At 42.7% G+C, this 54,383-nt stretch carries 50 protein-coding genes and 4 tRNA genes; 24 read left to right on the forward strand and 30 right to left on the reverse strand.

Annotated elements, in window-relative coordinates; translation table 11 throughout:
• The 7 genes from ftsY to N473_RS14075 form a co-directional block, all read left to right on the forward strand.
• On the forward strand, positions 1 to 1,012 hold a 1,012-nt coding region (ftsY, locus tag N473_RS14045), incomplete at its 5' end, for a signal recognition particle-docking protein FtsY (RefSeq protein ID WP_063368468.1).
• Between the two features lie 75 nt (positions 1,013 to 1,087).
• On the forward strand, positions 1,088 to 1,792 hold the full coding sequence (ftsE, locus tag N473_RS14050; RefSeq protein ID WP_039608338.1) for a cell division ATP-binding protein FtsE: 705 nt from the start codon (positions 1,088 to 1,090) through the stop codon (positions 1,790 to 1,792).
• A complete protein-coding gene (gene ftsX / locus N473_RS14055; RefSeq protein WP_063368469.1) occupies positions 1,789 to 2,775 on the forward strand; it encodes a permease-like cell division protein FtsX in 987 nt (328 codons plus the stop codon). Before ftsE ends, ftsX begins: the two co-directional genes overlap by 4 nt.
• A gap of 231 nt (positions 2,776 to 3,006) precedes the next feature.
• On the forward strand, positions 3,007 to 3,870 hold the full coding sequence (gene rpoH, locus N473_RS14060) for an RNA polymerase sigma factor RpoH (protein ID WP_063368470.1): 864 nt from the start codon (positions 3,007 to 3,009) through the stop codon (positions 3,868 to 3,870).
• Between the two features lie 134 nt (positions 3,871 to 4,004).
• Positions 4,005 to 4,715, forward strand: a complete 711-nt coding sequence (locus N473_RS14065) for a 1-acylglycerol-3-phosphate O-acyltransferase (protein WP_063368471.1) — start codon at positions 4,005 to 4,007, stop codon at positions 4,713 to 4,715.
• Complete coding sequence (gene rraB, locus N473_RS14070) at positions 4,715 to 5,050, forward strand: ribonuclease E inhibitor RraB (protein ID WP_039608342.1); 336 nt, start codon at positions 4,715 to 4,717, stop codon at positions 5,048 to 5,050. The genes N473_RS14065 and rraB overlap by 1 nt, the downstream gene beginning before the upstream one ends.
• Positions 5,051 to 5,201: 151 nt before the next feature.
• Positions 5,202 to 6,479: an HD-GYP domain-containing protein gene (locus tag N473_RS14075; protein WP_063368472.1), complete on the forward strand. Its 1,278-nt coding sequence runs from the start codon at positions 5,202 to 5,204 to the stop codon at positions 6,477 to 6,479.
• On the opposite strand, the gene N473_RS14080 is transcribed toward N473_RS14075, so the two are convergent.
• Complete coding sequence (locus N473_RS14080) at positions 6,439 to 6,762, reverse strand: hypothetical protein (protein WP_063363164.1); 324 nt, start codon at positions 6,760 to 6,762, stop codon at positions 6,439 to 6,441. The two genes, N473_RS14075 and N473_RS14080, sit on opposite strands and share 41 nt — an antisense overlap.
• Positions 6,763 to 7,018: 256 nt before the next feature.
• On the opposite strand from N473_RS14080, the gene N473_RS14085 reads away from it, so the two are divergent.
• On the forward strand, positions 7,019 to 8,284 hold the full coding sequence (locus N473_RS14085; RefSeq protein ID WP_063368473.1) for an outer membrane protein transport protein: 1,266 nt from the start codon (positions 7,019 to 7,021) through the stop codon (positions 8,282 to 8,284).
• Positions 8,285 to 8,332: 48 nt separating this feature from the next.
• Here the strand turns inward: N473_RS14085 and mutS are convergent, their stop codons facing one another.
• Complete coding sequence (gene mutS, locus N473_RS14090) at positions 8,333 to 10,915, reverse strand: DNA mismatch repair protein MutS (protein WP_063368474.1); 2,583 nt, start codon at positions 10,913 to 10,915, stop codon at positions 8,333 to 8,335.
• Between the two features lie 22 nt (positions 10,916 to 10,937).
• On the opposite strand from mutS, the gene N473_RS14095 reads away from it, so the two are divergent.
• Both N473_RS14095 and recA read left to right on the forward strand, forming a co-directional pair.
• Complete coding sequence (locus tag N473_RS14095; protein WP_063368475.1) at positions 10,938 to 11,429, forward strand: CinA family protein; 492 nt, start codon at positions 10,938 to 10,940, stop codon at positions 11,427 to 11,429.
• Between the two features lie 65 nt (positions 11,430 to 11,494).
• Entirely contained in the window at positions 11,495 to 12,544 is a 1,050-nt protein-coding gene (gene recA, locus N473_RS14100) for a recombinase RecA (RefSeq protein ID WP_039608348.1), read from the forward strand.
• Positions 12,545 to 12,641: 97 nt separating this feature from the next.
• Here the strand turns inward: recA and trmL are convergent, their stop codons facing one another.
• On the reverse strand, positions 12,642 to 13,106 hold the full coding sequence (trmL, locus tag N473_RS14105; protein WP_063368476.1) for a tRNA (uridine(34)/cytosine(34)/5-carboxymethylaminomethyluridine(34)-2'-O)-methyltransferase TrmL: 465 nt from the start codon (positions 13,104 to 13,106) through the stop codon (positions 12,642 to 12,644).
• 267 nt (positions 13,107 to 13,373) lie between these two features.
• On the opposite strand from trmL, the gene N473_RS14110 reads away from it, so the two are divergent.
• Positions 13,374 to 14,270: a cation diffusion facilitator family transporter gene (locus N473_RS14110; protein WP_269202347.1), complete on the forward strand. Its 897-nt coding sequence runs from the start codon at positions 13,374 to 13,376 to the stop codon at positions 14,268 to 14,270.
• On the opposite strand, the gene N473_RS14115 is transcribed toward N473_RS14110, so the two are convergent.
• Genes N473_RS14115 through N473_RS14125 form a run of 3 tightly spaced genes read right to left on the reverse strand, consistent with a single transcriptional unit; the run spans position 14,225 to position 17,239 of the window.
• Positions 14,225 to 15,181: an alpha/beta fold hydrolase gene (locus N473_RS14115; RefSeq protein WP_063368477.1), complete on the reverse strand. Its 957-nt coding sequence runs from the start codon at positions 15,179 to 15,181 to the stop codon at positions 14,225 to 14,227. The two genes, N473_RS14110 and N473_RS14115, sit on opposite strands and share 46 nt — an antisense overlap.
• A complete protein-coding gene (locus N473_RS14120; protein ID WP_063368478.1) occupies positions 15,181 to 16,551 on the reverse strand; it encodes an ATP-binding protein in 1,371 nt (456 codons plus the stop codon). Before N473_RS14120 ends, N473_RS14115 begins: the two co-directional genes overlap by 1 nt.
• A gap of 1 nt (position 16,552) precedes the next feature.
• Positions 16,553 to 17,239 carry a response regulator gene (locus tag N473_RS14125; protein WP_063368479.1) on the reverse strand — a complete coding sequence of 229 codons (687 nt, stop codon included), beginning with the start codon at positions 17,237 to 17,239 and terminating at the stop codon, positions 16,553 to 16,555.
• Positions 17,240 to 17,571: 332 nt separating this feature from the next.
• On the opposite strand from N473_RS14125, the gene N473_RS14130 reads away from it, so the two are divergent.
• Positions 17,572 to 18,060 carry a Spy/CpxP family protein refolding chaperone gene (locus tag N473_RS14130; RefSeq protein ID WP_063368480.1) on the forward strand — a complete coding sequence of 163 codons (489 nt, stop codon included), beginning with the start codon at positions 17,572 to 17,574 and terminating at the stop codon, positions 18,058 to 18,060.
• A gap of 46 nt (positions 18,061 to 18,106) precedes the next feature.
• Here the strand turns inward: N473_RS14130 and N473_RS14135 are convergent, their stop codons facing one another.
• The 6 genes from N473_RS14135 to xseB form a co-directional block, all read right to left on the reverse strand.
• Entirely contained in the window at positions 18,107 to 19,180 is a 1,074-nt protein-coding gene (locus N473_RS14135; RefSeq protein ID WP_063368481.1) for a PAS domain-containing protein, read from the reverse strand.
• Between the two features lie 151 nt (positions 19,181 to 19,331).
• The gene (locus N473_RS14140) at positions 19,332 to 20,591 is read right to left on the reverse strand and encodes a hypothetical protein (RefSeq protein WP_063368482.1); all 1,260 of its coding nucleotides are present in this window, start codon (positions 20,589 to 20,591) and stop codon (positions 19,332 to 19,334) included.
• Between the two features lie 300 nt (positions 20,592 to 20,891).
• Complete coding sequence (locus N473_RS14145) at positions 20,892 to 21,128, reverse strand: helix-turn-helix transcriptional regulator (RefSeq protein ID WP_039608355.1); 237 nt, start codon at positions 21,126 to 21,128, stop codon at positions 20,892 to 20,894.
• Positions 21,129 to 21,833: 705 nt separating this feature from the next.
• Complete coding sequence (gene dxs / locus N473_RS14150) at positions 21,834 to 23,699, reverse strand: 1-deoxy-D-xylulose-5-phosphate synthase (RefSeq protein WP_063368483.1); 1,866 nt, start codon at positions 23,697 to 23,699, stop codon at positions 21,834 to 21,836.
• 112 nt (positions 23,700 to 23,811) lie between these two features.
• Positions 23,812 to 24,699 carry a (2E,6E)-farnesyl diphosphate synthase gene (ispA, locus tag N473_RS14155; protein WP_063368484.1) on the reverse strand — a complete coding sequence of 296 codons (888 nt, stop codon included), beginning with the start codon at positions 24,697 to 24,699 and terminating at the stop codon, positions 23,812 to 23,814.
• A 4-nt stretch (positions 24,700 to 24,703) separates the two neighbouring features.
• Entirely contained in the window at positions 24,704 to 24,946 is a 243-nt protein-coding gene (gene xseB / locus N473_RS14160) for an exodeoxyribonuclease VII small subunit (protein WP_046356141.1), read from the reverse strand.
• A 245-nt stretch (positions 24,947 to 25,191) separates the two neighbouring features.
• On the opposite strand from xseB, the gene pomA reads away from it, so the two are divergent.
• From pomA to N473_RS14175, 3 genes are all read left to right on the forward strand, one after another.
• On the forward strand, positions 25,192 to 25,959 hold the full coding sequence (gene pomA, locus N473_RS14165; protein ID WP_039608359.1) for a flagellar motor protein PomA: 768 nt from the start codon (positions 25,192 to 25,194) through the stop codon (positions 25,957 to 25,959).
• A 3-nt stretch (positions 25,960 to 25,962) separates the two neighbouring features.
• Positions 25,963 to 26,898 carry a flagellar motor protein MotB gene (locus N473_RS14170; RefSeq protein ID WP_039608360.1) on the forward strand — a complete coding sequence of 312 codons (936 nt, stop codon included), beginning with the start codon at positions 25,963 to 25,965 and terminating at the stop codon, positions 26,896 to 26,898.
• A gap of 181 nt (positions 26,899 to 27,079) precedes the next feature.
• Positions 27,080 to 27,607: a hypothetical protein gene (locus N473_RS14175; protein ID WP_231099574.1), complete on the forward strand. Its 528-nt coding sequence runs from the start codon at positions 27,080 to 27,082 to the stop codon at positions 27,605 to 27,607.
• Positions 27,608 to 27,635: 28 nt separating this feature from the next.
• Here the strand turns inward: N473_RS14175 and N473_RS14180 are convergent, their stop codons facing one another.
• From N473_RS14180 to putA, 3 genes are all read right to left on the reverse strand, one after another.
• Positions 27,636 to 28,511, reverse strand: a complete 876-nt coding sequence (locus N473_RS14180; protein ID WP_063368485.1) for a hypothetical protein — start codon at positions 28,509 to 28,511, stop codon at positions 27,636 to 27,638.
• A gap of 141 nt (positions 28,512 to 28,652) precedes the next feature.
• On the reverse strand, positions 28,653 to 29,852 hold the full coding sequence (locus tag N473_RS14185; RefSeq protein ID WP_063368486.1) for an aromatic amino acid transport family protein: 1,200 nt from the start codon (positions 29,850 to 29,852) through the stop codon (positions 28,653 to 28,655).
• A gap of 248 nt (positions 29,853 to 30,100) precedes the next feature.
• Positions 30,101 to 33,904, reverse strand: a complete 3,804-nt coding sequence (gene putA, locus N473_RS14190) for a bifunctional proline dehydrogenase/L-glutamate gamma-semialdehyde dehydrogenase PutA (protein WP_063368487.1) — start codon at positions 33,902 to 33,904, stop codon at positions 30,101 to 30,103.
• Positions 33,905 to 34,177: 273 nt separating this feature from the next.
• Here putA and N473_RS14195 point away from each other — a divergent pair, with 273 nt between their 5' ends.
• The 6 genes from N473_RS14195 (at position 34,178) to N473_RS26255 (ending at position 41,683) form a co-directional block, all read left to right on the forward strand.
• Positions 34,178 to 34,666 carry a winged helix-turn-helix transcriptional regulator gene (locus N473_RS14195; RefSeq protein ID WP_063368488.1) on the forward strand — a complete coding sequence of 163 codons (489 nt, stop codon included), beginning with the start codon at positions 34,178 to 34,180 and terminating at the stop codon, positions 34,664 to 34,666.
• A 314-nt stretch (positions 34,667 to 34,980) separates the two neighbouring features.
• Entirely contained in the window at positions 34,981 to 35,307 is a 327-nt protein-coding gene (locus tag N473_RS14200; RefSeq protein WP_063368489.1) for a 2Fe-2S iron-sulfur cluster-binding protein, read from the forward strand.
• Positions 35,294 to 36,697, forward strand: coding sequence for an NAD(P)/FAD-dependent oxidoreductase (locus tag N473_RS14205; protein ID WP_063368490.1), 1,404 nt, complete (start codon positions 35,294 to 35,296; stop codon positions 36,695 to 36,697). The genes N473_RS14200 and N473_RS14205 overlap by 14 nt, the downstream gene beginning before the upstream one ends.
• Positions 36,684 to 37,901 carry an NAD(P)/FAD-dependent oxidoreductase gene (locus N473_RS14210; protein WP_063368491.1) on the forward strand — a complete coding sequence of 406 codons (1,218 nt, stop codon included), beginning with the start codon at positions 36,684 to 36,686 and terminating at the stop codon, positions 37,899 to 37,901. Before N473_RS14205 ends, N473_RS14210 begins: the two co-directional genes overlap by 14 nt.
• A 178-nt stretch (positions 37,902 to 38,079) precedes the next feature.
• A complete protein-coding gene (locus tag N473_RS14215) occupies positions 38,080 to 41,313 on the forward strand; it encodes a S41 family peptidase (RefSeq protein WP_063368492.1) in 3,234 nt (1,077 codons plus the stop codon).
• A 205-nt stretch (positions 41,314 to 41,518) separates the two neighbouring features.
• Positions 41,519 to 41,683, forward strand: coding sequence for a hypothetical protein (locus tag N473_RS26255; RefSeq protein WP_155735617.1), 165 nt, complete (start codon positions 41,519 to 41,521; stop codon positions 41,681 to 41,683).
• A 72-nt stretch (positions 41,684 to 41,755) separates the two neighbouring features.
• Here the strand turns inward: N473_RS26255 and N473_RS14220 are convergent, their stop codons facing one another.
• Positions 41,756 to 42,130 (reverse strand): hypothetical protein, encoded by a 375-nt coding sequence (locus tag N473_RS14220; protein WP_063368493.1) that lies wholly within the window; start codon positions 42,128 to 42,130, stop codon positions 41,756 to 41,758.
• A gap of 398 nt (positions 42,131 to 42,528) precedes the next feature.
• Between N473_RS14220 and N473_RS14225 the strand changes: the two genes are divergently transcribed.
• A complete protein-coding gene (locus N473_RS14225; protein ID WP_063368494.1) occupies positions 42,529 to 43,272 on the forward strand; it encodes an SDR family oxidoreductase in 744 nt (247 codons plus the stop codon).
• An 88-nt stretch (positions 43,273 to 43,360) separates the two neighbouring features.
• On the opposite strand, the gene N473_RS14230 is transcribed toward N473_RS14225, so the two are convergent.
• Both N473_RS14230 and N473_RS14235 read right to left on the reverse strand, forming a co-directional pair.
• Positions 43,361 to 43,813, reverse strand: coding sequence for a hypothetical protein (locus N473_RS14230; protein WP_063368495.1), 453 nt, complete (start codon positions 43,811 to 43,813; stop codon positions 43,361 to 43,363).
• Between the two features lie 11 nt (positions 43,814 to 43,824).
• The gene (locus N473_RS14235) at positions 43,825 to 44,190 is read right to left on the reverse strand and encodes a hypothetical protein (protein WP_063368496.1); all 366 of its coding nucleotides are present in this window, start codon (positions 44,188 to 44,190) and stop codon (positions 43,825 to 43,827) included.
• A 406-nt stretch (positions 44,191 to 44,596) separates the two neighbouring features.
• On the opposite strand from N473_RS14235, the gene N473_RS14240 reads away from it, so the two are divergent.
• Positions 44,597 to 44,995 carry a hypothetical protein gene (locus N473_RS14240; RefSeq protein ID WP_063368497.1) on the forward strand — a complete coding sequence of 133 codons (399 nt, stop codon included), beginning with the start codon at positions 44,597 to 44,599 and terminating at the stop codon, positions 44,993 to 44,995.
• 499 nt (positions 44,996 to 45,494) lie between these two features.
• Here N473_RS14240 and N473_RS14245 read toward each other — a convergent pair whose 3' ends face one another.
• The 8 genes from N473_RS14245 to miaB all read right to left on the reverse strand — a co-directional run bounded on the left by N473_RS14245 (position 45,495) and on the right by miaB (position 52,354).
• Positions 45,495 to 45,839 carry a hypothetical protein gene (locus tag N473_RS14245; RefSeq protein ID WP_063368498.1) on the reverse strand — a complete coding sequence of 115 codons (345 nt, stop codon included), beginning with the start codon at positions 45,837 to 45,839 and terminating at the stop codon, positions 45,495 to 45,497.
• Between the two features lie 106 nt (positions 45,840 to 45,945).
• Entirely contained in the window at positions 45,946 to 46,476 is a 531-nt protein-coding gene (locus N473_RS14250; protein WP_063368499.1) for a GNAT family N-acetyltransferase, read from the reverse strand.
• Position 46,477: 1 nt separating this feature from the next.
• On the reverse strand, positions 46,478 to 46,717 hold the full coding sequence (locus N473_RS14255) for a helix-turn-helix domain-containing protein (RefSeq protein ID WP_063368500.1): 240 nt from the start codon (positions 46,715 to 46,717) through the stop codon (positions 46,478 to 46,480).
• Positions 46,718 to 46,906: 189 nt separating this feature from the next.
• The gene (lnt, locus tag N473_RS14260) at positions 46,907 to 48,484 is read right to left on the reverse strand and encodes an apolipoprotein N-acyltransferase (RefSeq protein ID WP_063368501.1); all 1,578 of its coding nucleotides are present in this window, start codon (positions 48,482 to 48,484) and stop codon (positions 46,907 to 46,909) included.
• Positions 48,462 to 49,340: a CNNM family magnesium/cobalt transport protein CorC gene (corC, locus tag N473_RS14265; RefSeq protein ID WP_063368502.1), complete on the reverse strand. Its 879-nt coding sequence runs from the start codon at positions 49,338 to 49,340 to the stop codon at positions 48,462 to 48,464. Before corC ends, lnt begins: the two co-directional genes overlap by 23 nt.
• Positions 49,341 to 49,358: 18 nt before the next feature.
• Positions 49,359 to 49,820: an rRNA maturation RNase YbeY gene (gene ybeY, locus N473_RS14270; protein WP_063368503.1), complete on the reverse strand. Its 462-nt coding sequence runs from the start codon at positions 49,818 to 49,820 to the stop codon at positions 49,359 to 49,361.
• Entirely contained in the window at positions 49,817 to 50,866 is a 1,050-nt protein-coding gene (locus N473_RS14275; RefSeq protein WP_039608383.1) for a PhoH family protein, read from the reverse strand. Before N473_RS14275 ends, ybeY begins: the two co-directional genes overlap by 4 nt.
• Before the next feature lie 54 nt (positions 50,867 to 50,920).
• On the reverse strand, positions 50,921 to 52,354 hold the full coding sequence (gene miaB, locus N473_RS14280; RefSeq protein ID WP_039608384.1) for a tRNA (N6-isopentenyl adenosine(37)-C2)-methylthiotransferase MiaB: 1,434 nt from the start codon (positions 52,352 to 52,354) through the stop codon (positions 50,921 to 50,923).
• Between the two features lie 266 nt (positions 52,355 to 52,620).
• On the opposite strand from miaB, the gene N473_RS14285 reads away from it, so the two are divergent.
• Complete coding sequence (locus N473_RS14285; RefSeq protein ID WP_063368504.1) at positions 52,621 to 53,784, forward strand: FAD-dependent oxidoreductase; 1,164 nt, start codon at positions 52,621 to 52,623, stop codon at positions 53,782 to 53,784.
• Between the two features lie 165 nt (positions 53,785 to 53,949).
• Here N473_RS14285 and N473_RS14290 read toward each other — a convergent pair.
• From N473_RS14290 to N473_RS14305, 4 genes are all read right to left on the reverse strand, one after another.
• Positions 53,950 to 54,034 (reverse strand) — tRNA-Leu (locus N473_RS14290).
• Positions 54,035 to 54,063: 29 nt separating this feature from the next.
• A tRNA-Gln gene (locus tag N473_RS14295) sits at positions 54,064 to 54,138 on the reverse strand.
• 38 nt (positions 54,139 to 54,176) lie between these two features.
• Positions 54,177 to 54,261: transfer RNA gene (locus N473_RS14300), tRNA-Leu, on the reverse strand.
• A gap of 22 nt (positions 54,262 to 54,283) precedes the next feature.
• Positions 54,284 to 54,358, reverse strand: a tRNA-Gln gene (locus tag N473_RS14305).
• Positions 54,359 to 54,383 lie beyond the last annotated feature (25 nt).

Here is a 54,383-nt window from a genome sequence, read left to right on the forward strand (position 1 = left end):
CCTAGCTAAAGAGCAAGCAGAGCGTGAAGAAGCAGAACGTTTAGCCAAAGAGCAAGCTGAAGCCGAGAAACCAAAGAAAAAGGGCTTTTTTGCACGCTTAAAGCAAGGGCTTCTTAAAACGAAAGAAAACATCGGCTCAGGCTTTGCGTCTATTTTTCGTGGGAAGAAAATTGACGATGACTTATTTGAAGAGCTTGAGACTCAGTTATTGACCGCTGATCTAGGTGTTGAAACCACCATGAAGCTGATTGATAACCTGACGGATGCCGCTGACCGGAAGCAGCTGAAAGATGGTGATGCACTGTATGAATTGATGAAAAGCGAAATGGCTGAGATCTTAAAAGATGCCGAGCAGCCGCTTGAGATCAATACAGGTAAAAAGCCATATGTGATCCTAATGGTTGGTGTTAATGGCGTAGGTAAAACGACCACAATCGGTAAAATGGCCAAACAGTTCCAGTCACAAGGTAAATCTGTGATGCTTGCGGCGGGTGATACTTTCCGAGCTGCAGCAGTTGAGCAGTTGCAAGTTTGGGGCGAGCGAAATGAGATCCCTGTTGTTGCGCAGCATACCGGTGCGGACAGTGCGTCAGTTGTATTTGATGCATTTCAGGCTGCGCAAGCACGTAATGTGGACGTGTTGATCGCTGATACGGCGGGTCGCTTGCAAAACAAAGATAACTTAATGCAAGAGCTTGAAAAAATTGCTCGAGTAATGAAAAAGCTTGATCCAGACGCACCACACGAGGTGATGTTGACGATTGATGCGGGTACGGGGCAAAATGCCATTAGTCAGGTTAAACTATTTGACCAAGCAGTTGGTTTAACGGGTATCACGCTAACTAAATTAGATGGTACTGCAAAAGGTGGCGTCATTTTCGCCGTTGCTGATCAATTTAAAATTCCAATTCGCTATATAGGTGTGGGTGAAGGTATCGATGACTTGAGAACGTTTAAGAGCGATGACTTTATCGAGGCGCTATTTAGCCAAGATGAAGAACAGAAAAGTTAAAAGCAAAAAAGCGCCCGATTAATCGAGGCGCTTTTTCTCTATAAGGACAGAGCATACGCATTTTGTAGGTCGTATATGATTAAATTCGAACAAGTAAGCAAAACTTACCCTGGAGGTCACAGAGCGCTCGAGAAAGTGAGCTTTGAGCTTGGTAAAGGAGAACTGGCGTTTTTGACTGGCCACAGTGGTGCGGGGAAAAGCACGTTACTAAAGCTGATTAGTTTAATGGAGCGACCCTCAGCTGGGAGAGTGTCGATAAATGATGTTGACTTAAATAGCATCTCTAACCGCCAAGTGCCTTTTGTTCGCCGAGATATTGGGATTATATTTCAGAATCATCGCTTGCTCGAGCGTTATAACATCTTTGATAACGTTGCTTTGCCGCTCGTCATTGAGGGGACGCATCGTAAACATATTACTAAGCGGGTGCATGCTGCACTGGATAAAGTTGGCCTGTTAGATAAAGTAAAATGTCAACCGAGCACATTATCTGGTGGTGAGCAACAGCGAGTAGGCATTGCGAGAGCCATTGTTAATTCACCTCCTCTTTTGCTCGCCGATGAGCCGACTGGTAACCTAGACCCAGAATTATCTATGGAAATCTTAACCCTATTTGAAGACTTCAACCGTCATGGTACTTCGGTCTTAATTGCGACCCATGATTTGGGACTCATTGCTCGCATGAAGTATCGTAGTTTGACGTTGGACCACGGACGTATGTTACAAGACCCTTTGGCTGTTGATCCTTTAAAAGGCGATTTTATAGGAGATTCGTTATGAGTTTGCTATTTAAAGGGCGCGGCAATCAGGTTAATAGTCAGGATAAATCGCTGTTTTTAAAGTTGTACTTTTTTGTTTTGACGATTTTTCGTCACGGTGTTCATAGTTTAGGTGAAATGTGGCGCACTCCAATGGCCTCTATTATGACAATATTGGTACTCGGTTTGAGCTTGACGTTACCAACCACATTATATGTGGTCGTTAAGAACGTACAAAAAGTCAGTAGTGGCTTTCAAGAAGCGGCGGAGATTTCATTATTCGTTAAAGAAGAGATCACTGAGCAAGAGACACAAACACTGGTTAAAAGATTAGCACTCTATCCAGAAGTGGATTCTGTCAGCTTTATTTCTCGCTCTGAGGCGCTAACAGAATTCAAGCAAATCTCTGGCTTTGGGCAAGCACTGGATTATTTAGAAGAAAACCCGTTACCAAGTGTGGTTTTGGTCACACCAACCAAACGCCATCGAGGTGCGGAAAGTGCACAAATACTGCTTGAAAAGCTACAAGGGGAGCGAGAGGTCGAATTTGGAAAGTTGGATATTGAGTGGCTTGAGCGTTTGAATGCGCTATTAGGTCTGTTGAAAGAAAGTGTATTTACCGTTGGTTTGCTACTACTCAGTGCGGTTGTTTTGATCATTGGTAACACCATTCGCTTGTCTATCATGGATAAAAAAGAAGAGATACAAGTACTGAAGCTCGTCGGCGCGACCAATACTTTTATTCACACTCCTTTCCTATGGACTGGGATTTGGTATGGCATTGTCGGTGGTTTAGTTGCATTTATATGTGTTGTACTGATGCTTTGGTGGCTGGAATCTGCTGTATCGCTGGTTGTGGGCGTATATCAGAGTAACTTTGTATTAGAAGGTTTAAATCTGTCTGAGCTGTTTTCCTTACTCTTGTTAGCGATCTCTTTGGGCTTTATAGGCTCTTACCTTTCTGTACAAAAATACATTCGTGAAATTGAGCCTGAGAAGGTTTGATTTTCATTTTTAGCAGACTGTGTTGTCATCAGTCTGCTTGCTTTTTCTCATCTGCTTAAACCTGTTAAATTTTACAGTTGATAAATCCCTTTAAAATCAATATCTTATTTGTTCATTTATTGTTAATAATAAAAAGCTTGATTTTTAGGCTAGAAAAGTAGTAGATTGCAGTTAGCACTCTGAGGGTTAGAGTGCTAAAATAAACGAAAGAATTTATCACTGAGGTGAAAAATGAGTAAAGACACATATGCAATGGCATTAACAGTTGGACAGCAAAGCGCGAGTATCGAAGGGTATTTACAAGCTGTGAGCACTATTCCTATGCTGGACGCTGAAAAGGAACATAAGCTTGCAACTCGTCTTCATGAAAATGGCGATCTAGATGCCGCTAAGCAGCTCATTATGTCTCACCTCAGGTTTGTAGCACACATTGCTAAAAGTTACTCAGGCTATGGCTTGCCGCAAGCAGATCTTATCCAAGAAGGTAATATTGGCTTAATGAAAGCGGTCAAGCGCTTCAACCCAACTGTGGGCGTACGATTGGTTTCTTTTGCAGTACACTGGATTAAAGCTGAAATTCATGAATATGTGCTTAAAAACTGGCGCATTGTTAAAGTAGCGACTACCAAAGCACAGCGTAAACTATTTTTTAACCTGCGTAAGAATAAAAAGCGCCTAGGCTGGTTTAATCAAGAAGAGGTGAGCACGGTTGCTTCTGAGTTGGGTGTGAGCGAAAAAGAAGTTCGTGAAATGGAATCGCGCATGAGCGGTCAAGACATGGGCTTTGATTTGGGTGCTGATGAAGATGAAGGTAGTCAAAGCAGTAACTTCTCGCCTGTACAATATTTAGCTGACTCTAACAGTGATATTGCTGAAGTGATTGAAGAAGAGCAATATCAACAGCAGGCACAGAATCGTTTGTTGGCGGCAATGAAGACGCTAGATGAGCGTTCTCAAGATATTGTTGCAGCAAGGTGGTTAGCTGAAGACAAGGCAACTCTACAAGACTTAGCTGACAAATACAGCGTATCCGCAGAGCGAGTACGCCAGCTTGAGAAGTCGGCCATGAAGAAGCTGCAAGCAGCGATGAGCTAAGCGTTAACGCATTCAAGTTTTTTAAATACCGCTCCATTTATGGGGCGGTATTTTTTTGTGTCATAAAAAATTGAGCTTACAAGTGTACGCTTATTTGATTATAATGCATCGATCAAGTTTTAGGAGCGCTGAGTTTGTTAGCTTTATTACGAATTTTGGCCATGGCCATATTTATTATTTTAAGTTGTATTTTTGGATTGGCACTGTGTATTGTAAGACCTTTCCATCGCAACAATGTGCATGTTATCGCCTCTTGGTTTGGCTCTATGGCCAAGGTAATCGGGGTTGAGTTAGTGATAGAAAGAGCACCGGAAGTGGCTGAGGTTGGCCCTGCCCTGTACGTTGCTAACCACCAGAATAACTATGACTTATTTACCTTGCCAGCGGTAGTACCGCAAAACACAGTGAGTATGGGTAAAAAAAGTCTTAAATGGATCCCATTTTTTGGCCAGCTTTACTGGCTATCAGGTAATATCTTAATTGACAGAGCAAATCGCTCTAAAGCTGTGGGTACGTTGGATAAAGCCGTGGAGAAGATCAAGCAAAAAGGCTTGTCACTGTGGATGTTTCCTGAAGGGACGCGCAGCTATGGTCGAGGTTTATTACCATTTAAAACAGGTGCTTTTCACGCAGCTAAAAATGCTCAAGTGCCAATTATTCCAGTTTGCATGAGTTCAACGAAAGATAAAATTAAGCTAAATCGCTGGAATAATGGCAAAGTTTATATTTCGATGTTGGCACCGATAAAGTTATCAGAGGATTGCTCGGCAAGAGAGCATGCAGTGCGCATTCATGCTAAGATGGCCGATAAAATCGCACAATTAGATAAAGGTGAGAAAAGCTGATGGAAAATTGGCAAGAGATCAGTGAAGACATTGTTGAGTCGCTTCTTGAAGATGGCTCTAATCCAGAAAAGCTTTATGAAGTTGAACATCACTTTGTATGTGAAAACTTTGATAAGCTTGAAGAAGCCGCGTTAGCTGCGTTTAAACTGGGTTATGATGTAGAAGAACCAGCTGAATTAGAGCTGGAAGACGGTGGTAAAATATGGGGCTTTGATATTGTTGTTGAAGCTGAATTAAACGCCGAAGTTATTCTGGAAGACGTTACTAAGCTAGTTGCCATTGCAGAGCAAACAGGCGTTGAATATGATGGTTGGGGTACCTACTTTCAGGACTAATTGAGCCAGGTAGCAACCTTTGAGAAAGAAATGGACTTCTCTCTATCGATTTTTCTAATCCTTTATTCTTGTATTTTGATCTTATAGTAGACAATTTTGTCGTAACTATGCATATTATTGCGTTTGATTAAAAAAGCTTCTCCTAGGAACCATGCACGCAACAATTCCCATTAGTGAACTTGTACCAGGTATGTTTGTGGACAGTGTTCATAAATTAAAATCTGATGCAGATATTAAATTAAAGTCACGAGGGATGGTGCGTAATTCGGCGATTATTACTCAGCTGGAGGCCGATGGTGTACTTGAGCTCAATATAGACATTAGGCAAAGCCAGGTGCCTGTGCCTGAGCGTTATATCAAGACTGACGCTGCAAATACACCTTTAAAGCCATCACAGGCAAGGGATGAGATAAAAGCTGATACTGTATCGGATATTGAAGAAGATGCAGAAACCCAAGCGCTTCTCACCAGCTCCGGTGGTAATGCTCTGCCCACCGCAGAACTGTTTTCAGCAGCGTTAAATCAATTTGAAATGCAAAATAAGCGGTTGCAGCTGATCTATGGCAATATTTTGGGGGGAGAAGCGCTGCAAATGCATTTAGTGAATGACGTCAGTAAAGAGATTGTCTCCTCTGTAACGCAAAATAGTAACGTCATGGCTATTCTTACCCGTCTTAAAGACAAGCGCGGATTTAGTTGGCGGCATATGATCAACTGCACTATTTTGATGACCATCTTTGCCAAGTACCTTGGCTTGAAACCTCATGTGGTAGAGCAAATGGCCATGGCTGCCATGCTGCACGATATTGGCAGGAGCAAGGTCCCACAGAGTATTCAAGAAAAAGCCACGCCACTGAGTGATAATGAGACGCGTCACATGCAAAGACATGTTGCATACTCGGTTGCTATGGTTAAAGAAGAAAAAGGAATAACGCCTTTGATGATAGACATGATTGTTAATCATCATGAGCGCCTTGATGGCAGTGGTTTCCCTCGAGGTCTTACTGAAGATAAACTTAGCAAAGCTGCACGTGTTATGGCCATTGTTGATACCTACGCAACGCTAACATCGGATCAGCCTGGTATGAAAGCGATAGAGCCTGTGCATGCACTGCGCTTTTTATTATCTAACAAAGACCAATTTGATGCGGTATTGGTGCAAAAGTTTATCAAGTGTATTGGGATACATCCCGTTGGTACATTAGTAAAGCTGACCAATGATCGTTTGGGACTCGTGATGGCGGGTAATGAAGGCTCACCGACCTCTCCAATTGTGCGTGTTTTTTATAATGTGAAACACATGCATCAAATCACACTGAAAGATGTGGATCTGAGCGCCACAAGCGACATTAAAATTGTGTCGAATGTGAGACCAATCGATTACCAGATCAATTTATCCCGTCTGTTGCAAGAGAACTTGCTTGTTTAGCTTGCTTGCAACGCTTTAGTTTTTGTACTTTGGCTGAGAGTAGCGCGCCTGCAAGGCAGCTCGACATCAATACAATCCAAAGTAAGGTGCCTCTTTCGCTATGTAATGCAAAGCAGCAACAAGCGAGAGCAAACAAGGCTGCGATAATTGCACCTAGCCAATAGTGATTGACTGGATTGTCACATTGTCCTGCACGCTGGCAGGCACAGTAATTTGCTTTACAAAGGCAGTACACGCTGACGCCTGAAAACAGCAGCGCTGCCATAATCAACAACACCATCATGATTATTCTCCTCACTTGAATGGCAAAGAGTATATGTGAAACTCTCACTTGGTTCAATGATATTGAGAATTAGTCTCATTTATAATTATGGGTCAAGTTGTTTGATTTCTGGTCTGACTTGTCACTAAAAGTAATTAAAAGCTGTTATTTTACGCAATTGGTGAGCTAAAAGTGTCAAAGTTGAAGATTTTTAATTCAGATTTCTGTAGTGTGTCGAGCCATTAATTTTATTGCAGTTAGAAATTAAGAGGCAAGAATGAACAGAATTATGGTTGCACTGATAGGTGCAGGTGCAATGATCACATCAACGCATAGTTTAGCCGCTGCATTTCAGTTAGCTGAGCAAAATGTATCAGGCTTAGGTAGAGCATACGCGGGTGAGGTCAGTGTCGCAGACGACGCATCAGTGGTTTCTCGCAATCCAGCATTGATGAATAAATTAGATGGCACGCAAATAAGTATTTCCGCGATGTATGTTAAACCGGATGTGAGTTTACAGGGCACAAGTACGAATAATGGTGTGCCAGCATCTGCGTTGGATAACAGCAGCATTGCGCCAAGTGCGGTTGTCCCAAGCGCGTTTATCACGACTAATATCAATGACAAGTGGTCTGTTGGCGGTGGTATGTACTCTCAATTTGGCTTGGCAACAGAGTTTTCAGATGACTATGTTGCAGGCCAAATTGCGGGTGAAACGGAAATAGTGACTATCAATACCGGTATTGCAGCGTCTTATCAAGTCAATGCGCAGTGGAGCATTGCAATGGGACTGAACCATGTCTACGCTGACGCGAAAATCCTTAGAAACCTTGGTGTAAATACATTTGATGTACCCAATGAAACCGAGGTTGTGAATTTGGAAGGTGACGATACTGGCTTTGGCTGGAACGTTGGCGCTGTGTTTAATATTGACGAAGACAATCGTTTTGGTTTTCACTACCGCAGTGAAACAGATATTACATTTAAAGGCACTTTCAGTAACCAGCTACCAGCTGTTGCGCCTTTCAATGGTACTGGTGGGCAGGCTTTACCTGGTAGCGTTGCAATTACATTACCCGCAATTGCTGAAGTATCTGGCTCTCATAAGTTAGACAAACAAACTGCGTTACATTACAGCATTTTATGGACTGGTTGGAATAGCTTCCAAACACTAGCGGCCAATGTTGAAAATGTTGGCACTGTGTTCACAAAGGACGAAAACTTCAGTAACTCGTTACGTTACTCAATTGGCGCTGATCACCAGTGGAACGAAGCGATTAAGTTACGTGCCGGTTTTGCGTATGACGAGTCACCAGCAGATGAAAACCATATGTCTATCTCTATCCCTGATACAGACCGCATTTGGTACTCATTTGGTGCAGAATACCAGTTAACGGCAAATTCAAGTTTAGATGTTGGTGTGAGCATCATTCGAGGTAAAACGCAGCGCTTTATTGAAAAAGATAACTTCGGTAGCGAATGGGGCTTTAAGTCAAAAGGCCATGCCTCAGTATTTGGTTTGCAATATAACCATACACTTTAACGTTCTATCCAATGTAAGAAAAAGGGCTGCAATGATGCAGCCCTTTTTTTATAGCTTGTCTTTTAGCTGATAAAGCAAAGCATGCGCTTGCTTTGGTGTCAGCTCATCTGGGTCAATAGACTCTAGAAGCTGCTCTACATCAGAAGGTTCAGTATTGAGTACTAAACTTTGTTGTTGAGGTATTGCCGTCGGCTGAACACCATCCACGACACTTTGATGTTGCTCAAGGAGTGTGAGTTTTTGTTTGGCTAACTTGATAACGGCTTTTGGCACACCGGCAAGGCCTGCTACTTGTAAACCAAAGCTTTTACTGGCCGCGCCATCGAGTACGGTATGTTTGAATGCTATGGTGTCATTATGCTCAACCGCATCTAGATGCACATTAACAAGACCAGATTGCTGCTCAGCTAGCTCAGTAAGCTCAAAGTAATGGGTTGCAAATAATGTCTTGGCAGAGATTTTATTTGCAAGGTAGTCAGCTGTGGCATATGCCAGTGATAGGCCATCGTATGTACTGGTGCCTCGGCCAATCTCATCCATTAATACCAAAGATTGCTCGGTTGCGTTGTTGAGAATGGTAGCGGTTTCAGTCATTTCAACCATGAAGGTTGAACGCCCTGAGGCAAGATCATCACTTGCACCAATACGAGTAAAGATCCTATCAATTTGACCAATTTGCGCGTGGCTTGCAGGTACAAAACTACCAATATGAGCCATTAACACAATCAATGCGGTTTGGCGCATATAAGTTGATTTACCGCCCATATTTGGACCTGTGATCAGCAACATTTTTCTGTCATTACTTAGGCGAACAGGATTTGCGATAAAGGGTTCACTACTGACTTGTTCAACCACTGGGTGACGACCTGCTTGAATATTGATTTCGTCGCTTGAGGTCAATTCAGGTTTACAGTAATCCAGTGTCTGTGCACGCTCAGCTAATGTATTCAATACATCCAAGTCTGCCAGTGCCGCAGCCATTGTTTGTAACTGCTCAAGATAAGGGGCAATTAATTCAAATAATTGCTCATACAGCTGCTTTTCAAGCGCCAGTGCTTTGGACTGGCTTCCGAGTACTTTATCTTCGTGCTCTTTTAGCTCAGGGATAATGTAGCGCTCGTTATTTTTTAGAGTTTGACGTCTAATATACTCAGGTGGTGCAAGGTGGGCGTTGCCTTTGCTAATTTCAATATAGAAACCATGTACCTTATTGTATCCAATTTTTAAGGTACTGATCCCAGTACGCTCGCGTTCGCGCTCTTCTAGTTGTTCTAAGACGTCGGTTGCCCCCTCACTGAGTGCACGCCATTCATCTAATTCCGCATTGTAACCTGTGGCAATCACGCCACCATCTCTTATCAACACTGGCGGGTTATCAATGATTGCGCGCTCGAGTAAATCTTGTAAATGAGGTAGCTCAGGAGATTGCGCTTTGATCTGTTGAATGCGCGCATCATCACTCTCATTTAACAATTGGTGCAGTGGTGGCAGGGCTTGTAATGCACTGCGAAGACGCGTTAAATCACGTGGTCTTGCGTTGCACAGCGCAAGCCTAGCGACGACACGCTCAATATCACCAATTTGACGCAGGGCATCATACAGTTCAATGCCTAAATGCATATCGAGTATGCTTGAGATGGCGTTTAGACGGGCATTAAGTTCCGCTCGGTCACGGACTGGGGTATGGATCCGGCGCTTAAGTAAACGTGACCCCATAGGCGTCGCTGTTTTATCGAGTACCTGTGCTAGGGTGTTATCGATAGAGCCTGATAAATTGACTGTGAGTTCAAGGTTTTTTCGCGTTGCCGCATCTAAAATCACAGCGTGTTCATTTTTTTCTAAGGTAATGGCTCTGATATGCGGCAGTGCTGTACGTTGGGTATCCTTGACATATTGCATGACACATCCTGCTGCAACCAATCCGGTAGAGGCACTTTCAACACCAAACCCAATCAAGTCTTTGGTACCAAATTGTTGGCAAAGTAGGTGTTTTGCTGTGTCTAAGTCAAACTCCCAATCTGGACGACGGCGACAGCCTTTGACTTGCTCAAGTACGATTAAATTTTGAAATGACTCAGGGTAAAGTAATTCAGCTGGCTGTAAGCGCTGTAACGTTGACATCAGCGCTTCGTCTGTTACTAGCTCTACAATATTAAAGCGCCCAGAGTTGATATCTAAATAGGCGACGCCATACTTGCTTTTGTCTTGCCATACTGCAGCAAGCAAGTTATCTTGACGCTCTTGCAGTAGAGCTTCATCAGTGACGGTACCCGGTGTGACAATACGTACAACTTTACGCTCAACTGGGCCTTTACTGGTTGCAGGGTCACCCACTTGCTCACAAATCGCAACTGACTCACCCATTTGCACCAATCTTGCCAAGTAATTCTCTACTGCGTGATAGGGTACACCCGCCATTGGAATGGGGTTACCACCTGCTTTGCCGCGATGTGTTTGTGAAATATCGAGTAGCTGCGCGGCGCGAATGGCATCATCGAAAAATAATTCGTAAAAATCACCCATACGGTAGAATAGCAGGATCTCTTGATGTTGGGCTTTGATCCTAAGATACTGCTGCATCATAGGTGTTTGTTGCTTTATAGTATGTTCAGAATAAAGATCTAATGACATGCTTCTACCTAAGGTTTTTTGTATGGAAATACACACTAAAATCGCCGCACTAGCGGCACAATTGGGCGCTATTCTAACGAATAAAAGCTTCGTGATCACTACCGCTGAATCTTGTACTGGTGGTGGAATTAGTTATGCGCTCACAGATACGCCCGGAAGCTCTGCCTATATCGATCGCTGCTTTGTCACATACAGCAATGAGGCGAAGCATGAATTACTGGGCGTATCAGAGCAAACGCTTGCTCAATATGGCGCAGTCAGTGAGCAGACAGTCATTGAGATGGCCGCAGGCGCAAGAGCTGCGGGTAAAGCAGATATTGCGATATCGGTATCTGGCATTGCTGGGCCAAGTGGCGGCAGTAAAGAAAAACCTGTGGGTACTGTATGGTTTGCAATAGATATACAGGGGAATACACAGACATTTGTGCAAGTATTTCCTGAAGGGCGAGCGGAAGTTAGATTGCAAGCTATTGAATTTATTTTGGAAAAAATAATTTCTTTAATAAAACAGTAAAAGGCTCTTGATACTGTAATTCTATACAGTATACTTGTTCGCATTACGCTAGATTGGAGAAACAGATGAACGATAACAAACAAAAAGCATTAGATGCTGCATTGTCGCAAATTGAGCGTCAATTTGGTAAAGGATCAATCATGAAGCTGGGTGATAGCCAAGCTTTAGATATCGAGTCAGTATCAACTGGTTCATTGGGGCTGGATATTGCTTTGGGTATCGGTGGTCTGCCAACTGGTCGTATCGTAGAAATTTATGGACCTGAATCATCAGGTAAAACAACACTGACGTTACAAACTATCGCGCAAGCACAAAAAATGGGTAAAACCTGTGCATTCGTAGATGCAGAGCACGCACTTGACCCTGTCTATGCTGAAAAGCTCGGTGTAAATGTGGATGACTTATTGGTATCTCAACCTGACACGGGTGAGCAGGCGCTAGAGATCTGTGACATGCTAGTACGTTCAGGTGCTGTAGACGTTGTTGTTGTTGACTCGGTAGCTGCTTTGACACCTAAAGCAGAAATCGAAGGTGACATGGGTGATTCTCACGTTGGTCTTCAGGCTCGTTTGATGTCACAAGCACTACGTAAGTTAACTGGTAACATCAAGCGTTCAAACACGCTGTGTATCTTCATTAACCAAATTCGTATGAAGATTGGTGTGATGTTTGGTAACCCAGAAACAACTACGGGTGGTAACGCACTTAAGTTTTATTCTTCAGTACGTTTAGATATCCGTCGCATCGGCTCTGTGAAAGAGGGTGACGAGGTTGTGGGTAACGAAACACGCGTTAAAGTTGTTAAAAACAAGGTTGCGCCTCCATTTAAGCAAGCGGAATTCATCATCATGTATGGTGAAGGCTCGTCTAAGCAGGGTGAACTAATTGACTTAGGTGTTAAACACAAACTAGTGGACAAAGCGGGCGCTTGGTTCAGCTACAATGGCAATAAGATTGGCCAAGGTAAAGCTAACTCAATCAAGTTCTTGAAAGAAAACGTGGCAATTGCTGATGAGATTGAAGGCAAGTTACGTGAAATGTTATTACTTCAAGCAACTATTAAAGATGAGGAAGGCGAAGATAAAGGCCTTGCAGAGGTAGAAGACAAGCTATAACTCTTCATATCTAGCGAATAATCTAGAGTAAAAAGCCGCTTAATAGCGGCTTTTTTGATTTTGTAACTTATGATCAGCTTAATTTTAATTTGGGCTTTTATATCGCGCCATCAAAATCAAACTGACGCCAAGACTCATAAACGAATACTGATACCGCGTTAGATAAATTCATGCTGCGACTATCTGGTTTCATTGGAATTCTTAGTCTTTGCTCTTCTGGTAGAGAAAAAATAATTTCTTCTGGCAAGCCACGAGTTTCAGGTCCAAATAACAATGTATCACCGGCTTGGTATTTTGGTGCGTGGTGATAAGCTTTACCTTTGGTTGTGCACGCAAATACACGTTTAGGCTTGCGCTGTTCTAAATACGCTTCGTAAGATGGGTAGCGCTTTACTTCACTGAATTCATGGTAATCCAGCCCTGCGCGCCTTACACGTTTGTCATCCCAGTCAAATCCCAACGGCTCAATTAAGTGTAACGAATAGCCAGTATTGGCACATAAGCGAATGATGTTGCCCGTGTTTGGTGGGATCTCAGGTTGATATAAAACGATGTCTAACATGATTAACCTCTAACTCAATTTGAGCGCAGTATAGCTTATTGGGCGTTGTGCAACTAGACAATATAGAGAGGTTATAAGTACTGGTGGGATTTTTATTAATTCTCATCCAACAAAACAGTCTATGTTAAAAGGGTCTATGTCTGCTAGACAGACAAATGGGTTGATACTTTAATATGGTAGCTATTTGTTTTTGCCACAAAGTTTATATCTGTTAGCTGATCTATCGTATGATGAGAGGGTGGTCGCCGGCGTTATTGAGGGGGAAGTGTGGCGCGAAATTATGACGCATTAGTTCGTTTTTCAAGTATTTTTACCATTATTATGGCTGGTGTGATGATTGCCGCGAAGGCGTGGGCTTGGCTCTCATCAGGCAGTGCAGCGATGCTGGGATCATTAACCGATTCAATGTTAGATGTGACCGCCTCGCTCATGAGCTTTTTTGTTCTAAGTTATGCGCTTCGCCCTGCTGATGATGACCATAGGTTTGGTCATGGAAAAGCGGAGGCTCTGGCAGGTCTTGGCCAAGCTGCGTTTATTTCTGGTTCGGCGTGTTTATTGGCTTTTCATGGTATTGAACGCTTGTTTAACCCAGTTGAAATCAATCAAGGTTTGCTGGGTGTTTGGGTGAGTGTATTTGCCATTATTTGCACTTTACTTGTGGTTGCAGTTCAACATCAAGTGGTAAAGCGCACACAGTCTTTGGCAATTAAAGCAGATTCTATGCATTACAAAGGCGATATCTTGCTTAACCTTGCGGTACTTATCGCTATGATGTTGAGTCACTACAATATTAGTTGGGCTGATCCTGTATTTGCTATCGGGGTTGCATTTTACCTACTTTATAATTGTTGGGGAATTGCTCGAGAAAGTGCGGATCACTTAATGGATAAAGAGTTACCAGAAGAAGAAAAAGCCGAAATTGTTGCCATTGCTACCTCACATGCAGCCGTATATGGTGTGCATAACTTAAGAACGCGCCAAGGCGGTAAAATTAAGTTTGTGCAACTTCACCTAGAGCTTGATGACGATATGCCCTTGATGGAGGCACATCAAATTGCGGATGAAGTGGTTGCGCGGATCCAAGCGAATAGTGAAGGAGAAATCGATGTGCTTGTGCATCAAGATCCGGTTTCGTTGAGTGTCACCGAGTCTGCAAATTCGTAGCACTGCATAAGCACTGCTCGTCTAATGGCATCTACTTCACAGAGCAGTTCGTGTTTCCCAGGGTAGCTTTTTACAGTACACAGTGAATATTGCGAGGCGAAGGCAAAGTGTGCTGGGCTATTGACGATACTATCATGCCTAGCACTGGCGATACTGATTGGAACAGCACTTTGCAGTGGATGCTTGTTGGTGGTTTCACTGAGCGCCGCATTTAACCAGCCAAAGCTCACACCGCCGAGTTGTAGTTCTGTGTGCTGTGCGTACAATTCTCTAAATGCGTGATATCGAGTGCTACACCCTGTGAGTTCATTATCTGCAAATGGTTTTGGCTGATAGGGTTGTTGACCAATGGCAAAACGTGTGGCTTTACCCAGTGTACAAGCTGCTTTTGCAACCCACTTTGCGAACCAAGTTGGGTAAGGAGATGTGTTGATTTCAAACATTGGTGCACTGAGGAATGCCCCTCTGGCGCTTGTTTCTGGCGTATGCGCAAGGTAATTATGTACGATGGCACCGCCCATAGAGTGCGCTAGAAACAGCCAGTTTTTAGTGTGTGGAGTAACTTGCTCTGCAATAATGAGACTCAATATTTCACGATATTGCGCAAAGTGGTCAATGTGTCCTATTTGATGATTTGCCAAGAGGCGATCAGAATAGCCTTGTCCTGGGTGATCAAAGGTCACAACACCAATATTATTTTTAGCCAACTCCCAAAGTAGTTCTTTATATTTATAAGCGCTTTCTATCCGACCGTTCACCAGTACCAATGTATATTTGGCGTATGTTGGGATATGGCGAAAATAAAATACGTTACCGAGTTGTGTGCTGATATGGCCTTTCGTACCTGCTTGCCAATGTTGCTCTATTTCTGGCTGGTTATCACTAAGGGATGCACTGTGACTATAAAACATTAAGGTTGCTGTAGTGGGATCGTTAAGGTCACATGAAGACCTTGCTGATTTTTAAATTCGATGTGACCATGATGCACTTTTATCGCGTGTTGTGCAATCGCCAAGCCGAGGCCAAACCCGCCAGCACTGTTATTTTGCGGTGTCCTTGATTGCGAGGCGCGATAAAATGGAATACACAGCTTATCGAGCATGTCATCACTGACACCAGGACCATCATCGGATACTGTGAGTACAAGTGCGTGCTCTGCTATGAGACTCGTGACTCTGACTTGGCTTTTGGCGTACTTGAGTGCATTTCGAATAATGTTTTCGATAGCTCTGCTGAGTAGGATCTCATCTCCATCAATAATGGCATCTGGCAATTCATTGGTACTTAAGGTCTTTTTTAGCTGTTGGCTTTCAAATTCGGCATCATTGATTACAGGTGCAAGCAAGTCAATAATCGATATAGGGTGTGGCGCGAGGTGATTGATACCAGACTCTAGCTTGGAGAGTTGTAAAATATCACTGAGCATATGTTCAAGTAGCTGAGACTCTTTTTCGATCCTCTGTAAGTAACTATCTAAATCACCACTGGCTTTGCTAGATGCGATGCCTGTGGCCATCTGTAAACGGGTAAGGGGAGATCGCAACTCATGAGAGATATCGGCAATTAGGCGTTTTTGGCTAAGTACTTGGGACTCTAATTGTGAGGCCATAGAATCAAAATCTTTTCCTAATTGTCCCAACTCGTCTTGGCGGTGGATATCTACGTTAGCCCGTGTATTGAGTTCTCCATGGGCAAGCTTTGCTGCCGCAGTTTGTAGCTGTTTAATGGGCTTAAGAAGCCCTCTAGCAAACCAGTAACTTAGGCACATACTGGCAAATAAAATGATGGCAAGTTTTAACCACTGTGGCATCAGTCTGACTTTAAGGAAGAGGTCGCCTTCACGGTTGTCTAAAATCATAAACAATTGGAAGTCGTCGCCGCGCATATGTATTTTTAACGGGCCATATGCGCGAAATTTGTCAGTATTGATGGCTTTAGGTTCGCCGTCCAAGGCAAAATTTAAAAGCGCCAAATCATAGTCATAGAGATCTGGGTGACTGACTAAGCTTTTTTCAGATTCGATATGCTTGAGATAGACCTTGGCGCGTTTGCCATGTCTACGATTTGAAATAATGTGTTCAATGGATTTGTCAGGTAAGCGCTCTGCATGGCGTTCAATTGATCTTTGCAAATGAAATAAGTTTTTGAGCATCGGCGGAGAGATGTCTTTCGTTGCCAATGTATCAGGCTGCAATAAGCTCACGCTGATCAAAAGAGATAAAGTGCACAAGACGGTTAACCAGAACCAAAAAAAGACTTTGATTGCTAAAAACTTCTTCATATTAAGCTGTTAGGAAAATATATCCTGATCCTCGCAATGTCTTGATAAACGTGTGCTCACTGTGTTGCGCCAATTTTTTTCTGACATTACTGACATGCATATCAACGGAACGATCATAAGCGACTAGAGGGCGCCCTAACACACTTTGGCATAGGGTTTGTTTACTGACGATTTCGCCCGCTGACTTCATCAGTTGATACAACACTTCATACTCTGTGCCTGTTAACGGGATTGTATGATTATGTAGACTGGCACTTCTCGATGCTATATCCAATACTAGACCATGGAACTCAATGCTCAGAGGCGTATTGTGTTGGGTCAAATGGGCGACTCTGCGCGTGATAGCCTTGATCCGTGCGAGTAATTCTCGGTGATTGAACGGCTTGGGAATATAGTCATCAGCGCCGAGTTCTAGTCCAAATATTCTGTCAAAGTCATCCCCTTTCGCAGTCAACATTATCACTGGGGTCATCTTTTCAAGCCGCAATGACTTTAATACTTCAAAGCCATCTTTTTGAGGCATCATCACGTCTAGCAAGATAACGCCATATTCATTTGTGAGTGCGCTATGTAAGCCTTGTTCACCGTCATGTTTGCATTCGACATCAAATTGTTCTGCTTCTAGGTATTCTGTCAGTAATTCGCAAAGTGACCGATCATCGTCGATGATGAGAATTGACGTGCTCATAGTGGCTTCTTTTTCAACTATCTCGTGAGGTTATTGTACTTAACTATAAGAGGCTTCGAATTGAATTTACACTTCTTTACGCTAAAAGACGTTCAATTCATGGTTGGCGTGGATCTCAATGCGTTTTCATCATTTCAATAATATTTGCACATTTTTGCGGAAAATAGAGTTCTGAGATGCGTTGTAATCACTTTTGACAAAACTTTACGTTAGCTTGACGTTGCTTTTCTTTAGGCTTGCTAAAGTTCACTCTGACATGAATACAAGGCGCGCTCAGTTAAAAGGAGTAAGAGCGACTTTTCGCATTAATACAATCAACCGGAGATACCTTGATGAATAAATTAGCCAGTTTTTTACTAGTAAGTTGTATCAGTGTTGGAGTGATCCCACACACGACATTCGCCAGTGAAGCAACAGCACATGAGCAAAAAGCAAAGCGTCATCACATGAAACCATTTGCTCATATAGAAAAGCGGTTATTGTCAGACAAGGCGATTCGTCATCTTGAATTGACACAAACGCAGCAAACAGAACTCAAAGCCGTGTTTGCCACTTATAAAGCGCAGTTAGAGGATTTAAAAGAGGCGTATCCTGCTAAACCTCGAGAGGCATTTAAGGCAATCATTGAAGCGGATACATTCGATAAAACGCAAGCACAGCTTTTGTTAGAAGAACGATCACCTAAAAAACAAGCCTTTATGCTAACAATGTTGGAAGCACGACATGCCATCCATCATATTCTCACTGATGAACAGCGTAGCAAAATTGCCAAGAGAAAACGTAAGCTGATGGCGAGAAAACATCATCAAAATGACAATTGATGAGTTATTTTGCGTGGGCTGACATAGTCTATTCAGCCCTTTTGTTTTACTTTAAAAAAAACAGCAACTGATTGCCTGCGGCGATGGTATTGTTTTCGCCTTCAAATATGTTGCCTGCATTTTTAGTGATGACGGCACCGTCTAACCACTCGTATACTTCCTTATTAAACGTCACGAGCATATCAACTGGGAATTCGTAACTCTCTTCTAATTCCTTTAATACATTGGCGACTTCATCGATGATCAAGGCGCCGTCGTTGAACTCAACACAAAAATAGAGATTGTTGGCAACTTCCTTAAAGCCGTTGGCGATGTTTTCAAGACGCTCTCTACTTTGTCCTTGTGATTGTAATAGCCCAAGTTCAACATCCACTTCTTGAATCGATTCAACTAATGAGGATATGTCTTCATCATCAATCGGATTTTCTTGCCAAAAATCGTCGGCGCTGAGCTCACCTTTATCGACTTTATTTCCTAAAGCCCCCATTTCATCGGGTGAGAAATCAAAAAAAGCATCTTCAAATAAATCGGCATTTTCATCATTTCTCAAGCCACCCGCATAGATTTTCTGGTTGTCTTTAAGTGAATCAAGCACCGCTTTGTTTTCATGTGATTTATCTTTTTGAGTAGTTGATAGATAAAAATCCTTAAAGTTTTCATTGCTTTTTTTAACTTGTTTGGCAAGGCGGTGAAAATTACTGAGGTCTTTTTGCATCGACATATAGTGGGTGACTTCACCTTGCTCGTTTTTAATTTCAGAGATATTCCACTCAACTGGGTACATGCTGCCATCTTTACGGTAGTTAATTGATGCACCGTAAAAAAAGCCATGCTCTTTTAACGCGGGCGTTAATTTTTCAATAATGCGTTTGTTGCTTTTCGGCCCCTGTAATATGCGTGGTGACATGCCAACAAGCTCTGCTAACTCATAACCTGTATGGCGGCAAAATACAGGATTGGCGTAGATGATCCGGTAGCCTGCACTGGCATCTGCATCAGTGATGACGATGGCATGGTGGGAATGCATTAGAACTTGCTTTAGTAGTTCAAGGGGAGAGCATTCATTGAGCATTTGGCTAAAAAACAGCATTTCTTCCATGTCTTTTGCTTGGCTTGGCATAATTCGGCCTATTATGTGGCGTATGTTTAGGTTTTAAGTATCGTCTGGAACAGTAAAAATGCCAAAAATTAGCCCGTATAAATGTCATGAGTAAGCCCCCTTAAGTATAAGGGGCTGCAAAGAAATAATGGGGAATGTGTTACGTTATAAGTTAGTTATCTAGCTTGCTCTTAAATCGCACGGGCGCATAGCTTTCTAACAACTCGGTCAGTTCTGTTTTAGTGGCGGTCTTTTTAAGGTAGGCATCGATAAACTTCAAACTGATTGAGTTGACAATATCAGTGACAAGATATGGGTCTATACTGCCTAGGTAAGGCCTATTACGGTCAAATGGAAAAACATAAGGGTAGTCTGAAAAGTCCCAGTGAAGCGCACCGTCAATTTGAAGCATATATGTATCGGCAATTTGTTGGTTGAATACGACGCTGTAATCGCCATTGAGTGGTAACTCGGAATGCATCATTAAATAAGGCTTTAATGATGGCATGGTGGGGGACAAATTAAAATGTAACCCATCGAAGTTGATTGCCCCTTTACATTGATATACCTGATGGCAAAAAGCCGCGACGGTTGGGCCACCAAAAGAGAGTCCAATGGCTGCTAATTGAGATAGGTCCAACTGACCTTTAAATGTTTTTAGATGCTCACCGGCGTAGTGCATGCCCCAGTATTGTCCATATTGAAGGCGTGTAAGTTGATCCAATGCGAAATGCATGTCCGCGACCCACAAATCTAAACCTTTGCGGTCGCCTTCAGTCCAACTCATTAACTGATATACACGTTCTACTTGCTCATCATTGAGATCTACGCCAGCCAAAGAATCAAGTTCCGCAACCAGTTCCTCAAAATTAACATCAGCTAATTCACTGATATAAAAGTCATTGGCGCGCGCATCTTGATCATAAGTGGCACTTTGCCCATCGCTCAAGGTAACAAACTGTGCATGATGTGGATGGCCCACGCTGACTGCGATATAGCCTTTTTTTGCCAGTGCTATCATAAGGATTTCTTTATCCTCTACCGTTGATTGGTAACCATGTGAGTACATGACAACGGGGAAAGGCGATGAGCTTTGCGCCAAAGGCGCGTTTTTACTTAATTCGAAGGGCAATGTTTTTAAATACTGGTGAAGCTGAATGTCATTGTCTGTGGGCATTGCAGTGGAGTAGGGGAATTGCTCTGTGTGAAAGTGAAGGTAGCTTGCAGAGGGGGAGGGCATGGTTGTTGGGTACCAAATCTTGATTAATATCTCTCGATAATCAGCGTGGTTGGGGGTGAGGTGCTCGGTACGGCTGTAATCGGTCGCTGTAAAATACGTGACACCGACAGCATATTCATCGGCACTGCTACTCATACTTATGAGCATGAAACTGATCACAGTCAGTATGTAGGCGGTTGTGTGTTTGAACATAGTAATTATCCTTATCATGTTGTGTCGAATTTATATTGATAAGAAATAGAGAAATAATGCAAGATGTGGGAATAAACCTGTTTATTAAATAAACATAAAGTTATGTTTTAATGAGAGTTTATAAACATGAAACTTTATCAACATTAGCCACAAGTGTAAAAACAGCGGGCAGATGAAGCGAGTCAAGGCAAGTTTCTGTAATTTTCAAATTTCTAATGGGATCAGAGTACTGGGAAAAGCGTCTGACATAGGTTCACGAATTGAAGTAAACCTATTGTCAGAGTGTGATGATGCTTTTGATTAAGAGCTTTGGTGGCCTCTTATTTTGGTTATTAGCTCGCTCAAATCAATAGAACAGAAAGCGCAAATCGCAAAAAATTGATTTAACTTAGGTTGGCCTACATCCCGTTCCCAATTTTCATATGTTTTACGACAAACACCCAAGTGTTTTGCCATGATTGCGGTTGTTACCCCTTTTTTCTTACGCAATGCTCTCAGATCATCACCTGTGATATACCTTGCAAAAAAATCTACCATTTCCTGTTCCTTTTAACATCTATTCCGTTACATATTTACAACACTTTAAAAAGACGACCCTGTATAACATGTATGATTGGTTATCTATCGTATTTATTTAGTAACAATTTAATGTTGTGCCCTAATTGTTTGTTATTCAGCCAACATATGCTGCGCTGTTAGATAATCTACATGTATTGATTAAATCTTCATTGATACACTGCCGAGTGTGGACAATCACAATACTAAGCTCGTATATATAATGTAATTTTCACAAACTTTTATCACATAAAATTAATACTGTCTATTGTTTATTCAACAATATGAAATGTTTCATAGGGTAAAAAGTTACTCCTATTTTCACAGCACGCTGAGTATTAAATTCCTCATAATTTCTTGCAACTTTTACTTATCGAAGGTAAATCAAGAAATTCATTTAAGCATGAATAGAGAGGTTGCTTGTCTCTATCGTTATGATTATATTTGACTTTTTAATGATTATTTTAATTTTTCAGGTGTTTTTAGAAGGAGCGTTATAAAATAAGTGGCATTTATGAGTGAACGTATAAAGGGAGCGGATACTTATTGCTGCGCGCAAATAAGACTGTTGCTAATTAAGCATTAATTGGGGGTGCTAAATCTAAGGTAGAAGTATTGGGGGTTGTAATTCCTGAACCGTATTGTAGGGTTATAAGCGTGGTTGCTTTGACAACCACGCTGGTAGATTTAGCTTGTCATCCAGCTGCTTGCAGCTGCTAGAATTCCATCGCTGTCTAATCCCATTTCTGCGTGCATCTGATCTTGTGTTCCATGCTTGATAAATTCATCTGGAATACCTAAATGTTTCACAGGACGGGCAATATTTTGCTGGGCAAAATATTCACTGACGGCACTACCCGCACCACCAGCAATTGCGTTGTCTTCTAATGTCACAAAGTGAGTGTGCGTCTGTGCAAGCGTCGTCAATAAAGACTCGTCGAGTGGTTTCACAAAGCGCATATCGACCAGTGTGGCATCTAATTTCTCAGCGACACTGCGTGCGTTATCTAATAACGTGCCAAAGTTTAATATGGCAAGTTTATTTCCTTCACGCAGCGTATTTGCTTTACCAATCGGTAACTGCGTCATTTCAGCAGCAGGTTCAACACTTCCAGCAGAGCCGCGTGGATAACGCACTGCCGCAGGTTGATTTAGTGTGTGACCAGTGTACAGCATTTGGCGACATTCATTGAGGTCGCTCGGTGCCATAATCACTAAGTTCGGAATACAGCGCATAAAGCTTAAATCATAAGCACCTTGGTGGGTTTCTCCATCCGCTCCGACGATCCCAGCCCTATCAATGGCAAATAGTACAGGTAAGTTCTGGATTGCGACATCGTGAATTAATTGGTCATAAGCGCGTTGCAAAAAGCTTGAATAAATCGCAACCACAGGGTTTAGGCCTTCACACGCAAAACCAGCCCCTAACGTCACTGCATGCTGTTCTGCGATAGCAACATCAAAATACTGGCTCGGATGTTCCTTAGAAAAGCGCACCATGCCAGAGCCTTCTCGCATCGCTGGTGTAATGGCCATTAGCTTAGGATCTTGTTCTGCCATATCGCATAGCCAATCACCAAATACTTTTGAGAAAGTAGGGGCGCTTGGCTTACTTTTTGGTAGCTTGTGAATACTGGGGTCAAACTTAGGAACGCCGTGATAACCGATGGGATCTGCTTCTGCTGGTTGATAACCTTTGCCCTTTTGAGTTTTGACATGCAGAAGTTGCGGGCCTTTTAAGTTACGCATATTGCGCAGTGTATCCACTAACATATCGACATCATGACCATCAATGGGGCCGATATAATTAAAGCCAAGCTCTTCAAAAAAGGTCCCAGGGATCACCATACCTTTGAGATGCTCTTCTACTTTACTGGCAAGCTCTTTTACAGGTGGTACACCTGAGAGTAGCTTTTTACCACCTTCACGAATATTGGTATAAAAACTACCAGAAAGAATGCGAGCAAAATGATTGTTTAGTGCGCCGACATTTTCTGAAATAGACATTTCATTGTCGTTTAAGATAACCAGCATATCTGATTTGACGTCACCGGCATGGTTCATCGCTTCGAAAGCCATACCTGCGGTCATCGCACCATCACCAATCACGGCCACAGTTTTGCGATTTTTCCCTTCTTTTTCGGCGGCAATTGCCATAGCTAATGCAGCAGATATTGATGTGCTCGAATGTCCCACACTAAAGGTGTCATACTCACTTTCTTCTCTAAACGGAAAAGGATGCAAGCCATCTTTTTGACGAATGGTGTGCATTTGCTCTTTTCGGCCCGTGAGTATTTTATGAGGGTAAGCTTGGTGGCCAACATCCCAAACAAGTCTATCTATAGGGGTGTTATATACGTAATGAAGTGCGACAGTAAGCTCAACGGTGCCTAAACCTGACGCTAAGTGACCACTGCTTTGAGAGACAGAATCTAATAAATAGTTTCTTAGCTCAGCACTAAAATCGTTCAACTTCTGCTGCGGCAACTGCCTAAGCTGCTGAGGCTGATCAACTAATGCCAATAATGGATACTTGCTACTATCAAGAGTCATATTATTCGTAATATCCTTAGCAAACCTTGCCCAATTATATACAAAGCTTGCCGATAGTTTTATAAATTTAAAGGGAACTTGTCATTAAATAGTCATGTGTTTCAGGCGATAATCAATGGTCCCGCGCAATAATGTACTTGGCAAGCTGTGCCAGCAAGCGAGTATCAGCGTCTATACTTTCTAACGCTGTAAGTGCTTGGTCTATCAGCATTTGTGCTTTCTCTTTTGCGCCTTGCATGCCAAGTAATGCTGGGTAAGTTGATTTATTATGTTCTAAATCAGAGCCTTGCGGTTTACCTAGGGTATTTGTATCGCCCTCAATATCAAGAATGTCGTCTTGAACTTGAAATGCCAATCCAATAGCTAAGCCAAAATCCTTTAATTGACTACGTGTTAAGTCTGTAATGTTTGGAGCGCATAGTGCGCCCAACTCGATTGCACAATTGAGCAAAGCGCCGGTTTTTAATCTGTGTATATGCTCGAGCGCTTGAATACTTGTTTGCTTATCTGTTGCGGCAATGTCTAAAGCTTGGCCACCTACCATGCCTTGCAAGCCAGACGCTTTTGCAAGTGACTTAATCATCGCAACTTGTTGGATGGCAGGAACTTTGAATTGATGAGACGCGAGAAACTCAAAGGCCAAGGTTTGTAAAGAGTCACCGGCTAAAATAGCTTGCGCTTCATCAAACGCAATATGGCAGGTTGGCTTACCGCGTCTGAGGTCGTCGTCATCCATTGCGGGTAAATCGTCGTGTACAAGCGAATAGCTATGAATACACTCAACAGCAGCTGCCGCAATATGTAAATCTTTTATATCTGCACCCAGCATTTCACCGGTCACATAGACCAAGAATGGGCGCAGACGCTTACCGCCATTGCTAATAGAGTATAATGCCGCCGCTTTTGCGGTCGGATCGGTATCTAAATCTTGTTCAAAGTAGGCGCTGATTGTTTGTTCGACATCGTGTTTAGCGATGCTTAGTCTTTGATGTAATTCCACGCAATCAATCTACCTGATCAGTAAACTCGCTTGGCGCGCTTGCTTCGTCATTGGCGAGTAAAATATTGACTTTCTGTTCTGCTTGTTGAAGCTTTTGATTAGACGCTTGAGCAAGTTTGACGCCTCGTTCAAATTGCTTTAACGATTGCTCTAATGTCAGTTCACCGTGTTCCATTTCTTGAACAATGGACTCCAGCTCATTGACAGCTTCTTCAAAGCTCATATTTTCAGGTTTTTTGACCGCCATATCTTTTTTTACTCTCAAGCAAAACTTTAGGAGGACAATTTTATTGGTTATAAAGAAAGAGGTCAAAGTATCTGATAGACTTTTTACGGTCTAATGTGGAGAAATTGCTCTGTTAGTTCGGGTTAATTCTCGCAATTTAAAGGCTTTTTAATATAATTGAATTAAGTTATTGGAAAACTTGCCGATAACTCAACGTATAAGAATAACTGCGTGATAGCTCGCGAATTAATGCCTTTGGAGGGTGTGTGGATTTAGCAACCGTTATAGGTATCATTGGTGCTATAGGCCTTATTGTCATGTCTATGGTACTAAGTAGTGATGGGCAACTTGCCATGTTTTACAATACACCGTCTGTTGTTATTGTATTCGGTGGCTCAATCTTCATTGTTTTGTCTAACTTCACCCTTGCCCAGTTTTTAGGCATAGGAAAGGTCGCGGGCAAAGCCTTCATGTTTAAAATTGAAACGCCTGAAGAGCTGATTGAAAAAGCGGTAGAGCTTGCTGACTCTGCACGTAAAGGCGGTTTTCTCGCGCTTGAAGAGGCTGAAATACCAAACCCTTTTATGAGAAAGGGAGTTGATATGTTAGTCGATGGCCACGATGCAGATGTGGTCAGGGCGACATTGCAAAAAGATATTGCGCTGACTGCTAACCGACATGAGCTTGGTGCAGGTTTGTTTAAGTCGCTGGCAGATATTGCACCAGCGATGGGCATGATTGGTACGCTGATTGGTCTTGTTGCGATGTTGTCAAACATGGATGATCCAAAAGCAATCGGTCCAGCAATGGCTGTTGCACTTCTAACGACGTTATATGGTGCCTTTTTAGCGAACGTTGTTGCCATTCCAATCCAAGTGAAGCTTGAACTCAGAAAAGATGAAGAAGAAAGAAATCAACGCCTTATTTTAGATGCCATTTTGGGTATTCAAGATGGTCAAAACCCAAAGGTGATTGAAGGTATTTTGAAAAACTACCTGCCAGAGTCTAAACGTGGTGATGGTGGTGAGGAGTAACTGATGTCAGACGAGAACGAATGTAAATGCCCGCCCCCTGGGTTACCTGCATGGATGGGGACATTTGCAGATCTGATGTCATTGCTGATGTGTTTCTTCGTTCTACTATTGGCGTTTTCTGAGATGGATGTTCTGAAGTTTAAGCAAATTGCAGGTTCAATGAAGTTTGCTTTTGGTGTACAGAATAAAATTGAAGTAAAAGACATCCCAAAGGGGACCAGTGTTATCGCCATGGAGTTTACTCCAGGTAAGCCAGAACCGACTCCGATTGAAACTATCCAACAGCAGACTGTGGAAATGACACAGCAAATGTTAGAATTCCAAGCTGGGGAAGAGAGCTCAGCCGGTGGTCGTCAAGAGCAACGTGGTAATAAGCGAGGCGGTGAATCAGCCAGTACAGCGCAAGAACAGTCAATGACCCAAGCCGTCTCGGCAGCTGATCAAGAACAGGTCAATGAGCTGGTAAAGAAAATTTCTCAACAGCTAGAAAAGCAAATTATGGATGGGGCAATTGAGCTAGAGTCTCTTGGCCAACAAATTATCATTCGCATCCAAGAAAATGGCTCATTTCCATCGGGCAGTGCTTTTTTACAGCCTAAGTTTAAACCGGTAATACATGATATTGCTGAGTTACTCAAAGATGTCCCTGGCGAGATCACTGTGTCAGGACATACAGATGATTTCCAAGTATCTAATGAACTGTATTTCAACAATTGGGATTTATCAGCGACCCGAGCGGTTGCGGTTGCCAGTGAGATGCAAACCGTTAGCGGCTTTGATAAAAATAGAATGGTCGTAGTGGGCCATGCAGATACTAGGCCCTTAGTACCAAATGCTAACGACACAGATAGAAAACGAAATCGGCGTGTTGAAATCTCTATTTTACAAGGTAAAGCGAAAGAGTCTGATCCTATTGAAGTTAGAAGGGAAAATAACTAGAAAAGATTGCGTCGAGCAGCGTTTTGGGCTAACGTACTAAAGCTTTTAGTTTTTTATTATAAGGGAGTTTTTTATGTCTAAATTATATAAATTTGCCGATATGCCTGGTGGTAATGGAACTGGCAGCGATGGTGGTAATGGTGAAGAAAAATAACTTTTTCGCCTGATTAAGTGAGCTAACGTGTTCAAAAGCGATCTAGTTACTTATTTGAACAGTGATGAGTTTCATAATACATTTATCACTGTTCTTGATGACTCTCTAACACTGCTTGCCTTTGTTGCATGCTGTATCTTTATTGTTATTAAGGATAAAGCTGCATTCCGCTATTCTTTTCTCTGTCTTGTTTTTTATGTCGTCGGGAACTTTACATACGGGCCCATATTGTCGTTTGATAGCGGCATTGTTTATCGGTATATCTTTTGGGCGCTGAATGATATTGTATTCATTGCCATCGTTGCTTACTGGGCTTTAAAAGACAAGATGTATATGTGGCAAAGTATCATGGTGCAATTAGTCGTTTTACCGGCACCAGTATTACAGCTTTTCCGTCTGGTCGATAGACATCTTATGGACCTGAGTTACTCAACGTATTTATATAAATCAGTATTACCCATTGTAAATACAGTGACAATTGTTCTTTGTTTTGCTCCATTAATTTGGCACTTTAGCCAGAAAATCAAATGGAAAAATGGCTCATTGAATCATTAAAGAATGAGCCTTTTCGTTTGTTAGCTGGTTAGAGTTTAATACCAGTTAATGTTAGCTCGGCATCCTGTGCGTTAAACTGCAATCCACCCCAAATTTCAACAATGAATTTATTACCTGACTGATCTGGCAATATTGCTTTGGTCTGCTCAAATGTACACTGCTCCAGTCCGGTCAGTTGGCTAATTCCTACAGATAAGCAATGCAACTCAGTGTCTAACCCTACCTGGACTTCTTCGCAATAAGCCTGATCAAGTTGCTGTTGTGCACTCATCACAACGGGCTGCATTTTTAACGTTAAATCGAAAGTTGATTTATTGCATGCCAAAGTGATTGTGCTTGTATTTGTACTGTCTTCACCGAATGTAATGAGGTTATTATTTTGATCTCGGTAATGGATAGTAAAATTAACCGAGTCGATGGGTTGGCTGAGCGTCTCTGGGCGCCCTTTGTTACGCCAATCTTTTAGAGAGCTTACCTCTGGTAGTGCTGTTTTAAAGATAAGCTCTGGAGAATAATAAACTAATTCGCCTTGTTTAAAAGAAGCGTTACTGTCCCCTTGCCAAGCTTGTGCGCTGCCAGAGCCAAAGATATTAGCAGCTAATACACACTGGGAAACATCGGATGAAATGGTATGTGTCGCACCTAGTGAGTTTTTATCGGCATAGACTCTAAACTCAGGTTTAGACTGCAAAGCATCGCTACTTGATTGCCAAAATACGCTGTTAAATTCGAGTTTGTTGATTGAGCGTTCAGCAGAAAATTCTGTTCCACAATCTTGTGATGTGCTTGCGCTGGTGGGGGGATTATCTTGCGCAGTATTATTCTTTTTCAGTGGCGTACCATTCTCACTGCCACACGCACTCAACAGCAGTAAAGGCACAACTGCCAATGTAACCTTGTTCATAATTAACTCCTTGGTAAGTGAGCTAATTATATTCATAAGTCGATTTTGAAAGCGACAAATGAATTGTAAAAAGTAGTAGTGATGAAATGTGATGATGCCCTAGCGTATGCAACGTGCTTGATCTAGGGCATATGCGTGGTGTTAACCGAGTGAAGGGATCAGGCCAAACATTTGAAGACCCTGTGCAGAGATGATAAGCACACCACATAAACCAGCGCAAAGGAGACCAAAGTTGCCACCTTGTACCTGATAGCCTGAATGTTGATTCTTTCGCTGTTGCCAAACCATAGCGACAGGTAAAAATACTGCTAATACAACCAACGCAATGGCAGCATAGCCGAGTGCCATAATAAACCCTTGAGGGTAAAATATGGCAAAACCCAGAGGCGGTGTAAACGTGATTAAAGCGGTTTTTACTCTATCTCGTCCAGAGCCTTGTTGTTTGAAGGCATCAGCAAAAAAGTCAAATAAGCCAAGACTCACGCCTAAAAAAGAAGTTGCAAGCGCAAGATCTGCAAAAATGGTGACAAAGGTGTGTACTTGACTGCTATGTGCGATATTGGAAATAGCGTTGACAAACCCTGGTAAACCGGCGCTTTGTACTAAGGCCTCTTGTGCCATAACGCCTTGGCTTAATAATTGCCAAAAGATGTATATGACCAATGGTAAAGAAGCACCAGCTATCATCACACGGCGTAATGTTTTGATGTCCAAGCCTACGTACTTGACGATAGAGGGAATGGAGCCGTGAAACCCAAATGAAGTAAAAATAACAGGAATAGCCGATAAGATAAGGCCTTGCTCCATTGGCATGTTCAATAAGTGTTGGCCATGTACATAAGGCGTCAGTACGAAGAATAAACTAGCAAGTACAATAATTTTAATAGTAAACAGGACGCGGTTGAGTTTGTCGACTGTGCTCGTGCCGAGTGCGACAATGGTGGCGACTGTGAGCGCTAAAACCACAGAACCGACTTGTGGTGCGATATCCATACCCGTTGCGGCAGAGAGCTTCTCTTGTAGTTGAGCACCACCACCGGCAATATAGGCAGCACATAACGCATAAAATAGAAATATCATCGAAAAATTTGCGATGTATTGACCTTTTTTACCCAAGATCTGTTTTGCTAATGTATTGAGTGTGGCTTCTTTATTTGCGAATTGGTGTACTTCGAGCATAAGCAGGGCGGTGTAGGTCATGAGCAACCAAGTTGCAATGATCAAAATGAGTGATGTTGAAAACCCAAGTCCTGCCGATGCGATAGGCAATGCTAGCATCCCTGCGCCAATCGTTGTACCAGCCACGATGAGCATGCTGCCTAGCGTTTTATTATTAAGCACAAATTGCCCCTATATTTGTGAGAGAAACAGGCACAATATACCGCTCTGCTAAAAATTGAAATAGTTTTGCTGCAAATCAAAGTGAAAGTTTGTAATTTATGTCTTACAAAGGTTAATTTTGTTTACGGATAATGCAATAAGCTTGTTTCAGAAAGTGTCAATTATCATCAAGTTGACCTTGATAAGTCGCAGAACATAAAAAAGCCAGCATACGCTGGCTTCTCAATATATCGTTTTAGATGCGTTAATTATGCATCATCTTCAACTAATGTCATCAGTGACGTATTGCCACCAGATGCGGTTGTATCGATACTGATTGTTTTTTCGGTAACTAAGCGACCTAGTAACGTATCGTAGTACTCAGCGCTGATCACTGGCAAGATAGCGCCACTGCGTGCAGCAAGCTGTGTACTGACATAGCCTTTACGCTCACAGCCATTACCAACCACGGCACCTGCTAGGTGCTCATGGGCTAAGATTGCAGGTAGTTGATTTAGCTTAGCAACTTGCAGTACGCCTTCAGCAATGCCACTGCTTAGTAGCTTGTCTCTAAACGCAATCGCTTCTTCATGGAACAAGTCAGAAACAACCGTAATAACCGTGTTACCAGCTGCCAGTGCCGTGATCACAGAGAGTACCCAGAAGTTGAAAGAGGTGTCTTTATCTGCGTAACACACGACACAACCACGGGATTCATAGCGCAATGTATTTGACTCACCCGTTGGTCCTGGCAGTTCAATCACAGTATCTAAACGCTTTTCAACACGGATAAGTTGCTCACGCGCATCCGCTAATGTTTTGTTTAAATCATCAGCAAGCTGATCTAGGATCTCCACTTTAGCCAGTTTAGCCAGTAGCTGACGTACCGCTGAAACACGGTCGTTTAATGGCATTGCACGCCAAGCTTTCTCATCACGCTTAGATAGCGACATCATGCGTGATACTTGTTCTTGTGCACCTTGGTAAGCTGTGATCTCCTCGTTATCTACTTTAACGTTAGTTGTTTGGATGTTTTGCTCTGCTTGGTTCTCTTTGACCAAACGGGCAATGTAGTTTGGACCACCTGCCTTTGGACCTGTACCAGATAGACCACGACCACCGAACGGCTGCACACCGACTACGGCACCGATCATGTTACGGTTGACGTAGATGTTACCGGCACGAGATAGCTTAGCAAGATATTCTGCTCGCTCTTCGATACGTGTGTGGATACCCATGGTTAGACCAAAGCCAGTGCTGTTGACTTGGTCAATCACATTATCGATATCACTGCCTTTAAAGCGGATCACGTGTACACATGGACCGAATACTTCTTTTTTCAGCACTGACAAGTCGCTGATCTCGTATAAGCGTGGCGCAAAGAAGAAGTGACCATTATCACCCATATCTGGTAGTGAACACTCATAATGAAGTGTTGCATTACCTTTTAGGTATTCAACGTGCTCATTGAGTGCGTTCAACGCTTTCTGGTCAATCACTGGGCCCACATCAGTAGACAGGTGTGCAGGGTTGCCAATATGAAGCTCTTGCATTGCACCTTTGATCATGTTGATCACTTTGTCTGCGATCTCTTCTTGTACAAACAGTACTCGTAGTGCAGAACAGCGCTGACCAGCACTTTGGAAACCTGAAGAGATAACGTCATCAACAACCTGCTCGGGCAGTGCTGTTGAGTCAACGATCATACAGTTTTGACCACCCGTTTCTGCGATCAGTGGAACTTGATCGCCACCGCGCTCAGCCAATGTTTGTGAAATACGTGTGCCCGTTTCAGTAGAACCTGTGAACATGACTGTTTGGATACGTGTATCAGGAACGATGTGCTTACCAACTTCACTACCGCGAGCAATAACAGGCTGTACGATACCTTTTGGTAATCCGACTTCTTCCATTAGCTCAATGGTGCGAAGCGCAACTAGTGATGTTTGCTCAGCAGGTTTTGCGATAACAGTGTTACCAGTAACGATAGCAGCAGCAACCTGACCTAGGAAGATTGCCAGTGGGAAGTTCCAAGGGCTGATACATAAGATCACACCGCGTGGGCTAAAGCGCTCATCCAGTGCAAGCTCTTCTGCTTTTGCTGCGTAGTAACGACAGAAATCAACTGCTTCACGGACTTCATCGATGCCATCTTGGGTGATTTTACCCGCTTCTTTGATACACATCGCAATAAGTTCGTCACGATGACGCTCAAGTGCATCACCCGTACGGCGCAGAATTTCAGCACGCTCGCTCACTGGTGTTTGTGACCAAGTGGCAAAAGCGGCTTCTGCGCTAGCAACAAGTTGTTGCATCTCTTGTGCGTCTTGGTGACGGATAGAGCCAACAACTTCGCTGTGGTTTGCTGGGTTCAATACTGCTTCGTGGCCTTCAGGTACATCCGCTGCAGTGATCAGGTTATCATCAACCCACTGTTGTAAGTTGTTACGCATTGGCGTGATGTGGTTGATATTGGTTAAATCTAGCCCTTTAGAGTTGTTGCGCTCTTCGCCATATAGGTCGATAGGCATTGTGATCTGCATGTTGCGCTTGTGCTTAACACGTTGGATCTTTTCAACCGGATCTTCAAGTAGTGACTCAACAGGCATAGACTCATCAACTATCGCGTTTACGAATGACGAGTTTGCGCCGTTTTCAAGTAAACGACGAACAAGGTAAGCAAGTAAGTCTTCATGCTGACCAACAGGTGCGTATACGCGACACTGTACTTTATCTTCTGTTACTACCTGGTTGTACAGTGAGTCACCCATGCCGTGTAGACACTGGAACTCAAAGTTATTGAATTCGCCATTGGCAAGTTCAAGGATAGTCGCCGCAGAATAAGCGTTGTGCGTTGCAAACTGAGGGAAGATCACATCGCGTGCATTCATTAGTTTGATAGCACATGCTTTATATGAAACATCAGTCGTTGCTTTACGTGTAAATACAGGGAAGTCTTCAAGACCATCAGTTTGCGTCAGCTTAACTTCAGTATCCCAGTAAGCCCCTTTTACAAGACGAACCATCATCTTGCGACCAACACGACGACATAGCGCTTCAAGCCAGTCAATCACCCAAATAGCACGTTTTTGGTATGCTTGTACTGCAAGACCAAAGCCATTCCAGTTACCTAGTGCATCATCAGAGAACACCGCTTCAATGATATCGAGTGAGATATCTAAACGGTCAGCTTCTTCCGCATCTACTGTGAAGTTAATGTCATACTGCTTTGCTGCAAGTGCCAGTTCTTTAAGCTTAGGTACAAGCTCTGCAATCACACGGTCGCGGTGCGTAAATTCATAACGTGGGTGGATAGCAGATAGTTTTACAGATATGCCCGGGCTCTTAATTGGACCACGGCCATTAGCTGCTTTACCAATCACGTGGATAGCCGTCATGTAGCTGTTGAAGTAACGCTCGGCGTCAGCCATGGTGCGTGCGCCTTCACCTAGCATGTCGTATGAGTATGCGTAGCCTGTGGCTTCCTTTTCTTTGGCACGCTCAAGCGCCGCTTCAATCGTGGTGCCCATAACAAACTGCTGGCCCATGATCTTCATTGCATATTGCACTGATTTACGAATAGCAGGCTCACCAATGCGGCCCATAGTGCGCTTTAATAAACCAAATTGCTCTTCTTTATTCTTATCAGCATAGTTAACCATTTTACCGGTTAATAGTAGGCCCCAGCTTGACGCATTGACGAATAGTGAATCACTATTGCCTAAGTGCGAGCTCCAGTCACCTTTGCTAAGCTTATCGCGAATTAACATGTCTTGCGTTTGTGCATCCGGCACACGTAACAGTGCCTCTGCCAAACACATGAGTACAACACCTTCTTCGGAAGACAGTGAGTACTCTTCTAGTAATGCGTCTACACCGCCTTGACCGTGCTGGTCTTTACGGATATTTAGTACCATTTGACGAGCACGTTCCCATGCACGAGTACGGGCAGAAACACCGACCTCAGCCAATGGTAAAATGTGATCGATAACAGTTTCTTCATCAATGCGGTAGAAGTCACGGATCTTTTGACGGATCGGACACTGGGTTGTTAAGTCGCCTTGAAATAGCATAGGTTAAACCCTCTATTGAAAACCTAAATACTACAGAAAGCATAGCCAAAGGCTGGAATTGCTTTCTTGCCTCATTATTTAAATGAAGGCTGCGTAATTTTGCGGTGGTTAAATTTTAGCCCCTTTGTTCGTAGAAACAAACATCATAAAAAAGGGACATCCATAATAATTTTCGAGCATTGTATAGAAAGTGCAGCAGAATGTGCTGTCTTATTTTTTTGAATTACGGTAAATTTGAGTGAGATTAGACCTTCTTGCAGAATTTTATACTGTATGACCACTTCAATAAAAACACGTATCTTAGATAGGATCGACCATGCAATTTTAGAGGAATTGCAAAAAAATGGCCGAATTTCAAATGTTAACTTGGCAAAAGCTGTCAATTTAAGCCCCAGCCCCTGCTTAGATAGGGTGAAGAAGCTAGAGTCAGAAGGCTATATAGAAGGTTACACCGCAAGATTAAATGCTGAGAAGCTAGGGCAGCAGTTGGTCGCCCATGTTGAGATAACACTAAAAAGTTCAACAGAGTCTGTATTTGAAACCTTTAAACAGCATGTTTTAGAGATCCCCCATGTGGTTGCATGTGACATGGTCGCAGGAGGGTTTGATTATTTACTAAAAATAAGGGTCTCTGATATGCATCAGTATCGTGAGGTGCTTGGGCAAATAGTCGAAATTCCGGGTGTTGGCACAAACCATACTTATATGGTGATTGAACATGTAAAAGAAGATGTAGGGGTGACAATTCTACCAAAAAATTAACATTGAATGGTGTTTTACACACCTTTCTAGTTATTTTTCCGTACGTGATATCCTGCTTGTTATGTTGATATTTATTGCATGACTGGTCAGTCCAATTAATTTTAAGTCACTAATTTAGTGAAAAAATATTGGATTTTATAATTCTTTTCATTCACATTTTTTAAGAAAAATAAATTACACGACATTACAAATGGGCGCTTTTTCGCAGTTCCTTAATTTAGATCAACAAATATTTAACTGTTGTAAAAAATAGGTTTTTATTGGCAGTTTTTTACCCTAGGCTGGCAGAATATTTGGCAATGAAAGGTAAAAAAATGACAACAGCGACGCGTACAAAGGATATTACGCCTTTAGACTCAATTACATTTCAAATTCTCATAGATGAACAGCCTATCACCGCTTGTGAAGGTGAAACTGTCCTATCGGTATTACAGGCAGCAAATATTAAGCAAGTTTGTGAAAATGACAGAAAAGTGATCACCGGTGGGTACTGTGCAATGGGCGTTTGCCATTGCTGCCATGTCAAAGTGAATAAACGATACAAGCAAAGAGCATGTCAGACCTTAGTGGAGCCTAACATGCAGGTCGAAACTTTGAGTAACCGTTTTAAAGATGTGGGGATTGATCATGAAAAAGTCTAATCCTGTTGTAATTGTGGGAGGTGGGCCTTCGGGGACGGCAGCGGCGGCTATGTTGGGCAAGTACCAAATTCCATCGATTATCATTGATGAGACTTCTAAAATAGGGGGCGTTATATACCGTGGGCCACTTAGAAATACAGCTACCCTGCCGCATTTGGACGATAATTTACAGCGTGCTATGAGTGCACTGCGTACTCGTTATGAAAAGCACAAATCATTTATTGAACTTAAGTTACAAACCCGTGTACTCGGCCCTGAGGGTAAACAGCATTTGTTACTCAGTGAAGGCGGAGGGCTGACAACCCAAAAGTATAACGATTTGATTTTAGCAACAGGCTGTCATGAACGCAGTGTGCCCTTTCCTGGCTGGCAGTTGCCGGGAGTCATTTTGCTAGGTGGTGTGCAACTACAGATTAAAAGCGGTTTAGTAAAGCCTGGCAGCAAAATGGCGCTATTGGGCACAGGTCCATTGCTGCCCTTGGTGGCGTGTCAGCTGCATAAAGCGGGCGTTGATGTGGTGGGAGTGTACGAAGCGAGCGCCTTCAACAAGCTAGCCAAAGAAGCGGTGGCCTTATTACATAAACCCAAATTGACGCTCAATGGCTTAAGTATGATGAGCTACTTGAAAAAGCATCAAATTCCTTTTCACTATGGCCACGGTATTGTGAGTGCGCAAGGGGATAAATACCTAGAGCAAGTATTTGTCGCGCCATATGATGAGCAATGGCGTCCTAATATGAATCAGGCTAAGCCATTAGATGTGGATGCGATTGGCGTCGGCTATGGCTTTGTTGCGCGTACTCAGCTTGCGATGTTACTTGGTATTGAGCATGATTATTCTAAAGTAAGTGGTTACATACCCAAGCTTGATGGTAGTTATCAAAGTAGTCAAAAAAATACGTATGTGGTCGGGGATAGCAGCGGGTTGTTAGGCGCCGATGCCGCGATTTGCGAAGGGCAGATAGCAGCGTTACATATTGTACATCAACGTGGCCTGCTAGAGAGTGCTGTTATGCAAAAAGAAAAGCGCAAAATAGAGCGCAAGCATGCACGTATCAAGCGTTTCCGATTTGGCTTTGACCGTTTTAGTTCCCGTCAAACGGGTTTATTGGATTTACCTCAAGACGATACGGTTGTGTGCCGCTGTGAACAGGCGACCAAGAAGCAACTCACCGATGCCATCGCTGAGGGGGTAAAAGACATGACAACACTTAAAATGCGCACTCGGATAGGTATGGGTGATTGTCAGGGGAAAACGTGTAGTAGCTACGCCCTAGATTTACTTCATCAGGCAGGGCATGACAAAAATACAGGGGTCATAAAACCTCGATTCCCACTTGATCCTATCCCTTTTACTTTTATGGAAGAAAACTTAAATGAACAAGTATGATGTTGTTATTGCTGGTGGCGGTGCTGTGGGTGCTGCGTGTGCTTACTTTTTAAGTCGTGACACGGATTTGAAGATTGCGTTGGTTGATATCAAAAAGCCTGGTAATGCATCGAGGGCGTCAGCCGGTGGATTATGGGCTATTGGTGAGTCAGTGGGGCTCGGCTGCGGTGTTATATTTTTTAAAACTTTGTCTAAGCTGCACAGTGAAGCCAAAGGTGAAGAAGTGCCAACCATGCGTCCGCACCAATTACCAGAGTGTTTTTTTGAATTTGCACTCAAATCCAATGCTATGTATCCAGGCCTATATGAAGAACTGCGTACTAAGCATGGTGTTGATTTTAAATTTGAACGTACTGGGCTCAAGTTTATTATGTATAACCGTGAAGATGAGTTGTATGCCGACCAAATTGTCAGTGGTATTCCTCATTTAAGCGATCAGATCCGTTGGTTGAGTGCTGAACAATTAAGAGCTGAGGAGCCTTATGTCACGCCAGATGCCATTGGTGCGATTGACTTTATTTGCGATCACCAAGTGAATCCATATCGTTTGGTTGAAGCATATACTGAAGCTGCAAGGCAAAATGGTGTTGAGCTGTTCTTAAATACTGAAATACAGTCAGTATTGAAAGAGGGAAATCGAGTGATGGGCTTGCAAACCGATGCAGGAGAATTGCGCTCTGATACGCTCGTTAATGCAACGGGGGCATGGGCTAATGGGCTGTATAAACAGGCGACAGGCAAAGATATGCCCGTTTATCCGGTAAAAGGGCAAATTGTGTTGTCTGAACGTATGCCAAAGATTATGAATGGTTGTATTAGCACCAGTGATTGTTATATCGCGCAAAAAGACAATGGAGAGATCTTGATAGGCTCGTCCACGGAAGAAAAAGGGTTCGATACCACCAATAGCCTAGATAAGATCCAAGAATTATCCCGTGGGGCAATGAAGTGCTTACCGATTCTCAATGAGTCTAATATCAAGCGTTGTTGGGCTGGACTTAGACCAGGCACGCCTGATGAGCTGCCTATTTTAGGTAAAGTGTCTGGTGTTGAAGGGTATCTTAATGCATGTGGTCATTTCAGGACGGGGATTTTGACGTCGGCTATTACAGGTAAATTGATAACAGAACTTGTCACCAATCAGCCTACTTCAATTGATTTGACACCATTTAATGTCAGTCGTTTTGATAACGATCCCGCATAACTAAACCTATCTTAGTGATGACTCACGCTGCTATGTGAGTCATATATTCGACAATTTACATTTTGTGACGATTTTTCAGTTTAATTTGGTGGGTATTTTTGTGCTTTTTATCGCATCAACCTGACTTTATGAGTGAAATTGTTATCATGTAACAGTCAAATTTATATACGAGATAATAATGAAAATTAAGCACTTGTTTGCAGCGATGGCTGCTGTGCTTGGGCCGCTAGCAAGCCCTTTAGCGAGCGCCTACAGCACTGAAGATACCCGTTTATTACGATTCCCTGATATCCATAAAGAGCACGTTACTTTTGTGTACTCTGGCGATATCTATGTTGCGAATACAAATACAGGCAAAAGTACGCGTTTAACGGATCATGTTGGTTTCGAAACTTTCCCTAAGTTTTCACCTGATGGTGAAAAAATCGCTTTTGCCGCTGAATATAACGGTAGCCGTCAAATCTATGTGATTAATCGTGATGGCTCAGGTCTAAAGCAACTGACTTATTATAATGATGTCGGTCCTATGCCGCCTCGTGGTGGTTTTGATTACCGTGTATTAGACTGGACACCAGATGGCAAGCATATTGTTTTCCGTGCTAACCGTACACCTTGGGGCAAACGCATGGGCCGCCCTTATATGGTACCGGTAGAAGGTGGCCTTGAGCAGCCTCTTGCCATTCCTGAAGGTGGCGGCGGTATGCTGTCGGGTGATGGTAGTAAGTTTGTATACACGCCAATTGATCGTGAGTTCCGTACTTGGAAGCGTTCACGTGGTGGTCGTGCGCAAGATGTATGGGTCTATGATTTAGACAAGAATACGTCTAAGCAATTAACGACACACCGTGCAACTGATCAGCAGCCAACTTGGGTGAATGACAGCATTTACTTTGTCTCTGATAGAGATTACACACTTAACCTTTACAAATATCGTGAAGGCAAAAAGCCAGTTAAGATGACGGACCATAAAGAGTTTGATGTATTGTGGCCATCAGCAGGTCCTGACTCAATCGTTTATGAAAACGGTGGTTACTTATATCGCTTCAATGAAGCAAATAAAATGACCGAAAAGCTGACTATCAATGTCGATGGTGTACGTAAGTCGGCACTGCCTTACACTAAAAATGTGAGCAAGTTCATTGATTCAATGGATATCTCACACGATGGCAAACGTGCGGTATTTACCGCCCGTGGTGAGATATTCTCAGTACCGGTGAAAAATGGCCCAACACGTAATTTGTCACATACACCAGCGGGTCGTGAAATCGCAGCAACTTGGTCGCCAAATGCGCGTTATGTTGCTTACTTAAGTGATGCAACGGGCGAGTATGAGATCTACATAAAAGATCGTGCCAATAACAATGCGGTGAAGCAGTTAACTAACAATGGCACAATTTGGCGTTTCGATCCTATCTGGTCTCCAGATAATACCAAGCTATTGTTTGCAGACAAAGACCATATTATTTGGTGGTTGGATGTTGAGAGCGGCAAGTTACACAAGATTGACCGTGGTCTGCACGATGAGCGCAGCATTACACAATATACTTGGTCACCAAACAGCAAAGATTTAGTCTTTGTTAAGAATAACCAAAACCGTTATTCATCACTTTGGCACTATAACGTTGAGTCTCAAAAGTTAAGCCGCTTAACAGACGATATGACGTCTGAGTCAAACCCAACGTTCTCTGAAGATGGCCAGTACATTTACTTCACTTCGGAGCGTGACTTTAATTTAGCATTTAGCTCGTATGAGTTTGATTATCTATTTAATAAAGCGACACGTATTTACTCGGTAGCGGTGAACGATAGCATTCAACCTATCAATACGTTACAAAGTGATGAGACACAAATTGTCGGTGACGATAAAGGGTCAGAAGAGAAGACAGAGCTGGACACCAGCATCCAAGTCGACGGCTTTATGGATCGCGTCGTCTCATTACCTGCACCTGCTGGCAATTATTCATCACTGACTGGCGTGAAAGGCGGCGTGTTAACACTGAGCGGCGGCGCACTGAAGCTGGTTGAAAACAAGGCTGATGGCAAAGTTAAAACTGTCGCAAAAGGTGTGAGCGAGTATAAAGTCTCTGCTAATCGTGAGCATGTCATTGCACGTGCAGGCAGCAAGTACAGTGTGATCAAACCACAAGCGAAGCAAGATCTGAAAGCGAATCAACTTGATCTTAGTAAAATGAACTTGAAGATTGATCCTCGTGTTGAGTGGTCACAAATGTACACTGAAGGTTGGCGTACATTGCGTGATTGGTTCTATGACGCAAATCACCACGGTCAAGACTGGGATGCAATCTTGAAGCGCTACCAACCTATGGCCGATGCAGCAGCGCACCGCACAGACATTGACTATGTGTTGAGTGAAATTGCTGGTGAAATCAATGCAGGCCACATTTATGTGCAATCAGGTGATGAGCCAAAAGGCGAGCGTAAAAAGCATGGCCTACTAGGTGCTGAAGTGGCAAGCCACCCTTCTGGTTTTGTCACGCTCAAGCATATCTTTAAAGGCGAAAACTGGCACGAAGACTTCCGCTCTCCACTGGATGAAACGGGTGTACGTGCAAGTGAAGGTGATTTCATCTTGGCGGTTAATGGTCGCAACGTAAATGAAGTCAGTAACTTCTATGAGCTACTAGAAAATACGCAAGGCGAGCAAGTTGAGCTTATTCTAAGCAAATCAACAAGCTTTGATGATAGCTGGAAAGTAACTGTTAAGCCGGTGAAGAGTGAAATCGGTCTACGTTACTTACAGTGGGTTGAAACGCGTAAAGCCTATGTTGATGAGTTATCTGGCGGACGTATTGGCTATGTTCATTTGCCAAACACGGCATACGAAGGTAACCGTTCGATGTTCAAAAACTTTATGCCGCAAACGACTAAAGATGCCCTGATCATTGACGACCGCTATAACGGTGGTGGCTTTATTCCTGAGCACGTGATCACGTGGTTAGCACGTAAGCCTTTAAACTATTGGAAGCGTCGTGGTGTGACACCAACGAAAACGCCTCAGTTTGCTCATGATGGACCAAAAGCCATGCTGATCAATGGCTACTCAAGCTCAGGTGGTGATGCTATTCCTTACTACTTCCGTCAAGCGGGTCTAGGTAAGTTGATCGGGACTCGTACTTGGGGTGGCTTAATTGGTATCTCTGGTAATCCATACTTAGTTGACGGTGGTCAGGTGATTGCGGCGACATTCCGTATTCTTGATAATGACGGCAACTGGATCATCGAAAATGAAGGGGTTGTACCAGATATCGAAGTGATTGATCGCCCTGAGCTTATCCAAGCAGGTCAAGATCCGTCTGTAGAGCGTGCGGTGAAAGAGCTACTAAAAGAGCTTGATGAAAACCCTAAAAAGAAACTTGTTGTGCCACCGGCACCGACTAAGTTTATTGACTAAATAGATGCAATGTTAAAAAAGGAGCTGAAAGGCTCCTTTTTTATTTTCGGTCAGATGAATAAATATCAGAACAAGTAATTAAATTATTTAACGACAGTGTTTACTCATCTTCTCAAAAGCAGTCTGTTACTTTATGTGGTATTTTTAATATTGATACATAATTATTTTCTAGTTTATTGAATAAGGATTTCGATAAGGCGCAGATATGAGAGTTGTATTGAGCACCGTTAGGAGGCGAGGTATTGATGCTTTAACGAAGTGCAAGCATACGCAGCAAGTTAAAGAAGGCATCATTGAGATAAAGAACTTAGATATGGATGTCCTCATACCATGTCGCTTTACAGGTAGAGCGCTTACCCAGTTACTTTGAGCTGTGTAGATGATCATATTATAACAGAGTTAACAACAAGCCGCTTGATGCGGCTCGTGTGAAAAATAGCGATTAGAATGTCGCGTACTTTGCTTGAATATAGATGTTTTCGCCTTCGTTATCACCACAGATACCATGGAACTGAATCGGGGTATTGGTTGTTTTAGAATGCATAGCGAGATCAAACATACGCTCAGCACCAGGTGAGCTTGCTGGAATATATGCGTAAATTGCAGTTGGGCAACCTTGCGCTTCCCACGTTGTATTGGAGCCATTTTTGTCAGCTTCATTACTGTCTACTGACGCGAAGTAATAGTAAGCGTTACCGTGATATACTTCGACACGTACTTCCTTTACTACCTTATCGGCTGTTATAACGGTTGTTGATTGTGCTTGAGATAAACTCGAGAACAAAACAAGAGAAGCAGCTAAAGCTAATTTTTTCATATTAATTTCCTTTGTTTATTAAAGAAAATTATTCTATTTGAAAAATATTGCTTTTAAATAGTGATAATTTATTAAATTATGTTTTTCGTTGTTTTTATTATTTTTTTAATAAAAATATTTAAGCCGTTTTTATGTTTTTTATGAAGGGTTTTAAAAGGATATTTTTACTTAAGTTTAGCAGTACGTTAGCGAACTCATTCACGCATCGATAAAGACTTTAAATGGAGGGCTATGTTAGGTTATACACTAGATGGTGAGTTTGATGCTTTGTTTTTTTATCGTCTTTTGGAATTTTATTCCTGCTGTGAATGCATTATTGCTACGGTATGAGTGCACTTTAGTGTGTGAATATATTCATCAGAACGACTGGCATAGCAGGTTTATATTAAGGAGTACATATGAAAGTTGTATTGATCACGGGTGGCAGTCGAGGTATTGGTGCTGCAGCAGCAAAGAAGCTTGCGCAGCAAGGGTATGCTGTTGCCATTAACTATAAATCAAATCACCAAGCTGCCGAGCAGGTACAAAATGATATCTTATCTGCTGGTGGTAAAGCCGCGCTTTTTCAGGCTGATGTGAGTGATGAGCAACAAGTGGTCGAGCTGTTTCAAACTGTGCATACGCACTTTGGTCCTGTCACTCATTTAGTCAACAATGCCGGTGTCTTGACCAGGCAAATGCGGGTCGAAGAAATGACTGCTGAGCGTATTAATTGGATGCTAACGCAAAATGTGACGCCATATTTTATCTGTGCACGTGAGGCGATTAAGCATATGCGCCAGAGTAATACACGCCAGCAATGTGCCATTGTAAATGTGTCATCGGCAGCATCTTATTTGGGCGGTGCGAATGAGTATGTGGACTATGCAGCGTCAAAAGGCGCCATCGATAGCTTTACGAAAGGTTTATCTTTGGAACTGGCAGCAGAGGGAATACGCGTCAATGGTGTACGTCCAGGTTGTATTTATACCGATATTCATGCGGATGGTGGTGAACCTAATCGTGTGGATAGAGTATCAGACTTGTTACCACTAAAACGCGGGGGTACCAGCGTAGAAGTCGCTAACGCAATTGCCTGGTTGCTATCAGATGAAGCAAGTTATGCAACAGGCACGTTTATTGATTTAGCTGGTGGTCTGTGAGCCTCTTTATCGCCGAGTTGTATTTTACTGAAAAGGAGCTAAAAAAGCGCTAGATGTAAGCGCTTTATTACTTTGCAAGATAGCTTGTTTAGAACTTACGGCGGTTAATTGAGAATGTTACCGCAGCATCACCTGTGTTTAAGTTGAAAGATGTTAGCTTGCCAGAACATACCGCTTTATCACGGTATGAGCCGCCTTCACTTTCTGCAATGACTTCTTGCGGAAGCATTTTGCCGCTTCTGTAGTCTTTCATGATAACAAAACGGAAGTGACATCTTGGTGAGATTGAACTTGTACCGAAGCTATACTCCAAGTCTACCAAACGTACGACTGTAGGGTAGTTACTTTGTACGTCAAAGCGTTCTGAAGAATTTGCGCGAATCGTACTTGCTGGAGTTGGGTAGTAATTCGAAGTTTGCACATCTTTACTGGTTAATACGACTTCTCCACTGCGATAATCATTTTCAACAGTCACTTGAATATTTGCTAGCGCTGCATGACTTAAAAGGGCGGATGCGACTAAAATACCTTTTTTCAACATTAATAATTCCTTTATGTTTTATTTGAATAATAACTGCCAGGTTGATAAGCAGTTACAAAAGATAGTATATCACTTCGTCCCCTTTTTAAAGACAAATTATCAGCGACTAAATCTTCCTTATTAATTGCTGAACCTAACTGCCCAGGTTTTAATCCAAGCTGCTTTCCTAGTTGCTCCATTTCTTTTTGCATTTGTGGCAAAACTTCATTTTTTAGCTGCAAGGCTGCTTGTGCATATCTTTCCCTTTGCTCCGGGGTGTCAGACGTTTTAGCAAGTTGTTGAAATTCTTGTATACTTCTTTTTGTTCCTTGTACATCACCTACCCGACCATTATAGCCAAAATAGATATCCATTAAACCACCAGCGATAGGTTGCATAACATTTTCCTTGTTAATTTTTATAGATTGAAACTGTTTATAGTATATAAGCAAGTAAGGTGCCAATCTAGTTGTGCTTTTTTAAATTTAGTTAAATTAAAATATATTTTATATTCTTGATCTATTTTATGGGGGGTAAATGCGCTGATTTAAATTGATTTATTATATTTCTATGACCGTAATTGTTTTTTTGTAAATAAATAAAATTAATTTTATATCCTATTTTAGCTGTTTTTTATTCATTCAAAGAGAGGGGGAAGTGCCTTTGAATTGTTGATCTTGCGATAAATTTTTTCATAAATTGCGCACTTAGACTTGGCAAAGTTGCATATTTTTCATACATTGATTGTAGCAATTGTGTTTATCAATTGTGAACAATCTAACAGGTATATAAGGAATATTTAAAATGAAAAAAAGATATTTTATGGCAGTCGCTGCTGGCGTCTTATCGTTCAACAGCTTTGCGAGCTCTGTATCTTGTTATGTCGATACGATGGCTTATGATCAATATCGACAAGGCAATTGTTGGGGTGGCGAGCACTATCCAGGTTTTGCGCCTGCAGTTGTGTTTAAAGTAAACGCCTCAAAACCGGTTGCGAGAGTTGATTGGGTATTCCGAGGTCAATATCGCAATGTCAGAGGCGGCACATGTACATCAACCACTTGTATCGTCGATGTGCGCAGCGGTGAAGGTGAAGTAACAGGGTGTGTAGATAGAATTTATTATAAAGACTACACATGGAAAGATGTAAATTGGTGTGCTGACGCAACTTACTATTACAGTGATGGCGGTGTGATGTTTTAATTCTTTGTTGGTCCTAGTGCTTTTTAACTGGGACTGATTTTGGAAAAAACAAAAATAACGCTAAAAATGAAGTGTTCACAATAAAAATGTATCTGGCAGCGATTGCTGCCAGTATTTTATCGTTTTACAGTGTCTATGTCTGATCATGTAGATACCAGGGCATCAAGAGGCTGGCACTGAGTGTTTGTTTTGATGCAAATCACGGTATTTATCGTGAACGAAAATAAATTATCAAAGCGAGCCTGAAAGCTTGGTCTTAGACCTTAATCGCAAAAACCATCCTAAACACTTGCTCATGCTGGACTTAAAGTCGCATCGCATCTGCTTATTTAGGAATTTATTGCTTAACTGTGTATTTAATTTGTGCATAGGCAGGCGTGCATTGCCGCGCTCCTACTTACCGTGAATTCATGACGAGTCGCTTTATTCTGGAATTTACTTTTTATTAATCGCCCCCTGAACATAATAAGAAGGCCTGAAATACACAGTGTAATGGTTTTTATTTTTTCGCAATTGCGATCAGTGCGTTATCAGTATTACCGTCCCAGCAACGCGTGTCTCCGTCTTCTCTGTTCTCTAGTACAAGTACATATTCAGTCGCGTATTTTTCACCTTCTTCAATGGCTTTTAATACTGGACCGAGCAAGTATGTATGGGTGTCATAAATCCAGACTGGTGCCATCAGATCTCCCGTATGGGGGTTTTTATATTGCACTTCAAAATTGCCGTCTTTAGACACAACCTTTGTCAGAAAACCTGAACAAATAAAGACTTTTGCTTGCACAGTGAAGGTGCTGCCAAGCATGCACAAGCTGATTAAAGCACTTAAAGTCTGCGTTTTCATTGATTCTTCCTTAAGTTTAATGGGGGCCAGAGTGGGCGATAAACAGATTAAACTTGAGCGATGAATAAATTGTGTACTGCGCATGTCATTTGCATTCAATTTACATTTATTGAGATTCACGACTATCAAGATATTTGTAATAGTAACTGGTGCTATGCAGTTGACCACATTTATCAGTAACATAGCAGGGGATCTCTCCAACTTTTGTGTAACCAATGGCTTGATAGAATAGCTCCGCTTTATCGCCACTTTGGGTATCTAAAACCAGTAATGTTCGTTTATTTTCCAATGCGCTGAGTTCCATATGGCGCATTAATATGGTGGCGTAGCCCTTACGTTGTGTGTTGGGATGAACCAGCAACTTTTCGACTTCAGCTCGATGTTGACCGTTTTCCTTCATACACAATGAGAGCTGTACCGTTGCCATTAAGCGCTCTTCTTGATAAAGCGCAAAGAGCTGGCGCTCTTTATTGGCCATTGCTTGGGCGACTGATTGCCAATATTGCTGCAAAATGTCGGGGTTGGCTGGCGCATGAAAGCCTAGGGATGCACCTTGCTCAATACAGTCTATTAGCAGTGTACACAGCTGAGTATACGCATTTAAATCTAGGGTATTAAGTTGTTTGATTGTGAGCATGTTAGCAGCCCTTATTGAGCTGTTCGATGTCAGCTTCTAGCGCATTTAATTGCTGTAATAACTTTTCTTTTTGTTTATAAAGCTTGTTTAGTTGTTGGGTTTGACTGGTATTGTGCGCACGTACTGCGCGATATAACGCTTGCTTAGATATTTGATAAGTCTCGGCGATATCGCTAATGCTCAATCCATATTTGCTCACCATATAAACGGCTTGTACGAGTTTTGGTGTGTTGTTTAACAAGTTGGGTTCCCTCATTGACTTTGTCGTTATCGTGAACCTCTGAGCAAGAAAGAATAATGCCAGTAATATAAGGTTATTAATTTCAATGAGTTAGTTTTTTAGGTGTGTGCCAGGTGCGCCAAAAAAGGGCTGTGTTTCTGAATTTGCACCACTTTGAAGCGCATATCGAAGGGGGTAAAGTCAAAGGCATTAAAAAAATGCCTTCTCCATTTTTGATGATAAGTAACTTTTACTATTAACAACTAACACTAGTAGCAATAAGATACCGACTAAGATCCAAACTGGTGTATGACCATGCTTACTAAAAAAACTATGGCCGGATATCAGTTTTAAATCTGTACTGAGAATACCACTGGTAAACTGGGCTATGGTCACCTGTTGGTTTGAAATAGGATCATATACCCCACTTATGCCGTTGTTTGTGACTCTTACCATCGGCCTTTGCAATTCCAAAGCACGCATTCTGGCAATCTGCATATGTTGATGCGGCCCATGTGAGTCGCCAAACCAAGCATCATTACTCACGGTAAATAAAATGTCAGATGAGGCGGTATAATTGCCTCTGACAAGCTCACTAAAAGCGATTTCGTAGCAAATTGCTGGCAATACGTGAATGCCATTGGCAAGTAGGTTATTTTGCACCGCATCTCCACGAGAGAATGATGACATGGGCAAATCAAATAGGGGGGCTAAGGGTCTGAGTAAGCCCTCAAAGGGGACAAACTCACCGATTGGTAACAACTGGTGCTTCTGATAGCGGTTTCTGTGCAAATACTGATATTGCCCCTCGGTATCATCTTGATGTTTTTTACCAAGCACTATCAGGGTGTTGTATACATTGCGTGTGTCGAATTGATAGTCAGGGATGCCAGTGATCAAGGCGGTATTGTTAAAAGCGGCGGCTTTGTCTAAGTTGACCAAATAATCAAACGCATAATCTTCAATCTCAGGGATAGCGGCCTCTGGCCAAACAACCAAATCAACATCCGCCCAGTTTGGTCTGGTCATGTCTTGGTATTTTGACATGGTAGGCCAAAACTGTTCGGGTTCCCAACGCAGGCTTTGTGCTATGTTCCCTTGCACAAGCAAGGTCTTTAATTGCTGACCAGTGTATTTGGTATCTGTGTTTTGCATCGACAATAAATAAGCGATACAAACAGGCAGCATCGTCATTAGAGCTGCTTTATATTGCTTATAATATACCAACCAATAAAGTGAGTAGGCGATGATGACACACAATACGGTTAAGCCAAATTCACCTATCCAGGGCACCAATGTATTGAGCGGTGAGTCAGTAAGCGTATAGCCAAAACTGAGCCATGGGAAGCCTGTTAAGAGTGTGCCTCTTAAATACTCAGTGATGGCAAAACCACTTATTAAAAGGGCGAATCGCTGCCAAGGGTGTTTACTGTAGCGGGTCGCAAACGCAAATGCCAAAGCTGGGTAAAGTGCTAAGTACGCACATAACATCGCCATTGCCATGAGTGACAGCACAATGGGCAGTCCGCCAAACTGTGCAATAGAGACATGCACCCAGCTAATACCCAGCGCAAACCAACCAAAGCCAAATAAAAAGCCGTATTTAGCAGCTTGCTTAGGGGTGGGTTGATCTGTGACATAAAATGCAATGGCAAGGCAGACAAATGTCAGTGGCCATATACCAAAAGGGGCGTATGCAAAAGTAAGCGCACAGCCAGCAATGAGAGCAAGCCATGCGTTTTTATCTTTTGCAAATGCGGTGAGTTTATTCAGTGGTGTCTTCAACATGCTCTGTTTTTGGAACAGTGACTTGAAGTTGCAATATACGGCGGTTATCTGAATTGGTTACCTTGAATTGGAGCGGCCCTACATCAATGGTTTCCCCTTTGCTTGGCATATGACCAAATGCATGCAGGATAATACCACCAATAGTGTCAGCTTCTTGTGTATCATAATCTGTCTTAAAGAATTCATTGAACTCTTCAAGCTGTGTTAACGCTTGTACATTAAACACATGTTTTGAAAGCTGACGAATATCTTGCTGCTCGTCTTCATCATCATGTTCATCCTCAATCTCACCTACGATGGTTTCAAGGATATCTTCGATAGTGACAAGACCTGATACGCCGCCATACTCATCAATAACAATCGCCATATGGTAGCGTTTTTGTCTAAACTCGTTGAGTAAAGTGTCTACACGTTTACTTTCTGGTACTACAATAGCCGGACGCAAGTACTCTTTAATCGCAGGTAGTGCGCCATTCTGTTGCACTATCAGGGGCAAGAGGTCTTTTGCAAGCAAAATACCTTCTACGTGGTCTTTGTCTTCGCATACCACAGGGAAGCGAGAGTGACTAGACTCTACCATAGCAGGGAGTTGAGATTCCAAGTCTTGCTCGACATCTAGCGTTATCATTTGAGAGCGAGGGATCATGATATCGCGAACCTTAAGTTCAGAGACGCTCAGTACGCCTTCCATCATTTCCTTAGTCTCAGGGTCGATAAGTGCTCGCTCTTGAGCGTCAGCAATAACTTCTACCAACTCTTCTTTGTTTTGGGGTTCCCCTTGCAGCATCTGAGTGATGCGTCCCAGCCAGTTTCTGCTAGAAGAACCCTGGCTACTTTGCGAGTTATCGTCGCTCATTGTAGTTCTTTACTCCAATTAGTTAATGTCATCTCGATATGGGTCTGAAATGCCCAGATCGGCTAAAAATTCTTTTTCCAGACTTTCCATTTCCATGGCGTCTTGTTCATTTATATGGTCAAAGCCCAATAAATGCAAGCACCCATGGATGACCATATGTGCAAAATGATCATGGAACGTTTTTTCTTGTTCCTGTGCCTCACGAAAAACCACCTGAGGACAGATAATTAAGTCACCGACTAAAGGCAATTCAATGCCGGGCGGTGCTTCAAACGGAAAAGACAACACATTAGTTGGCTTGTCTTTTCCGCGATATTGGCTGTTTAGCTCTTGGCTCTCCGTCTCGTCAGCAATGCGAATGGTCACTTCGGCGTATTCTCTATACGGCAAAAGTGCTTTTTCGGCCCAACTTTGAAATTGCTGTTCATTGGGTAAATTGTCAAACTCACTGGCGAGCTGCAAATCTACATCGACACTCATGACTCTGGACCTTGTTGTTCAGCAGCTTGCTGTTTCGCTTTTTGCTTCGCGACTTTTTCTTGACGCTCTTGCTCTTCTTTGGCTTCATAGGCTTCCACAATTCGTGCCACAACTGGATGACGAACGACATCGTGAGACTTAAAGAAGTTAAATGAAATTTCATCGACATTGCTGAGTACTTCAATGGCATGACGAAGACCTGAGCGTGCGCCTCTCGGTAAGTCGACCTGCGTAATATCCCCCGTGATCACGGCTTTTGAATTAAAACCGATACGCGTTAGGAACATTTTCATCTGTTCTGTGGTGGTGTTTTGGCTTTCATCCAAAATGATAAAGGCGTCATTCAAAGTTCTACCACGCATGTATGCCAGCGGTGCTACTTCTATGACATTTTTTTCAATCAAGCGTTCAACTTTTTCAAAGCCCAACATCTCAAATAACGCGTCGTACAAAGGGCGCAAGTAAGGGTCTATTTTCTGCGTTAAATCACCGGGTAAAAATCCCAGCTTTTCGCCGGCTTCAACCGCTGGACGGGTCAGTAGAATACGCCTGATCTCTTGTCTTTCTAGCGCATCGACCGCGGCCGCAACGGCAAGGTAAGTTTTACCTGTGCCCGCAGGTCCAATACCAAAACTGATGTCATGCGTTAAGATGTTTGCCACATATTGGCTTTGATTTGGGTTACGTGGTTTGACAACACCACGGCGAGTTTTAATGAAAACTTCTTTTTCCCATACATTTGGGGCATCTTGCTCAAGGCAATTTGCTTCGGTGATGGCGAGATGAACATTGTCAGGCTCTATGTCTTTGGCTTTGCCTTTCACTGGCTGAGTATCAACATACAGAGACTTTATAATATCAACAGCAGCTTTTGCTGTAACTTGATTACCTGTTACTTTGAACCAGTTATCTCTGTGTGCGACCTCAACACCTAGACGGCGTTCAATTTGTTTTAGATTATCGTCAAAAGGACCACAAAGAGAGGAAAGACGGTTGTTGTCGGCAGGTTCTAGATAAAACTCAATATTTTTTACTTGATTGCTCAAAATGACTTCCTAAGATTGATTGCGCCAGCATAGTGCTGGCGCAAAACAAGTGTTTTATGGTGTAAAGGTTGCAACACCAATCTCATTAGCTTCTGGTTCTGACGGTGCACGACTAAGGATATCTGACGGTGCAACATCACGTCGCAAGTCCATTTCAGCCTCAGTTCGGATCAATTCACCACGCAATGAGTTTGGTAGCGCCTCAGTAATACGCACATCAACGAACTGACCGATCACTGAGTGTGGACCTTCAAAGTTCACTACACGGTTGTTTTCTGTACGTCCACGCAGTTCCATTGGGTTCTTTTTCGAAGGACCTTCAACAAGAATACGCTGTTCAGTATCAAACATTTTACGGCTGATATCTTGCGCCATTTGGTTGATACGATTTTGTAATAGGTACAAACGCTCTTTCTTTTCTTGCTCTGGTACATCATCTGGTAAGTCTGCCGCAGGAGTACCTGGACGCGCTGAGTAAATGAAGCTGAAACTCATATCAAAGCCAATTGCATTGATAAGGTTCATGGTTTCTTCGAAGTCTGCTTTGCTTTCGCCAGGGAAACCAATGATGAAGTCTGAACTCATGCTTAGGTTTGGACGGATCTTACGTAGCTTACGGATAGTAGACTTGTATTCAAGCGCAGTATGGCCACGTTTCATCAGGTTAAGTACACGGTCAGAACCACTTTGTACTGGCAAGTGCAGGTGATCAACAAGCTCAGGCACGTCTGCGTAGGCTTCGATGATGTCAGGCGTAAACTCAACAGGGTGTGACGTGGTATAACGAATACGGTCAATACCATCAATCGCAGCCACATAACGCAGTAGATCAGAGAAGTAGCACACTTCACCATCGTGCATTTCACCGCGATAAGCGTTTACGTTTTGACCCAGTAAGTTCACTTCACGCACGCCTTGCTCTGCAAGTTGTGCCACTTCTAAAATAACATCGTCTAGCGGACGGCTTACTTCCTCACCACGCGTGTAAGGTACAACACAGAAAGTACAATATTTAGAGCAGCCTTCCATAATTGATACGAACGCCGTAGGGCCTTCTGCTTTTGGCTCTGGTAGACGGTCAAACTTTTCAATCTCAGGGAATGAGATATCGACCACTGAGCCTTCTTTGCTTTGCACTTGCTTGATCATTTCAGGTAGACGGTGCAGTGTTTGCGGACCGAATACGATATCAACAAATGGTGCACGTTGACGGATTGTGTCACCTTCTTGCGATGCTACACAACCACCTACACCGATAACCAAATCAGGGTTATCTTCTTTTAATAACTTCCAGCGGCCCAACTGGTGGAATACTTTCTCTTGTGCCTTCTCACGAATTGAACACGTATTGAGTAGGATCACATCCGCCTGATCAGCTTCTTCTGTCAGCTGATAGCCATTAGTGGCATCAAGCAGATCCGCCATTTTCTGGGAGTCGTACTCGTTCATTTGACAGCCCCAGGTTTTGATATGCAATTTTTTACCCATTGAAATAAAGCCTCGTTTTCAATTCGATGATCAGCACAACGCCTTGCCAGTTGTGAAAAATACCCCAAGAACTGGCAAACACTTACTAAAATAGCTTAAAAAGAGGCGTATTTTATCTGACCTATAGTCACTAGCCAAGTATAGATTTCATCTTTCAAAATGGGGATCAAGGACGGTTGTAATTATTCGACTACAATCAGGCAAAGAGATCTTTTTTTCACTAATTAAGATACAATGTAATTACACCAGCTAATTTAGGCAAATTTATGAAAAATAACGTGTTGATAGTCGGTGGCGGCATGGTTGGCGCAGCGGCTGCGGTGGAGCTTGCTCGTCAAGGATGTCAGGTCACTGTGATAGAAAATAATCCCATAGATCCGAAAGCGATTCTTGAGGGCGAGCATGTGGACATTCGGGTCTCTGCCATCAACCGTTTTTCAGAAGCGTTATTAGATAAACTCGGTGCAATGCCATTGATAAGAGCAAGTCGTAATGCGCCTTATCATCAGTTAGAGGCTTATGAACGGGGCAGCGAGCATTTGGTGTTTGATAGAGCCGATGTATCGACGTCTCATTTAGGCCATTTAGTCGAGAATAGCATTATTCAAGCGTCGCTGTGGTCGCAGTTTGAAGACAATCACATTCAAGTTGAAACGGTCACTGACGCACCTGTGGCGATTGAGCAGCACTTAAGTAGCATTGACCTAGTGTACCCTCAGCAGCGTTTTAGCGCGGATTTAGTGATTGCTGCTGACGGTGGCCGCTCTGCGCTACGCAGCCTTGCAGGCATTGGCGTAACGGGGTGGCAATATCAGCAGCATTGTATGGGTATTCTAATTAAGCTTGACGGACCGCAACAGGTAAAAACGTGGCAAGAGTTTAAACCAACAGGTCCAATCGCATTTTTACCCATGCAAGCACCTTATGCCAATCTAATTTGGTATCACCATGGCAGTGAACTAAAACGCTTAAAAGGGTTATCGAATGAAGCGTTAAAGCAAGAAATACAGGCACATTTTTTTGATTTGCCGGGAGATTTTACCGTTGAACAAAGCGCTGTATTTCCACTTGCGCGCCAACATGCCAACCAATATAGCAAAGGGCGTTTGGTGTTGGTTGGGGATTCTGCCCATACGATAAACCCGCTTGCGGGGCAGGGCGTTAATCTCGGCTTTAAAGATGTGGCAGCACTTGGCGGATGTTTGCAAGGCTTTGATGATGTTGGTGAGCTTGCTCGTCTTCATCAGTATGAAAAAATGCGTCGAAAAGATAATTTATTAATGATGAGCATGATGGACGCCTGCTATTTTGGCTTTTCAAATGAGATTAAGCCCCTTAAGTCACTACGAAGTCTTGCATTAAAAGTGGCGAATAAAGCGGGTCCCATTAAACGAGAAGTGCTAAAGCATGCTATGGGTGGTAGCTTTTGATTTAGTTCAAGCCGCGAACTATTTAAGTTAAGGGAGCTATAGGCTTCCTTTTTTTATGCGTAGATGAAATAGCAAAGGAATAAGATAGAGACTATTGAAATCAAATAAGAATAAAAGAAAGATATAGAGGGATGTAATTAAAAGAATAGTGGGATTAATTAAACATGGTGCGGAAGGAGAGACTTGAACTCTCACATCCGAAGATACTGGAACCTAAATCCAGCGCGTCTACCAATTCCGCCACTCCCGCAATGTTTAATAATTATCTTTGTAGATAATTGGCTGGAGTACCAGGATTTGAACCTGGGAATGGCGGGATCAAAACCCGCTGCCTTACCGCTTGGCGATACTCCAACAAAGGTAGTTGATTATTTTAGTTCTTATCGAGAACATGGTGCGGAAGGAGAGACTTGAACTCTCACATCCGAAGATACTGGAACCTAAATCCAGCGCGTCTACCAATTCCGCCACTCCCGCATAGAGTTATCTCATAAAGAGATGGCTGGAGTACCAGGATTTGAACCTGGGAATGGCGGGATCAAAACCCGCTGCCTTACCGCTTGGCGATACTCCAACAAAGGTAGTTGATTATTTTAGTT

The sequence above is a fragment of the Pseudoalteromonas luteoviolacea CPMOR-1 genome (assembly GCF_001625685.1).
Taxonomy (GTDB): Bacteria; Pseudomonadota; Gammaproteobacteria; order Enterobacterales; family Alteromonadaceae; genus Pseudoalteromonas; species Pseudoalteromonas luteoviolacea_K.

Coding starts and splice junctions, on each gene's coding strand:
- ftsE (WP_039608338.1), top strand. CDS start 1,088: ATGATTAAATTCGAACAAGTAAGCAAAACTTACCCTGGAGGTCACAGA.
- ftsX (WP_063368469.1), top strand. CDS start 1,789: ATGAGTTTGCTATTTAAAGGGCGCGGCAATCAGGTTAATAGTCAGGAT.
- rpoH (WP_063368470.1), top strand. CDS start 3,007: ATGAGTAAAGACACATATGCAATGGCATTAACAGTTGGACAGCAAAGC.
- rraB (WP_039608342.1), top strand. CDS start 4,715: ATGGAAAATTGGCAAGAGATCAGTGAAGACATTGTTGAGTCGCTTCTT.
- N473_RS14075 (WP_063368472.1), top strand. CDS start 5,202: ATGCACGCAACAATTCCCATTAGTGAACTTGTACCAGGTATGTTTGTG.
- N473_RS14080 (WP_063363164.1), bottom strand. CDS start 6,762: ATGATGGTGTTGTTGATTATGGCAGCGCTGCTGTTTTCAGGCGTCAGC.
- N473_RS14085 (WP_063368473.1), top strand. CDS start 7,019: ATGAACAGAATTATGGTTGCACTGATAGGTGCAGGTGCAATGATCACA.
- mutS (WP_063368474.1), bottom strand. CDS start 10,915: ATGTCATTAGATCTTTATTCTGAACATACTATAAAGCAACAAACACCT.
- N473_RS14095 (WP_063368475.1), top strand. CDS start 10,938: ATGGAAATACACACTAAAATCGCCGCACTAGCGGCACAATTGGGCGCT.
- recA (WP_039608348.1), top strand. CDS start 11,495: ATGAACGATAACAAACAAAAAGCATTAGATGCTGCATTGTCGCAAATT.
- trmL (WP_063368476.1), bottom strand. CDS start 13,106: ATGTTAGACATCGTTTTATATCAACCTGAGATCCCACCAAACACGGGC.
- N473_RS14115 (WP_063368477.1), bottom strand. CDS start 15,181: ATGTTTTATAGTCACAGTGCATCCCTTAGTGATAACCAGCCAGAAATA.
- N473_RS14120 (WP_063368478.1), bottom strand. CDS start 16,551: ATGAAGAAGTTTTTAGCAATCAAAGTCTTTTTTTGGTTCTGGTTAACC.
- N473_RS14125 (WP_063368479.1), bottom strand. CDS start 17,239: ATGAGCACGTCAATTCTCATCATCGACGATGATCGGTCACTTTGCGAA.
- N473_RS14130 (WP_063368480.1), top strand. CDS start 17,572: ATGAATAAATTAGCCAGTTTTTTACTAGTAAGTTGTATCAGTGTTGGA.
- N473_RS14135 (WP_063368481.1), bottom strand. CDS start 19,180: ATGCCAAGCCAAGCAAAAGACATGGAAGAAATGCTGTTTTTTAGCCAA.
- N473_RS14140 (WP_063368482.1), bottom strand. CDS start 20,591: ATGTTCAAACACACAACCGCCTACATACTGACTGTGATCAGTTTCATG.
- N473_RS14145 (WP_039608355.1), bottom strand. CDS start 21,128: ATGGTAGATTTTTTTGCAAGGTATATCACAGGTGATGATCTGAGAGCA.
- dxs (WP_063368483.1), bottom strand. CDS start 23,699: ATGACTCTTGATAGTAGCAAGTATCCATTATTGGCATTAGTTGATCAG.
- xseB (WP_046356141.1), bottom strand. CDS start 24,946: ATGGCGGTCAAAAAACCTGAAAATATGAGCTTTGAAGAAGCTGTCAAT.
- N473_RS14170 (WP_039608360.1), top strand. CDS start 25,963: ATGTCAGACGAGAACGAATGTAAATGCCCGCCCCCTGGGTTACCTGCA.
- N473_RS14180 (WP_063368485.1), bottom strand. CDS start 28,511: ATGAACAAGGTTACATTGGCAGTTGTGCCTTTACTGCTGTTGAGTGCG.
- putA (WP_063368487.1), bottom strand. CDS start 33,904: ATGCTATTTCAAGGCGACTTAACAACCCAGTGTCCGATCCGTCAAAAG.
- N473_RS14195 (WP_063368488.1), top strand. CDS start 34,178: ATGACCACTTCAATAAAAACACGTATCTTAGATAGGATCGACCATGCA.
- N473_RS14200 (WP_063368489.1), top strand. CDS start 34,981: ATGACAACAGCGACGCGTACAAAGGATATTACGCCTTTAGACTCAATT.
- N473_RS14205 (WP_063368490.1), top strand. CDS start 35,294: ATGAAAAAGTCTAATCCTGTTGTAATTGTGGGAGGTGGGCCTTCGGGG.
- N473_RS14210 (WP_063368491.1), top strand. CDS start 36,684: ATGAACAAGTATGATGTTGTTATTGCTGGTGGCGGTGCTGTGGGTGCT.
- N473_RS14215 (WP_063368492.1), top strand. CDS start 38,080: ATGAAAATTAAGCACTTGTTTGCAGCGATGGCTGCTGTGCTTGGGCCG.
- N473_RS26255 (WP_155735617.1), top strand. CDS start 41,519: ATGAGAGTTGTATTGAGCACCGTTAGGAGGCGAGGTATTGATGCTTTA.
- N473_RS14220 (WP_063368493.1), bottom strand. CDS start 42,130: ATGAAAAAATTAGCTTTAGCTGCTTCTCTTGTTTTGTTCTCGAGTTTA.
- N473_RS14225 (WP_063368494.1), top strand. CDS start 42,529: ATGAAAGTTGTATTGATCACGGGTGGCAGTCGAGGTATTGGTGCTGCA.
- N473_RS14230 (WP_063368495.1), bottom strand. CDS start 43,813: ATGTTGAAAAAAGGTATTTTAGTCGCATCCGCCCTTTTAAGTCATGCA.
- N473_RS14235 (WP_063368496.1), bottom strand. CDS start 44,190: ATGCAACCTATCGCTGGTGGTTTAATGGATATCTATTTTGGCTATAAT.
- N473_RS14240 (WP_063368497.1), top strand. CDS start 44,597: ATGAAAAAAAGATATTTTATGGCAGTCGCTGCTGGCGTCTTATCGTTC.
- N473_RS14245 (WP_063368498.1), bottom strand. CDS start 45,839: ATGAAAACGCAGACTTTAAGTGCTTTAATCAGCTTGTGCATGCTTGGC.
- N473_RS14250 (WP_063368499.1), bottom strand. CDS start 46,476: ATGCTCACAATCAAACAACTTAATACCCTAGATTTAAATGCGTATACT.
- lnt (WP_063368501.1), bottom strand. CDS start 48,484: ATGTTGAAGACACCACTGAATAAACTCACCGCATTTGCAAAAGATAAA.
- corC (WP_063368502.1), bottom strand. CDS start 49,340: ATGAGCGACGATAACTCGCAAAGTAGCCAGGGTTCTTCTAGCAGAAAC.
- ybeY (WP_063368503.1), bottom strand. CDS start 49,820: ATGAGTGTCGATGTAGATTTGCAGCTCGCCAGTGAGTTTGACAATTTA.
- miaB (WP_039608384.1), bottom strand. CDS start 52,354: ATGGGTAAAAAATTGCATATCAAAACCTGGGGCTGTCAAATGAACGAG.
- N473_RS14285 (WP_063368504.1), top strand. CDS start 52,621: ATGAAAAATAACGTGTTGATAGTCGGTGGCGGCATGGTTGGCGCAGCG.